This window comes from uncultured Brachyspira sp. (assembly GCF_944388875.1).
Lineage (GTDB): Bacteria > Spirochaetota > Brachyspiria > Brachyspirales > Brachyspiraceae > Brachyspira.
Map to the genome: position 1 here is coordinate 115,344 of NZ_CALXKQ010000001.1, position 57,671 is coordinate 173,014.

At 27.0% G+C, this 57,671-nt stretch carries 61 protein-coding genes (2 of these 61 cut by a window edge); 32 read left to right on the forward strand and 29 right to left on the reverse strand.

Annotated features, from left to right (window positions below; translation table 11 throughout):
* The 9 genes from Q0J69_RS00555 to Q0J69_RS00595 form a co-directional block, all read left to right on the forward strand.
* Positions 1–144: the 3' portion of a S1 RNA-binding domain-containing protein gene (locus Q0J69_RS00555; protein WP_297203284.1), read on the forward strand. It extends 1,515 nt beyond the left edge of the window; 144 of the gene's 1,659 nt are visible here — the last part of the coding sequence; its start codon lies beyond the left edge, outside the window; it ends in the stop codon at positions 142–144.
* A gap of 132 nt (positions 145–276) precedes the next feature.
* A complete protein-coding gene (locus Q0J69_RS00560) occupies positions 277–1,410 on the forward strand; it encodes a glycosyltransferase (protein WP_297203286.1) in 1,134 nt (377 codons plus the stop codon).
* Positions 1,407–1,862: a hypothetical protein gene (locus Q0J69_RS00565; protein WP_297203289.1), complete on the forward strand. Its 456-nt coding sequence runs from the start codon at positions 1,407–1,409 to the stop codon at positions 1,860–1,862. The genes Q0J69_RS00560 and Q0J69_RS00565 overlap by 4 nt, the downstream gene beginning before the upstream one ends.
* A gap of 9 nt (positions 1,863–1,871) precedes the next feature.
* The gene (locus Q0J69_RS00570) at positions 1,872–2,873 is read left to right on the forward strand and encodes an iron ABC transporter permease (RefSeq protein WP_297203291.1); all 1,002 of its coding nucleotides are present in this window, start codon (positions 1,872–1,874) and stop codon (positions 2,871–2,873) included.
* A gap of 12 nt (positions 2,874–2,885) precedes the next feature.
* Entirely contained in the window at positions 2,886–3,647 is a 762-nt protein-coding gene (locus Q0J69_RS00575) for an ABC transporter ATP-binding protein (RefSeq protein WP_297203293.1), read from the forward strand.
* A 129-nt stretch (positions 3,648–3,776) separates the two neighbouring features.
* Positions 3,777–3,956, forward strand: coding sequence for a (2Fe-2S)-binding protein (locus tag Q0J69_RS00580; protein WP_297203295.1), 180 nt, complete (start codon positions 3,777–3,779; stop codon positions 3,954–3,956).
* Between the two features lie 89 nt (positions 3,957–4,045).
* The gene (nifU, locus tag Q0J69_RS00585) at positions 4,046–4,879 is read left to right on the forward strand and encodes a Fe-S cluster assembly protein NifU (RefSeq protein WP_297203296.1); all 834 of its coding nucleotides are present in this window, start codon (positions 4,046–4,048) and stop codon (positions 4,877–4,879) included.
* Between the two features lies 1 nt (position 4,880).
* On the forward strand, positions 4,881–6,050 hold the full coding sequence (gene nifS, locus Q0J69_RS00590) for a cysteine desulfurase NifS (protein WP_297203298.1): 1,170 nt from the start codon (positions 4,881–4,883) through the stop codon (positions 6,048–6,050).
* 176 nt (positions 6,051–6,226) lie between these two features.
* Entirely contained in the window at positions 6,227–6,631 is a 405-nt protein-coding gene (locus tag Q0J69_RS00595; RefSeq protein WP_297203300.1) for a DNA/RNA non-specific endonuclease, read from the forward strand.
* A gap of 227 nt (positions 6,632–6,858) precedes the next feature.
* Here Q0J69_RS00595 and Q0J69_RS00600 read toward each other — a convergent pair whose 3' ends face one another.
* The 8 genes from Q0J69_RS00600 to Q0J69_RS00635 form a co-directional block, all read right to left on the reverse strand.
* The gene (locus Q0J69_RS00600; RefSeq protein ID WP_297203302.1) at positions 6,859–9,348 is read right to left on the reverse strand and encodes an ATP-dependent Clp protease ATP-binding subunit; all 2,490 of its coding nucleotides are present in this window, start codon (positions 9,346–9,348) and stop codon (positions 6,859–6,861) included.
* A 133-nt stretch (positions 9,349–9,481) separates the two neighbouring features.
* On the reverse strand, positions 9,482–9,817 hold the full coding sequence (locus Q0J69_RS00605; RefSeq protein WP_297203304.1) for a hypothetical protein: 336 nt from the start codon (positions 9,815–9,817) through the stop codon (positions 9,482–9,484).
* Entirely contained in the window at positions 9,814–10,386 is a 573-nt protein-coding gene (locus tag Q0J69_RS00610) for an RNA polymerase sigma factor (RefSeq protein WP_297203306.1), read from the reverse strand. The genes Q0J69_RS00605 and Q0J69_RS00610 overlap by 4 nt, the downstream gene beginning before the upstream one ends.
* Before the next feature lie 78 nt (positions 10,387–10,464).
* Positions 10,465–12,303, reverse strand: a complete 1,839-nt coding sequence (gene clpX, locus Q0J69_RS00615; protein ID WP_297203308.1) for an ATP-dependent Clp protease ATP-binding subunit ClpX — start codon at positions 12,301–12,303, stop codon at positions 10,465–10,467.
* 27 nt (positions 12,304–12,330) lie between these two features.
* Complete coding sequence (locus tag Q0J69_RS00620; RefSeq protein ID WP_297203310.1) at positions 12,331–12,846, reverse strand: hypothetical protein; 516 nt, start codon at positions 12,844–12,846, stop codon at positions 12,331–12,333.
* A 12-nt stretch (positions 12,847–12,858) separates the two neighbouring features.
* Positions 12,859–14,181, reverse strand: a complete 1,323-nt coding sequence (gene rimO / locus Q0J69_RS00625; RefSeq protein WP_297203312.1) for a 30S ribosomal protein S12 methylthiotransferase RimO — start codon at positions 14,179–14,181, stop codon at positions 12,859–12,861.
* 26 nt (positions 14,182–14,207) lie between these two features.
* Positions 14,208–15,557, reverse strand: a complete 1,350-nt coding sequence (locus tag Q0J69_RS00630; protein WP_297203314.1) for a helix-turn-helix domain-containing protein — start codon at positions 15,555–15,557, stop codon at positions 14,208–14,210.
* A 22-nt stretch (positions 15,558–15,579) separates the two neighbouring features.
* Positions 15,580–16,311 carry an outer membrane lipoprotein carrier protein LolA gene (locus Q0J69_RS00635; protein WP_297203316.1) on the reverse strand — a complete coding sequence of 244 codons (732 nt, stop codon included), beginning with the start codon at positions 16,309–16,311 and terminating at the stop codon, positions 15,580–15,582.
* A gap of 348 nt (positions 16,312–16,659) precedes the next feature.
* Here Q0J69_RS00635 and Q0J69_RS00640 point away from each other — a divergent pair, with 348 nt between their 5' ends.
* Together Q0J69_RS00640 and Q0J69_RS00645 are read left to right on the forward strand one after the other, a co-directional pair.
* Positions 16,660–16,905 (forward strand): DUF3467 domain-containing protein, encoded by a 246-nt coding sequence (locus Q0J69_RS00640; protein ID WP_297203318.1) that lies wholly within the window; start codon positions 16,660–16,662, stop codon positions 16,903–16,905.
* 17 nt (positions 16,906–16,922) lie between these two features.
* Positions 16,923–17,285 (forward strand): hypothetical protein, encoded by a 363-nt coding sequence (locus Q0J69_RS00645; RefSeq protein WP_297203320.1) that lies wholly within the window; start codon positions 16,923–16,925, stop codon positions 17,283–17,285.
* 87 nt (positions 17,286–17,372) lie between these two features.
* Here Q0J69_RS00645 and Q0J69_RS00650 read toward each other — a convergent pair whose 3' ends face one another.
* A complete protein-coding gene (locus tag Q0J69_RS00650) occupies positions 17,373–17,771 on the reverse strand; it encodes a rhodanese-like domain-containing protein (RefSeq protein ID WP_297203322.1) in 399 nt (132 codons plus the stop codon).
* A gap of 171 nt (positions 17,772–17,942) precedes the next feature.
* Between Q0J69_RS00650 and Q0J69_RS00655 the strand changes: the two genes are divergently transcribed.
* Complete coding sequence (locus tag Q0J69_RS00655; protein WP_297203324.1) at positions 17,943–18,095, forward strand: hypothetical protein; 153 nt, start codon at positions 17,943–17,945, stop codon at positions 18,093–18,095.
* 129 nt (positions 18,096–18,224) lie between these two features.
* Here Q0J69_RS00655 and nth read toward each other — a convergent pair whose 3' ends face one another.
* From nth to Q0J69_RS00680, 5 genes are all read right to left on the reverse strand, one after another.
* Positions 18,225–18,923: an endonuclease III gene (gene nth, locus Q0J69_RS00660; protein ID WP_297203326.1), complete on the reverse strand. Its 699-nt coding sequence runs from the start codon at positions 18,921–18,923 to the stop codon at positions 18,225–18,227.
* A gap of 17 nt (positions 18,924–18,940) precedes the next feature.
* Entirely contained in the window at positions 18,941–19,993 is a 1,053-nt protein-coding gene (locus Q0J69_RS00665) for a DUF4163 domain-containing protein (protein WP_297203327.1), read from the reverse strand.
* Between the two features lie 150 nt (positions 19,994–20,143).
* Positions 20,144–20,905 (reverse strand): triose-phosphate isomerase, encoded by a 762-nt coding sequence (gene tpiA, locus Q0J69_RS00670; protein ID WP_297203330.1) that lies wholly within the window; start codon positions 20,903–20,905, stop codon positions 20,144–20,146.
* A gap of 18 nt (positions 20,906–20,923) precedes the next feature.
* Positions 20,924–21,481, reverse strand: coding sequence for a hydrolase (locus Q0J69_RS00675; RefSeq protein ID WP_297203332.1), 558 nt, complete (start codon positions 21,479–21,481; stop codon positions 20,924–20,926).
* A 128-nt stretch (positions 21,482–21,609) separates the two neighbouring features.
* Positions 21,610–22,578 carry a flagellar filament outer layer protein FlaA gene (locus Q0J69_RS00680; RefSeq protein WP_297203334.1) on the reverse strand — a complete coding sequence of 323 codons (969 nt, stop codon included), beginning with the start codon at positions 22,576–22,578 and terminating at the stop codon, positions 21,610–21,612.
* 186 nt (positions 22,579–22,764) lie between these two features.
* On the opposite strand from Q0J69_RS00680, the gene Q0J69_RS00685 reads away from it, so the two are divergent.
* Together Q0J69_RS00685 and Q0J69_RS00690 are read left to right on the forward strand one after the other, a co-directional pair.
* Positions 22,765–23,781 carry a hypothetical protein gene (locus tag Q0J69_RS00685; protein WP_297203336.1) on the forward strand — a complete coding sequence of 339 codons (1,017 nt, stop codon included), beginning with the start codon at positions 22,765–22,767 and terminating at the stop codon, positions 23,779–23,781.
* A 5-nt stretch (positions 23,782–23,786) separates the two neighbouring features.
* A complete protein-coding gene (locus Q0J69_RS00690) occupies positions 23,787–24,314 on the forward strand; it encodes a metallophosphoesterase (RefSeq protein WP_297203338.1) in 528 nt (175 codons plus the stop codon).
* Between the two features lie 7 nt (positions 24,315–24,321).
* On the opposite strand, the gene Q0J69_RS00695 is transcribed toward Q0J69_RS00690, so the two are convergent.
* Genes Q0J69_RS00695 through Q0J69_RS00705 form a run of 3 tightly spaced genes read right to left on the reverse strand, consistent with a single transcriptional unit; the run spans position 24,322 to position 26,795 of the window.
* On the reverse strand, positions 24,322–25,314 hold the full coding sequence (locus Q0J69_RS00695) for a glycosyltransferase family 9 protein (RefSeq protein ID WP_297203340.1): 993 nt from the start codon (positions 25,312–25,314) through the stop codon (positions 24,322–24,324).
* Between the two features lie 27 nt (positions 25,315–25,341).
* Complete coding sequence (locus tag Q0J69_RS00700) at positions 25,342–26,106, reverse strand: hypothetical protein (protein ID WP_297203342.1); 765 nt, start codon at positions 26,104–26,106, stop codon at positions 25,342–25,344.
* Between the two features lie 8 nt (positions 26,107–26,114).
* The gene (locus Q0J69_RS00705; RefSeq protein ID WP_297203344.1) at positions 26,115–26,795 is read right to left on the reverse strand and encodes an ATP/GTP-binding protein; all 681 of its coding nucleotides are present in this window, start codon (positions 26,793–26,795) and stop codon (positions 26,115–26,117) included.
* A gap of 245 nt (positions 26,796–27,040) precedes the next feature.
* On the opposite strand from Q0J69_RS00705, the gene Q0J69_RS00710 reads away from it, so the two are divergent.
* From Q0J69_RS00710 to Q0J69_RS00750, 9 genes are all read left to right on the forward strand, one after another.
* The gene (locus Q0J69_RS00710) at positions 27,041–27,721 is read left to right on the forward strand and encodes a hypothetical protein (RefSeq protein WP_297203346.1); all 681 of its coding nucleotides are present in this window, start codon (positions 27,041–27,043) and stop codon (positions 27,719–27,721) included.
* 8 nt (positions 27,722–27,729) lie between these two features.
* Positions 27,730–28,233, forward strand: a complete 504-nt coding sequence (locus Q0J69_RS00715; RefSeq protein ID WP_297203908.1) for a hypothetical protein — start codon at positions 27,730–27,732, stop codon at positions 28,231–28,233.
* A 113-nt stretch (positions 28,234–28,346) separates the two neighbouring features.
* Positions 28,347–29,597, forward strand: coding sequence for a cell division protein FtsA (ftsA, locus tag Q0J69_RS00720; protein WP_297203348.1), 1,251 nt, complete (start codon positions 28,347–28,349; stop codon positions 29,595–29,597).
* Positions 29,598–29,702: 105 nt separating this feature from the next.
* Positions 29,703–29,966: a hypothetical protein gene (locus tag Q0J69_RS00725; protein WP_297203350.1), complete on the forward strand. Its 264-nt coding sequence runs from the start codon at positions 29,703–29,705 to the stop codon at positions 29,964–29,966.
* A gap of 77 nt (positions 29,967–30,043) precedes the next feature.
* Positions 30,044–30,910: an Rpn family recombination-promoting nuclease/putative transposase gene (locus tag Q0J69_RS00730; protein ID WP_297203352.1), complete on the forward strand. Its 867-nt coding sequence runs from the start codon at positions 30,044–30,046 to the stop codon at positions 30,908–30,910.
* Positions 30,911–30,934: 24 nt separating this feature from the next.
* On the forward strand, positions 30,935–32,065 hold the full coding sequence (locus tag Q0J69_RS00735; protein ID WP_297203355.1) for a hypothetical protein: 1,131 nt from the start codon (positions 30,935–30,937) through the stop codon (positions 32,063–32,065).
* A 522-nt stretch (positions 32,066–32,587) separates the two neighbouring features.
* Entirely contained in the window at positions 32,588–33,526 is a 939-nt protein-coding gene (locus tag Q0J69_RS00740; protein WP_297203357.1) for an Rpn family recombination-promoting nuclease/putative transposase, read from the forward strand.
* A 174-nt stretch (positions 33,527–33,700) separates the two neighbouring features.
* A complete protein-coding gene (locus Q0J69_RS00745; protein ID WP_297203359.1) occupies positions 33,701–34,216 on the forward strand; it encodes a YfbM family protein in 516 nt (171 codons plus the stop codon).
* Positions 34,217–34,225: 9 nt separating this feature from the next.
* Positions 34,226–34,846: a hypothetical protein gene (locus Q0J69_RS00750; RefSeq protein WP_297203362.1), complete on the forward strand. Its 621-nt coding sequence runs from the start codon at positions 34,226–34,228 to the stop codon at positions 34,844–34,846.
* A 7-nt stretch (positions 34,847–34,853) separates the two neighbouring features.
* On the opposite strand, the gene Q0J69_RS00755 is transcribed toward Q0J69_RS00750, so the two are convergent.
* Positions 34,854–35,714: a DUF368 domain-containing protein gene (locus Q0J69_RS00755; RefSeq protein WP_297203364.1), complete on the reverse strand. Its 861-nt coding sequence runs from the start codon at positions 35,712–35,714 to the stop codon at positions 34,854–34,856.
* Positions 35,715–35,942: 228 nt separating this feature from the next.
* On the opposite strand from Q0J69_RS00755, the gene Q0J69_RS00760 reads away from it, so the two are divergent.
* From Q0J69_RS00760 to Q0J69_RS00775, 4 genes are all read left to right on the forward strand, one after another.
* Entirely contained in the window at positions 35,943–37,145 is a 1,203-nt protein-coding gene (locus Q0J69_RS00760; protein ID WP_297203366.1) for a hypothetical protein, read from the forward strand.
* Positions 37,146–37,160: 15 nt separating this feature from the next.
* On the forward strand, positions 37,161–38,384 hold the full coding sequence (locus Q0J69_RS00765) for a hypothetical protein (RefSeq protein WP_297203369.1): 1,224 nt from the start codon (positions 37,161–37,163) through the stop codon (positions 38,382–38,384).
* A gap of 31 nt (positions 38,385–38,415) precedes the next feature.
* Positions 38,416–39,498: an ankyrin repeat domain-containing protein gene (locus Q0J69_RS00770; RefSeq protein ID WP_297203371.1), complete on the forward strand. Its 1,083-nt coding sequence runs from the start codon at positions 38,416–38,418 to the stop codon at positions 39,496–39,498.
* A 167-nt stretch (positions 39,499–39,665) separates the two neighbouring features.
* Positions 39,666–40,289: a hypothetical protein gene (locus Q0J69_RS00775; protein WP_297203373.1), complete on the forward strand. Its 624-nt coding sequence runs from the start codon at positions 39,666–39,668 to the stop codon at positions 40,287–40,289.
* 53 nt (positions 40,290–40,342) lie between these two features.
* Here Q0J69_RS00775 and glgP read toward each other — a convergent pair whose 3' ends face one another.
* Complete coding sequence (gene glgP, locus Q0J69_RS00780; RefSeq protein ID WP_297203375.1) at positions 40,343–42,904, reverse strand: alpha-glucan family phosphorylase; 2,562 nt, start codon at positions 42,902–42,904, stop codon at positions 40,343–40,345.
* Between the two features lie 412 nt (positions 42,905–43,316).
* Between glgP and aroF the strand changes: the two genes are divergently transcribed.
* Positions 43,317–44,360, forward strand: a complete 1,044-nt coding sequence (aroF, locus tag Q0J69_RS00785; protein ID WP_297203377.1) for a 3-deoxy-7-phosphoheptulonate synthase — start codon at positions 43,317–43,319, stop codon at positions 44,358–44,360.
* Positions 44,361–44,429: 69 nt separating this feature from the next.
* Complete coding sequence (gene aroB / locus Q0J69_RS00790; RefSeq protein WP_297203379.1) at positions 44,430–45,494, forward strand: 3-dehydroquinate synthase; 1,065 nt, start codon at positions 44,430–44,432, stop codon at positions 45,492–45,494.
* 101 nt (positions 45,495–45,595) lie between these two features.
* Here aroB and Q0J69_RS00795 read toward each other — a convergent pair whose 3' ends face one another.
* The 5 genes from Q0J69_RS00795 to fusA form a co-directional block, all read right to left on the reverse strand.
* Positions 45,596–46,027 (reverse strand): flavodoxin, encoded by a 432-nt coding sequence (locus Q0J69_RS00795; protein WP_297203381.1) that lies wholly within the window; start codon positions 46,025–46,027, stop codon positions 45,596–45,598.
* A gap of 114 nt (positions 46,028–46,141) precedes the next feature.
* Positions 46,142–46,708: a DUF3793 family protein gene (locus Q0J69_RS00800; RefSeq protein ID WP_297203383.1), complete on the reverse strand. Its 567-nt coding sequence runs from the start codon at positions 46,706–46,708 to the stop codon at positions 46,142–46,144.
* Positions 46,709–46,822: 114 nt separating this feature from the next.
* On the reverse strand, positions 46,823–47,230 hold the full coding sequence (locus Q0J69_RS00805) for a FlgD immunoglobulin-like domain containing protein (protein ID WP_297203385.1): 408 nt from the start codon (positions 47,228–47,230) through the stop codon (positions 46,823–46,825).
* 15 nt (positions 47,231–47,245) lie between these two features.
* Entirely contained in the window at positions 47,246–48,064 is an 819-nt protein-coding gene (locus Q0J69_RS00810; RefSeq protein WP_297203388.1) for a PTS sugar transporter subunit IIA, read from the reverse strand.
* 86 nt (positions 48,065–48,150) lie between these two features.
* A complete protein-coding gene (fusA, locus tag Q0J69_RS00815) occupies positions 48,151–50,238 on the reverse strand; it encodes an elongation factor G (protein ID WP_297203390.1) in 2,088 nt (695 codons plus the stop codon).
* Between the two features lie 460 nt (positions 50,239–50,698).
* On the opposite strand from fusA, the gene Q0J69_RS00820 reads away from it, so the two are divergent.
* The 3 genes from Q0J69_RS00820 to Q0J69_RS00830 all read left to right on the forward strand — a co-directional run bounded on the left by Q0J69_RS00820 (position 50,699) and on the right by Q0J69_RS00830 (position 52,885).
* Entirely contained in the window at positions 50,699–50,827 is a 129-nt protein-coding gene (locus Q0J69_RS00820; protein WP_297203392.1) for a hypothetical protein, read from the forward strand.
* Positions 50,817–51,773 (forward strand): hypothetical protein, encoded by a 957-nt coding sequence (locus Q0J69_RS00825; RefSeq protein WP_297203394.1) that lies wholly within the window; start codon positions 50,817–50,819, stop codon positions 51,771–51,773. The genes Q0J69_RS00820 and Q0J69_RS00825 overlap by 11 nt, the downstream gene beginning before the upstream one ends.
* A gap of 89 nt (positions 51,774–51,862) precedes the next feature.
* Entirely contained in the window at positions 51,863–52,885 is a 1,023-nt protein-coding gene (locus tag Q0J69_RS00830; RefSeq protein ID WP_366030050.1) for a hypothetical protein, read from the forward strand.
* Positions 52,886–52,933: 48 nt separating this feature from the next.
* Here Q0J69_RS00830 and Q0J69_RS00835 read toward each other — a convergent pair whose 3' ends face one another.
* The 5 genes from Q0J69_RS00835 to pnuC form a co-directional block, all read right to left on the reverse strand.
* Positions 52,934–53,824, reverse strand: a complete 891-nt coding sequence (locus tag Q0J69_RS00835) for a hypothetical protein (protein ID WP_297203398.1) — start codon at positions 53,822–53,824, stop codon at positions 52,934–52,936.
* A 100-nt stretch (positions 53,825–53,924) separates the two neighbouring features.
* Entirely contained in the window at positions 53,925–55,109 is a 1,185-nt protein-coding gene (gene metK / locus Q0J69_RS00840; RefSeq protein WP_297203400.1) for a methionine adenosyltransferase, read from the reverse strand.
* A gap of 134 nt (positions 55,110–55,243) precedes the next feature.
* Positions 55,244–56,230 (reverse strand): VWA domain-containing protein, encoded by a 987-nt coding sequence (locus Q0J69_RS00845; protein ID WP_297203402.1) that lies wholly within the window; start codon positions 56,228–56,230, stop codon positions 55,244–55,246.
* Between the two features lie 134 nt (positions 56,231–56,364).
* Positions 56,365–57,369 carry an AAA family ATPase gene (locus Q0J69_RS00850; RefSeq protein ID WP_297203404.1) on the reverse strand — a complete coding sequence of 335 codons (1,005 nt, stop codon included), beginning with the start codon at positions 57,367–57,369 and terminating at the stop codon, positions 56,365–56,367.
* A 57-nt stretch (positions 57,370–57,426) separates the two neighbouring features.
* Positions 57,427–57,671, reverse strand: partial view of a nicotinamide riboside transporter PnuC gene (gene pnuC / locus Q0J69_RS00855; RefSeq protein WP_297203910.1) — the final stretch only. It continues 436 nt past the right edge of the window; only the last 245 of its 681 coding nucleotides appear in the window; its start codon lies off the right edge, out of view; the stop codon is at positions 57,427–57,429.

Genomic DNA, 57,671 nt, shown 5'->3' on the forward strand with positions numbered 1-57,671 from the left:
GAAGTTAATCAAAGCAAAAGAAGAATATCTCTATCAAGAAGAGAATATTTAGAAGCTCAAAACAAAAAAGAAACTCAAAGCTATATTTCTAAAGCTGAACCTACTTCTTTAACTTATAATCCTTTCGATAATATTAAAAATTAATACCATATAATTTTATAAAATATAAATCCCAATGCTAATATTATAGTATTGGGATTTTTTAATATACACACTTCTTGACAACTATATTTTTTTATATATAATCATTCAATATAACGATTAGAGGTAAAGTAAATGAAAAAGATATTAATAATATATTCTGAATATACAGGTCATGGACATAAAAGTGCTAATGAAGCTTTGGTTAATGCATTCAATAAAATATATGGTGATAATATTACATGCAAATCAGTGAATGGCTTTAAATTAGGAAGTCCGCATTTTAGGGTTACTGAAAAACTTTATAACAGCTGTGTAAAATATTTGCCTGATATATGGGGAAAATTTTTCTTATTATCAAATACTAATCCTGCAACTCTTAATAAAATTATATCTATAGACATAGAGAGAAAATTTTTAAAATTAATAGAAAAATATCAGCCTGATTTAATACTTAGCGTACATCCGTTGTTTAATGGAAGTATATTAAATATTTTAGAAAAAAACAAATTAAATATAAAAATGTATAGTCTATTAACTGATTTAGTAAGCGTAACAAATATTTGGCTTGACAATAGAGCTGATAGGATAATAAGCCCTTCTAATGAAGCAACAGAATTCATTATAGAAAATAATATAGATAAAGATAAGATAGCAACTTTCGGAATACCTGTGAGAGATCATTTTAAATCTCCTTTTGATAACTTAGAAGATATAAGAAAAAATACTAATATAAATGGAAAATTGAGAGTTCTTATATTAAACAACACAGAAAAATCTAAAAGAATATTTTATATGATAAAAAAACTGCATGAAAAATATGACTGCGATGTTACTGTTGTATGCGGAAGAAATAAAAATAATTATAAAAAATTAAAATCAAGATTAAAACATTATCAAAGAGAAGTTAATGTTATAGGATATACTAAAGAATTATTTAAATTATTCTATGACAATGACATATTAATAACTAGATGCGGTTCTTTATCTATAGTAGAAGCTATTAACTGCATTATACCTATAATTTCTATGGGAGCATTGCCAGGTCAGGAAGAGGGAACTCCTATGTATTTAGAGAAAAATGGAATGGGGTACAGTACCAGCTCTACAGATGATATATTTAATAAAATAGATCTATTAATAGCCAATAACAGAGAAGGTTTAGTGAAAATGAGAGAAGCACAATTTAATTATTATGGAAGAAATGTTACTGATAAAATAGTAAAATATATAGCTGATGATATACTTGGAAATGAGGTTAAAAATTGATAAGTAATATAAAAATGAAGGAACTTCTTTTGGATATAGATTTTTCATCAATAGAGCCTAAAAATTACTATTCTATATCCCAAAAAGAAAACTCTAATAATGAGAAATATTGGACTATAAATAAAGAAATTGACTGCACCGCATGCAAAACATCTGCAAGCGGATTAGAATTAAGTCATTATGAGTATGATGAAAATGAAATATATATATCAAACAGCCAAAATCTCAAAGATGTTTTAAATCTTTCATTAAAAATTTTTGTATCTATAAAAAAAATACTTCAGGAAAATTACAGCGACACTGTATTTGATATTATATTTTCTATAAATGAAGAACAGACATATTCCATAATTAGATTCTATGCTATTAGAGATAATTTTAGAATAACAGATATAAAAGATATTGAAAACTACAAATTAGAAGCTATATTAGTAGATACTGTTAATAATTAAAATAAATCTATGAAAAATGCCAGAAAAATAATTATACTTTTAATATTAGCATTTATTTCTATTACTATTTCTATAAGTGTAGGAAGCGTATTTATTTCGCCTAAAGAAATAACAGCAGCGTTTTTATATAAAATATTTAATACAGAAATAATAAAAAATTTAAATAAAATAAATACTGATATCATATTTAATATAAGATTATCTCACACAATATTAGCTTTTTTTGCTGGTGCCTCTCTGTCAGTAACAGGAACTATAATACAATCCGTTTTAAGAAATCCATTAGCATCAGCTTATAATCTAGGAGTATCTTCAGGTGCTGGTCTTGGAGTATCTATATTAATAGTTTTGGGTATAAATTATTCTCAAGTTTTATACATGTTATCTGGAATTGCATTTGCATTTATTACAATTATAATTATTTTAATCATATCAAATACAATAGATAAATATATGAATAATAATTCTATAATACTTGCTGGTATAATAATATCTTTATTTGTTAATTCAATAATGAGTTTTTTAACTTATTTATTTCCTAAATATTCTAATAAAATAATTTTGTGGCAGCTTGGAAGTTTATCTTTAAAAAATTGGAATTTTATATTTATTATTATTTTAACAACTATAATATTTTTAATCATCTCGATGCATTACTCCAATGTTTTAGATATTATGACATTTGGAGATAATACTGCCTATTCAATAGGAATAGATATTAAATACATGAAAATATTTTTTATAATGATATCATCATTAACTGCTTCTATATTGGTATCATTTATAGGTATAATAGGATTTATTGATTTGGCAGCACCGCATATTGCAAGAAAACTATTTTCTGCAAAACATATATTAGTAATTCCAATGTCGGCATTAATAGGAGGCATACTGCTTGTAATATCAGATATTATATCCAGAATAATAATTCAAGGTTCAAATATACCTATAGGAATTATAACTGCAGTAATAGGGGCTCCATTTTTCTTTTATGTGTTTATAAAAAAATAGGAATAAAATAAAATGCTTGAAGTTAATAATTTATCATTTTCTTATAACAAAAAACGCAATATACTTCATGATATATCTTTTAATATTAAAGCAAAAGAAGTTTTATGCATATTAGGACCTAATGGATGCGGAAAAACTACTTTATTAAAATCATTATGTAAAATAGTAGATTTTGATGGCGAAGTATTAATAGATAAAGAAAATATAAAAAATAAAAACAGAGTATATTTAGCAAAAAAAATAGCGTTTATGAGTCAAATGTCTGATATATATTTTGACTATAATGTTTATGATACTATAATGCTTGGACGGTATTCTAATTTTAATGATAAATTATTTTCTATACCTAAAGAAGAAGATAAAAAAATTGTTGAAAATTATATTAACAAATTGAGTTTAAATCATTTAAAAAATAAATCGATAAAAGAAATTTCAGGAGGCGAACTTCAAAGAGTATTTATAGCAATGATTTTCAGTCAGGAGCCTAATATTATATTATTGGATGAGCCTACAAATCATTTGGACATAAACAGCCAAATAGAACTTATTAATAATTTAAGAAAATGGGTAAAAAATAATGATAACAAAGCTGTAATAGCCGTTTTGCATGATATAAATACTGCATTAAACTTTGCTGATAAAATATTAATTTTAAAAGAGGGAAAACAAAAATATTTCGGAGATATAAAAAATTTTAATACTGATATGCTTAATGAAATATACAATATAAACTTAAAAGAATATATGAAATCTTTATTAGAGATATGGAATTGATAAATTTATACTTGATATTTATTTTTAGAATGTTATAATATTCTAACAATGAAGGTTTATAAAATAGATTATTTATATTTTCTATTTTATATAAATTATTAAATTAAATATATAAAAGGAGAATCGAGAATGGCTGATGATAAGACATTATGTTTTTGTATGGCTGTAACAGAAAAACAAGTTAGGGATGCTATTGTTTCAAAGAAATTAAAAACAGTAGAAGAAGTGTCTAAAGAAACTAAAGCAGGAACTGGATGCGGAGGATGTAAAGACGCTATTCAAAAGATTTTAAACGAAGTCAACAAATAAAAATTTTAATACTATTTTTATATTCCAATATAAATTAATATATAAATTCATTGTATATTAATCTAATTAACTTAGATGGAGGTAAGAACATGTGGGAATATACTGATAAAGTAAAGGATCATTTTATAAATCCTAGAAACGTAGGGGAAATACAAAATCCTGATGCTGAATCTATGACAGGAAGTATTGTATGCGGCGACGCCCTCAAATTAACATTAAAGATCAATAAGGATACTGAAGTTATAGAAGATGCAAAGTTCCAAACATTCGGATGTGCATCAGCAATAGCAAGCAGCAGTATACTTACAGAAATGATTAAGGGTAAAACCCTTGATGAAGCCAAAAATATAACAAATAAAGACATAGCTATGGAGTTAGGCGGACTTCCTGAAGAGAAGATGCACTGTTCTGTTATGGGAATGGAAACTTTAGAAAAAGCTATTAATAATTACAGAGGCATAACTACTGATGAAGACGAACATGATGAAGGAGCTATTATTTGTAAATGCTTTGGCATAACAGATACTAAAATAAAAAGAGCTATAAGGGAAAATAAATTAAAAACTGTAGAAGAGATAACATTCTACACTAAAGCAGGTGGCGGATGCGGAGCTTGTAAAGTTAAACTTGAAGATATCTTAAACGAAGAATTGGCAGATATGGAAAGAGAGGCTAAAAATGCTCCTATGACTACTGTTCAAAAAGTAAAAAAGATAGAAGAGGCTTTAGAAAAAGTTATTAACCCTATGCTAAAAATGGATGGAGGAAGCTGCCGACTCGTAGATGTTGATGGAAATAAAGTTATGATAGAGTTTAAAGGAGCTTGTTCTTCATGTGCTTCTTCAAAAAATACTCTGAAAGGTTTTGTTGAGCCTAAAATAAAAGAGTTGGTTCATAAAGATTTAGAAGTTGTAGGAGTTTGATATGTCAGAAAATAAAAAAATAATATATTTAGACAATAATGCTACTACAAGAGTATATGAAGAAGTATTAGAGGTTATGCTTCCGTATTTTAAAGATCAATATTTTAATCCCTCAAGTATGTACAGTCCTGCTGGTGCTGTTCATAAGGAAATGGAAAAAGGAAGAGAACAGGTAGCAGATTTTCTAGGATGCGAGCCTATTGAGGTATGTTTTGTATCATGCGGAAGCGAAGGCGATAATATGGCTATAAGGGGTACAATAGAAGCCTACCCTACTAAAAATCATATTATAACAACAAAAGTTGAGCATCCTGCTGTAATAGAAACTTGTAAAGATTTGGAAAGGCATGGATATAGAGTAACTTATCTTCCTGTTGATAATGACGGCAATATAGATTTAGATGAATTGAAAAGTGCAGTAAACGAAAATACTGCTATAGTTTCTATAATGTATGCCAACAATGAAACAGGAGTAATTTTTCCTATTAAAGAAATAGGAGAGATAGTAAAAAGTGCAGGTGCGGTATTTCATGTTGATGCTGTTCAGTCTGCAGGTAAATTGCCTTTAAATATGAAAAATGAGCCTTATATTGATATGCTTACAATAGCAGGTCATAAAATACATGCCCCTAAAGGTATAGGTGCTTTATATATTAAAAATGGAACTAAATTAAGAACTGTACAAACAGGAGGGCATCAGGAGAGAGGACGCCGTGCTGGTACTGAGAATGTTCCTTATATTATTGGTTTGGGCAAAGCAGCCTCTATGGTTAAAGCAGAACTTCCTAAATTTGTTGAACATACGGCAAAATTAAGAGATACTCTAGAATCAGAAGTTATTAAGAGAATAACTGATATAAAAATAAACGGCAAAGGTGCTAATAGAGTAAGCAATACTACAAATATAAGTTTCAAAAATATAGAAGGAGAAGCTGTATTATTATTGCTTGACGGATATGGTATATGCTGTTCAAGCGGAAGTGCATGTTCTTCTGGTACATTAGAACCTTCCCCTGTACTTCAGGCTATGGGAGTGCCTTTTGAATATGCTCACAGCTCTACAAGATTTTCTATGTCATTAGACAACACTATGGAAGATATAATGTATACAGCTGATGCTATAGAAAAAATCGTTGCAAGATTAAGAGATATCTCGCCATACAGAAATTAAAAAATTAATGCAGAAATATAAAGCTCATCATAAAATAATTATGATGGGCTTTTTTATTAAACAAATCAATCATCAATACATCTTATAGTTCTTATTTTAAATCATTTATTATATAAAGTCATCTTTTAAAATGTTGTATATGAAAAATAATTGTATATAATACCATTAATATAATTATGAAAAAATTATTTTATCTTTTATCTTTAATTGTTATCATATCATGTAAAACTGCTGAAGTTTATAATATAAAAAATGACAACGATAAGAGCCATTTTGTAAAAATAAACAGAGTAGAATATCTAAAACCTAATATAACCTACAATATAAACGGTACGCAATACAGTACAGATTATTTATCACGTATATATAAAGTAACAAGGAAAGATAGTTTGATATTATCAAATGCAGGCAGAAATAATTATGCACAGAAAAAAATAGTAGAATTATACGGCATAAAAGGCAATGATCATGGAGGGCATATAATAGGCAGACAGTTCGGAGGTTCTCCTAATATTGATAATCTAATACCTATAAGCAGAGAATTAAATATTGGTAAAATGAAAGAAATGGAAAATGAATAGCGTAATATTATAGAAGACGGCGATGAAGTAAAAGATATTACGATTAAAATATACTATATATACACCAATATGAGACCTAATATCATAAATATCAGTTATGTAGTAGAGAGAGAATATACGAATTATAAAGTTATAGAAATATTCACAAATATATCAGGAAGAACGCCTCAAAATTAACATCTGAAATTAATTCTGAAGCGTTTAAAATATTTATAGGAGTATGTTAACTAACTTTTAGATAATTCCTTATCTTCAGCTTTCACTGCTTTAGTATAAGAAAATATCAAAGAGCCATCATTAGCATCAACATCAATAATATCACCATCCTCTATATTACCAAACAATATTTCCGTACTTATATAATCTTCTATTTCCTTCTGTATAGCTCTTCTTAAACTTCTAGCACCATACTTCTTATCGAATCCTTTATCTATTATATAAAGTTTAGCATCTTCTGTTAAATTAATAACTATATTTCTGTCTTTAATAGCATCATTCAATTCTTTAAGCATTATATTGATAATGTCTTTAAGATTATCTTTAGTGAGAGTGTGGAATACAATAATATCATCTATTCTATTCAAAAATTCAGGATTAAAGTTTTGTTTTAACTCTTCTAAAGCAAAGTTTTTTATATCATTAACATCTTTTTCACTTCCAATAGCATTGAACCCTAAAGAACTTCCTTTAACTATATCTCTTGCCCCTAAATTACTTGTTATAATTATAATGGTATTTGAAAAATCAACTTTTCTTCCGAAGTTATCAGTAAGCTGTCCCTCTTCAAGTACCTGTAAAAGTATATTAGTAACATCAGGATGTGCCTTTTCTATTTCATCGAATAAAATAAGCGAATAAGGTTTTCTTCTTACTTTCTCAGTAAGTCCGCCTCCTTCTTCATAACCAACGTATCCAGGAGGAGCTCCTATAAGTCTGCTTACGGCAAATTTTTCCATAAACTCGCTCATATCTATTCTGATTAATGCATCGCTGTCGCCGAACATAAACTCAGATAATACTTTAGCCAAAGCAGTTTTTCCAACACCAGTAGGTCCTAAGAATATAAAACTTCCAAGAGGTTTTTTAGAAGTTTTAAGCCCTGCTCTGCTTCTTCTTATTGCTTTGGATATGGAAGCTATAGCCTCTTCCTGACCTATAACTTTTTGATGAAGTTCATCCTCCATACCTATAAGCCTTTTACTCTCTGAATTTAATAATCTTTTTATAGGTATATTAGTTATTTCTGATATAACATGTCTTATATCATCTTCTTCAATAAAAGTTTCTATTTTATCGCGTTCTTCACGCCATTTCTCTTCTCTTTTTGAAAGCTCTTCCTGTAAAGCTGTTATCTCATCTCTTATTTTGGCAGCCTCTTCAAAATTCTGATTATCAACCATATCTTTTTTCTGATTGTTAAGCTCTTCAACTCTTTTCTCTATATCTTTAAACTCTTTAGGTCTAGTCATATTTATAAGTCTAGCCCTTGAACCTGCCTCATCTATCAAATCTATAGCTTTGTCAGGTAAATATCTCTCAAATATATATCTTTTACTTAATACAGCAGCTGCGGATATAGCATCATCAGTATATTTAACTTTATGATGCTCTTCATATTTAGGCTTTATTCCATTTAAAATTTCTATAGTATCTTCTATGCTAGGCTCTTCAACGCTTATAGGCTGAAATCTCCTAACTAAAGCACCGTCTTTTTCTATATATTTTTTATATTCATTAATAGTAGTAGCACCTATACATTGAATCTCTCCGCGTGAAAGTGCCGGCTTCAACATATTAGCAGCATCTAAAGCACCTTCTGCACCGCCTGCTCCTATTAATGTATGAAGCTCATCTATAAATATAATAATATTGTTAGCTTTTTTAATCTCTAAAACTATATTTTTTATTCTCTCTTCAAATTCACCTCTATATTTAGTACCAGCTACTACAGATGATAAATCCAAAGTTAAAACGCGTTTTTTAAGAAGTATATCAGGAACATCAGCAGCCACTATCTTTTCAGCCAATCCTTCAACTATTGCAGTCTTTCCGACACCAGGCTCTCCTAGAAGTATAGGATTATTCTTTTTCCTCCTTGAAAGTATCTGTACAACTCTCATAACCTCATTTTCTCTGCCTATAACTTTGTCTAAAGATTTTTCTCTAGCCATTTTAGTTAAATCGCGGGCAAATTGATCTAATGTAGGAGTTTTTACTTTTTTTCCAGTATCTTCCTGATGCTGCACCTGTTCTGATGCTGCCATATTACTATCAACAACACCAAGCATCTTTAATATTTCCTGTCTTAAAACTGTTAATTCAAGTCCTAAACTAGTAAGAACATTATAAGCTGTTCCGCTCTCCTCCCTTAATAAACCAAGAAGCAAATGCTCTGTACCTATATAATTATGTCCGAAAGCTCTAGCTTCTTCAGCTGATTTACTTATAAGTTTCTGCACCCTAGGAGCAGTAGGTATTTTACCAAACAGCTTTGTAGGAGAAGACTTTACCATAGAAGATTCCAATTCTATCTTAATCTTATCTAAATCAATTTTTAATCTTGTCAAAACACGTGTTGCTAAAGCTTCAGGCTCACGCAATAAACCTAGCAGCACATGCTCAGGAGTTATCATATCATGATTTAATCTCTTTGCCTCTTCTTCAGCATATAATTCTATAACTCTTTTGGCTTTGCTAGTTAAATGAAATTGAAACATACTCTAATCCTACAAATTATTTTTAATTATGTAAAACATAATTAATATTTCTTCAAAATAAATCTAATTTTTATGATATTATCGGATATTAAGATATAATTATACCATAAAACAAAATAGATTAAAATCTTAATCAAATAAAATTACTGTTAGCAACATTAACAATATCTACATTACTCCTACTAGTTGATGCAGTATTAGTTCTAGTATTATTAGATTCACTATTATTAGGATTACTATACAATAATGAAATTACTAATGCTAAAACTATTGCCGTAGATAAAGCAAAAGAAAGCCTAGCAGAACACATAAAGGCATATAATGGATTTATATCGCTTTTCCTCATGCTTTCCATCTTCGCCCTTTGAAGCATATACTGCCATTCTCTATCCGGCAAATTAGGCAAATTGAAATTATCTCTTTTTCTTTCAATTTTGCTTTTAAATTGCATCATCTCATGTAGTTTCATAAAAGAGTCCTTTCTTTTTCTAATAGCGACTTCATTTTTTTAAGGGCATAAGAATAATTGCTCTTAGCTGAATCGCTTGATATGTTTAATATATCTGCTATTTCTTTATATGAGTAATTCTCATAATACCTCAATATAAAGACATCTCTCTGTTTTCCCTTTAACCTTTTAGAAGCATTATAAATTTTCTCTTGAAGATAGATTCTTTCATATTCTTTCTCTGTATTATACCTTTTATCATCAACTACCTCTAATTTTTCTAAATAAGGTGATTCTCTCCTATACGCCTTAGAATACATATTGATAGCTGTATTACTTATTATACGGTATAACCAACCTTTGAAATAATTTCTTTCTTCATATCTGTCTATGGCTTTATAAACACGTATTAAAACGTCCTGAGTTAAATCCATAGCATCTTCATAATTATGCATAAAGCGGTATGAAAGATTAAATATATAATTTTTATATCTTGTAAGTAATATATCCAATGCTTCGCTGTCGCCTTTTTTATGTGCCTCTATAAGTTCATAATCTTTTAATAATTCTTTATCTTTAGTTACTATCATTCCACAAACTCCAATTTATCTCTTCTTAAATAATATACATACATTAATTATAACAAATGTAATGTATTTTAAGTAAAATCAAGCCATGTAGCTTTGCTCATCTTTGGAGAAATTTTTATTAGAATTATCTAACTTTTTCTCCTCATTGCCTGAATTTACTGCCTCCTTTTCACTAAACACTTTCTCTAAATCATATTTAGTAAGTGTTAAAGTATTGCCTTTTATCCCGTCCAAATTAAAAAGTATATTAACCATTGCAGTTTCAACTATACTTTTTAATGATCTAGCCCCCATATTCATACTAGAGGCCTTATCAACTATATAGTTTACAGCATCTGCAGTAATTGTCAACTTCTTTCCTATACTTTTAAAAAAGCTAGTATATTTAATAATAGGAGATTCTGTAGTTTTTGTCAAGATATCTCTTAAATTATCTTTAGTAAGTTCATTTAATGTTACAATTATCGGTATTCTGCCTATAAATTCAGGTATCATACCGTATTTTTCTATATCTTTTACATCAACCTGACTTAATATCCTATTTTTCTGAAGTTTATTAATTACAGCATTAGAGCCGAAACCTAAACTGCTCTCCCCCTTTAAACGCATTTTAATAATATCATCAAGACCTACAAATGCACCTCCGAATATAAAAAGTATATTTTTAGTATTCATAATTATTCCATCGCTGGAATGCATCATACGTCTGTCCCCAAATTCAGGAACCCTTATATCCTCACCATTCATCATAGAAAGTAATGCCTCCTGAACAGCCTTATCTGATGGATTACCTGTAGTAGACTGATGAGCATCTGCCTTAGCTATCTTATCAACCTCATCCAAAAAAACTATACCATGCTGAGCTTTTTCCAAATCTCCATTAGCTTTTCTGTATAAATTATACAAAACAACCTCTACATCATCGCCTACATAACCAGTTTCTGTAAGCGTTGTAACATCAGCACGTGCAAAAGGCAGCCCCAAAATATCCGCCAAAGTTTTAACCAAATAAGTTTTACCTACTCCTGTAGGACCTATCATTAATATATTAGACCTAAAAGGAATCTCTTTATTTCCATTTATTCTTAAACAATGCAAATAGGCATGAACAGCCAATACTTTTTTAGCATCATCCTGTCCTATAACTGTTTTATCAAGTTCTGCTACTATCTCTTTAGGAGTTAAAACATCAGATGCTGATGATTTCCTTTTACCGCTGGAAGTATTATCCGATGAATATTTCCTTACAATCTCTTCGCTATTTATAACATTCTCTATAACGCTGTAATCATCCTTTTCTAAAAAAGCAAATATAACTTTAGAATTAACAAATGTTATCAGCGTATTTGATATTTCTAATATGCCGCCGCTTGGGTATGGTTCATGCGATAATGCAAATATACCGCTTGACATTAATTTACTTTTAGGGTCAAAATAGTGGTATTTGTTTATATAAATATCAGAGTTTAAAGTAATAAGTTCTAATATTCTTCTAATAGATATGGCAGACATTGAATCGCCGTAAATAGTGTATGTTAAAAGAGAATATAATATAAATCTTTCATCTAAATTTAATTCTCTTTCAAATATAAATCTCTCTATATTAAAATTATATTTTTTGAAATTAGATATTTTTCTAACATCGCTTCTTAAAGAATTAATAAGCAATTCAACTTCATTAGCACTATTAGCAGTCTTTTCATTATTAGTAACTATCTCATCATCATAACCCAAAGCCCTGTCAATATTATTCGACAATCTCCTAGTCATATCATTTCTATCTGAAATCAAATTAAGTGTATAAACAATTTTAGTAACTATTTCAAAATAAGCTCTGAATGCTTCTTCTCTATTCTCCTCTTTACTATTAACTTTATCATCACTATTATTAATATTTTTACTAGACTTTTTTTTCATATTTAGATACTCCTTAAATACAAAACATTAAACACCTGCTATTCTCATAATTTTATCTTTCCAGTTTTTAGCTTCCTTATTAGAAGGATCAATTTTCAAAGCCTCATTAAAACAAGAACTAGCTTCTTTAAAATTATTAATTTTATAAAAATGAATACCATCTGATATAAATTTAGAAACATTCTTATATATTTTTACGACATTTTCTTTTTCCATATTAACTATATGAGATTTCATATCTTTATAATTAAATTTTGATATAAAATCTCTATATACATGATTTTTATTATTAATGGAAATTATAGAATTTAATTCTTTATTTAAAACATCTATATATAAATTTGTATCTTCACAAAGTTTAATAAAATTTGCTAATTTATTAAAATAATCTATTGCACCATTAATAGTTTCTGAAGCAGAAATTTGAGAATCTTTATTTAAATTCTCAATTTCAGAACTTACAAAATAGGCTATTTCTGATTTTGCCGTATATATCATTTTCAATATATATTCTCTTATATATTTTTCTATATTATCTTCCATAAAATATTACCTCTAAAGCATAACTAAATTACCAATTAAATCATATTCAGTATTATGGGTTATGTTAACTTTAACTATATCTCCTATATTTACATCATAATTATTTTCATTATAAACTTCTACATAACCATCAACTTCAGGAGCATCATAAATACTTCTTCCTATAAATTTATTATCTTCTTTCTTTTCTATTAGTACATCTATAGTACTGCCTATAAGCCTCTCTAATCTTTTTTCGGATACTTCTATAGCAGCTCTCATAAGTTTTTCTCTAAGAAGCATTTTTTTTCTTTTACTCATTCTTGGTTTGTCTATATTCAATGCTTTTGTATTTTCTTCTTCTGAATATGTAAATACTCCTACCCTATCTAATTTGGCATTTCTTACAAATTTTATTAATTTATTAAAAGATTCCTTTGTTTCTCCCGGAAAACCTACTATTAAAGATGTTCTTATAACCGCATTTTCATCATAGCTTCTAATTTTATTAATCATTTCCCTATAAAATTTATATCCTCTTGTACCTCTATTCATATCTTTTAATATTTCTTTATCAACATGCTGCAAAGGTATATCAAAATAAGGAAGAACTTTATCTATATTAAAAAATGCTTCTATTATTTCATCATTTAAAACTACTGGATTTTGATATAAAACCCTTATCCATTTTATGCCTTCAATTTTTGAAAGAGCTTTAAGTAAATCAGGCAAAGCTAACTTTTCATATATATCATATCCGTAGAAAGTTGTTTCCTGAGCTATTAAATTGATTTCTTTAGCTCCGTTTTTAGCGTAATACTCAGCTTCTTTTACTATATCCTCTATCTTCCTGCTTCTATGAGTTCCTCTAATACTAGGTATGGCACAGAAACTGCAGTTAGCATGACATCCGTCGCTTATTCTTATATAAACACTATATTTAGAACCAGTATTAACTCTATGCGTATATTCTCTATATTCAGTATTCTCTTCTGCATCATGGAAGCCGTCTTTTTCTACAGCTGTTAATATCTTCTCTAAATCATGTATCCCAATAGCAGAATCAACTTCTTTGAACATATCAAGAAAATTATCTTTATACCTTTCGCTCATACACCCTGATACTATAAGCCTTTTACATTTTCCATATTTTTTATATATTGAATGATCAAATATAGCATCAATAGATTCTTTTTTTGAATCTTCTATAAAAGCACATGTATTTATAACTATAATATCAGCGTCTTCAGGGTTATTAGTTATATTAAAACCTTTTTTCTCTAATATGGCTAATATATGTTCTCCATCAACTGTATTCTTCTCGCATCCTAAACTATGTAAATATATATTTTGCAATCAATTATCCTTAAATTTTTAACTTATTATTTAGTATCAGACATAATCAAATTATATCTAGTAGAATCATTCAAATTCTTAACCCATTTAACAGTCTTATTAACTGTTTCTCCAGAAGCTCCTACATTAATAGTTTTTCCATTAACTTTTACAACAACCTCTCCAGCATTACCAATAGTAAGCATGACAACATCTTTAGCCTCTAAATATAAAGTTTTACCGCTTAAAAGGTTTGTAGTAGCAGGTCTGTTTGAATCTATAAAATATCTAACATATACAAAATGCTTAGCTGTTATCTCTATTCTAATATCAACCTTTTCTGTATCCTGTTCTATATATGTTTCTCCATTAATCACAAGAAGATTTGTAGAAATTGTATTAGTATTATATAATTCATTATTTATATCTGGTGTTTGAATTTCATTACTGTATCCCGTATTAACCATTTGATTTTCTTCTAATTTTTCCATTTCAACTGTAGCTAAATCATCATAAACTTCAATTACACTGATTCTAAAATCATTTATTCCGTTTCCATTTAAATCTAATATTATAGGACTGCTTTTTGAAAAAGATAAATCCTGACCATTAATATTAATATGAAGAACATTTCCTATAGTATTGAATTTAATAGTAGCAGATATTCCAAGTGGCTTGAAATATATAATATCCCCTACTTTTACATTCTGTTTAGCCTTGCTATCAACTATATTCCTTGCTATTTCAACATCATTTCTATTTTGTCTTTTATTTCTTGAAAATAAACCTAATATATTATTCCTGTTTACAACTATAACGGCTATAACAACAATAACAGCCAAAACAACAATGATATTAGGCATTATAGATCTATTATTATTTCTCCTTAATTTATTCAAATCTCTTTTAGCCATGAATAATAAATCTGTTTCAGCATTATTATTTAAATTAATATTTCTATTTTTTTTGTTAGTTTCTTTTATAGTTTTTTCTTCATTATTTTTTACTGCTTTTTCATTGGAAATATTTTTAATATTATCCTTATCAACAGCAGCTTCTTTATTTGCAGTATTTTCTTTTATTTCTTCTTTATTAGAAACTACAGGTTCTTTTACTTTTTTTTGATTTTTTTGATTCTTAAGTAAATTTTGCTCTGAATTTGCCCCATTCTTTTGAAGATTATACCTCTCCAAAACCATCTCAGCATCTAATGAAAGTTTATCGCTTAAATTTTTAATAAAACCTTTTACATATATTTCACCCGGAAGCACATCAAATTCTTCATTTTCTAATGCTTTTATAAATCTAGCAACTATATGAGTACTAGCTTCAAGTTCTTCTATGCTCAGTCCCTTTTTCTCTCTGGCATTCTTTAATATTTGACCTATAGTTTCCATATAAATCCTTAATAAATATATATTAATTAGCAGGTGATAAACCGTCTTTTAATACCTGCATTTCTTCTGGTATTTCAGGTTCAAAATCTTTATTTCCGTCTTCATATTTTGGATTATATATTATATCTGTAAATAAATACTCTACAGGAACATTAGTTGTTGATATGCCCAAAATTCTTATAATCATACCATCTTTATCTACCCATAAATGTATCTTTGTAAAACCTGTTCTATCAACACTGGCTTGCTTTGATGTTAAAAGCATGTGATAAGCTTTTCTAGAATCATTGCCTGCATAAGACGAACTGTCATATTTTGCAATACCCAAATCAGAATCTTTAAAACTATTAACAGATGTTAAATCTCTTTCATTATAAAAATCTATATTAAATTTGCTCGTTAATCTTGATATTCCTGCAGCTGTATAAATAGCTCCTACATCCCCATAGCTTAGTTTCTGCTCTGCCACTACATTATTTCTTGGAAATATTATCCATAATGTTTCGCCATTGCAGTATATTGACTGACCATTTCCCCCTCTAGTATAAGACATTCTAAATAGATTAGGATTTTTAGTTAAAACATTACCGTATGATATACTGCTTCCGTTACGCTCAACAAAATTAGCATAAAAACCTTTAATATTTGAAAATCTATTGGATATCATGCTGACAACTTTTTCAGGAGTCATTATTTGGCTGTATGCTTGTGATGATAAAAATATAAAACTTATAAATAATACAATTTTCTTCATAATAGTTAATTTCTCTTCCCTAGTATAAAATACAAAAAATAAGATAATAATATTAAAATAATTTTCTACTAATTTTATATAATATAATAAAAAATTATAAAAAACAAGTATTTTATTTTTTATTTGATAATTATACATTAAAAATAAAAAAATAAAAACTCATACTCATTTTTTTAAGAAAACGAGTATAAAACTCATTTTTTTATACTTTATATATACTATTGAAGCATTATAGGAACTATATATTGTTTCATATTAATGAAAAATTTAAAATATAAGTTATATTTTAAATGCAAAAATTATTATTAATTATAAGCATGTAATTATGATATTTTAAGGAGAAATTAAATGAAAATGAAAAAAATAAACAATACATACTATGATCTATCAAAATCAAAAACTTTATACAGTAATAGAAGTGCTGTAATACAAAATGATGAAGAAATAGTACTTCTGTTAGGCAATGAAATGCGTAAAGAAAATGTTGTAGATGTAGAGGCTGCTGTATATCTATCTTTACCTAGTTTTCTTAGATTATATGATACATTAAAAGAAAAACTAGATAAATTCAAGAATGAAGGACATCTGTTATAAAATGGGGGTTAAAATTTATGAATAATAAAGATTATAAATATATAAAAGAATATAAACTCAATTCAAATAAAGATGCAATACTTGTTATATACAAAGATATTAATATAACAATGTACAATAGTTTATATAATATACTAAATAAATTATTAGAAAATGATATAAAAAACATAATAATATATTTCAAGAATATAAGATACATCATCTCAAATGCAATATACCTAATGCTTGAAGTTCAAAATGTGCTGGAGTTTAGAAAAGGAAAAATTATACTAACTGGATTAAATGAATATACAAAATGGTCTATAAAATCATGCGAAGCTCATAAAAAAATATACATATCGGATGATATATACAATGCTATAAAAGAACTTACAGCATAGCAATAAAAAATTAAAAAAGCAAGAGGGAATTCAAAAACCCACTTGCTTTTATAAATAAACTTTTTCTATTATATAAAATATATAAGATTAATATTGTTCATTAGTTAATACGGCATTGACAAAATCTGAATAATTTACATTAGCTAAATTATATACATGTAAAAAACCATTTGTAGCCATTATACTTGATGCTATTAAAGACCTGTTGCCGCTTCTGCAATAAACTATATACTCCTTATTCTTATCCAAGATATTTATTTTTGTTTTAAAATCTGTATCCATAACATCAATATTAATAGAATTAGGTAAACTTCCAGACATATATTCTTCTGCTGTCCTTACATCCAATAAAACTAAATTTGTAGACTTAGTCATAATATCCAATGCTTTTTTAAGATTAATATTATTATAAGCCTTTTTAGAGCATGAAAGCACCATTAATAAAAATATCATAATAATACTAAAATACAATAAACACTTTTTCATATATAAATATTCCTTAAATATATTATGTTAATTAATAATATTATATTTCTATATTTTGTCAAATAATTTTAATAATAAAATTATTAATTTTATATTTTTTATACTATTATGTTTTATATAATAAAGCGATAATAATATATATAAAAAGGAAATATATAAAGGTAAATATATATGTTTAAGAATATATTTTGTTTATTAATTATAATAATGATGTTATTATCATGTTCGGATAAGGACAGCGGAAAAATAGAAAATAGGAATAATATCAATATTATAGAAGATGATGAATACATAAAAAACATAGTAAAGGATTCATCTAAATAAATATATAAAAATACGGCATGATTAAAAATATTTATATTCACTATTTTATTATTTAAGCTTTATCTATATTTAATTTTATTTAAAACTTATAATATCAGAAAACAATATATTTAATAAAAAAATAAATTGTTAATCCTTAGATTTATTACTGCTTTTTTTAGATTTTTTATTTTCTTTATACTCATTTTTAAAATAGTCGCAGTACTGTGATACGGTGCATTTATTACATAATGGAGATATCGGCTTGCATAAATTCTGACCATATACAACTAAAGTATCATTATAAACTCTCCAATATTCTTTAGGAAGTTTATCTCTTAAAGCAAACTCTGTTTCTTCAGGTGTTTTAGTATGAACATATCCGAATCTGTTTGATATTCTATGAACATGCGTATCAACACATATTCCATCCTTATCAAATGCTTCTGTAACAACTAAATTGGCTACTTTTCTTCCAACACCTTTAAGTTTCAAAAGTTCATCAATCTCATCAGGAACATTTCCATTAAAATCATCAATTATCATTTGAGAAACTTCCAATATATTTTTTGCTTTTACTTTGTAAAAACCAACAGGATATATTAATTTAGATATTTCTTCCTCAGATAACTTAAGCATATCTTTAGGATTTCCAGCCTTTTCAAATAATCTCATAGATGCATCTCTAGTAGTAGGGTCTTTAGTTCTTAGAGAAAGCATTGTGGATATTAAAATTTTATAAGCATCCCTATTAGTAAGTATCTTTATTTCAGTAACTACAGGCATAGGCATTTCTTTTGTAACTTTAGTAAGTTCTTTCATTATAGGGTGTATATCATTATCATTCATAAAAAATCCTAAAAATATTATTTTTCAAATAGATACCAAAATACAGAATCCTTTTTTATAAAAGGTTTTAATTCTAAATATGTAAAATCAGCCTCAATAATACCCTGAGCATATCCTGCTATTTTATAAACAGGCCATATAAATTTAATACCAGTAGGTGTTATATCAAAAGTGTCGCTTAGTTCTATAGAATAAAAATCAAAAAAATCCTTCTCATTAAAATTCCTAAGCAGCTTGCTTCTCATCAAATTAATTAAATCTCTGTCATTCTTATTTTCTATCAATTCAGATATATTCCTGCCTACCCTCTCACCAGTAGAAATTAAATATATAGATGGTATAGAATTATATATTCCATGCATACCGCCTGTATAAGAATAATTATATATAGAAAAAGATATTATCTTATCATCCAAAAAAGAAACTTCTATTTCTCTTTTAATATAAAAATCCATATTATCATTTAATTCTTCTTTCCAGCTTCCATACTCATCCATAATAGCACTATTAAGAAGAAAATGTATTCTATTCTCATTTAATGATTTTATACCATCTACATCTAAAGATATTTTGTCTATTGGATTTGAATTTTTATCATTTTTTATAATAATAGCATCTTTAACAGATTCAAAATATCTGTTTCCTTCTTCATCAGCTTTTAAGGCAGAAGTTATAATGTCTATACTATTTATAGGATAAGAAGACTTTTTTGAAAAATTAAAATCATATTTATTATTTCCGTCATACGATGACCATTCTCCAGAAAATACAGAATTATCAGATATAGTCCCGCTGAAATATCCTGTTATGCGGTTGTTTACAGTTTCTTTTATATTAAAAGTATTACCAGATACTGTGCCTTCTAAGTTAATAAATTGCTTTATAGTATCATAATAATATTTACCCGTTATATTTTTATCATCTAAATATATATAAACATATACTTTTATCTCTCCTATACTGCCCTCGCAAAAAAAGAAATTACGCTTCAATATCTCAGGTGTCTGACTAAATAAAATCCCAGTAAAGAAGATGAATATTAATATAATTTTTATAAATAATCTATTCAATATATAATTTCCCTTCATTAATTTTTTATTATTATATATTTTAAAAAAAATAAAACAAGATATATTTTTCTTACATAAAACACTATTATAAATAAAAATGAGTATACCACTATAAAATGGTATACTCATAAAATATATAAAGTTAATAAATTATTTAGCAATATAATTAACTATTCTAGCAAACTTATCTGCAACCAATGAAGCACCTCCTACCAAAGCACCATCAATATTAGGCATATTAAGTAAATCATCAGCATTTTTTTCATTAACGCTTCCGCCGTAAAGTATAATCATTCCATCAGAAACAGAATCATTATAAAGAGATTTTAAAGTTTCTCTGATAGTTTTATGCACATCGTCAGCATCCTGAGGAGTAGCAGTTTTTCCAGTACCTATAGCCCAAACAGGTTCATAAGCTATAACTACCTTTTTAGCCTCAGCCTCACTTAATCCTTTAAATGCTGCTTTAGTCTGACCGCTTACTATATCAGAAGTTACTCCTTTTTCTCTCTCTTCCAAATGTTCACCCACACATAAAACAGGTATAAGATTTTTATCTAAAGCTCTTTTTACCTTCTTATTAATAAGTTCATCTTTCTCTCCAAAAATATCTCTGCATTCAGAGTGCCCTATAATAACATACTCACAACCTACAGCTAAAAGCATATCAGCAGAAATTTGTCCAGTAAAAGCACCTTTCTCCTCAAAATACAAATTCTGAGCACCCAATTTTATATTAGTTCCTTTAATAGCATTATGAACATCGCTCAAACAAGTAAAAGTAGGGGCTATCATTATATCTCTGTCTTTTACATCTTTAACTAAATCTTTTAATTGATTAACTAATTCCAACGCCTCTTTATTAGAATTATTCATTTTCCAGTTACCAGCTATAAGCTTTCTTCTAGCCATATTAATCTCCTTAATTTTTTATTTTATTAATTTACTCAATTCTTTGAAATTTTCAGTTTTAGAACCCTCTATATGCCAGAAAAGCACCATTTCAGTATTAATAATATTTGCTCCAATTTTTCTCATTTGTTCTAATGCTATTTTCTTATTTTCTTCTTTTCTTGAAGATACAGCATCAGCAACAACGCATACATTATATCCATTTTCAATTAAATGAAGTACACTATAATAAACGCATACATGAGTTTCTATACCAAATAAAATAATATTCTTCTTATCAAGAGAATTAAATTCTTTAACAAAGTCTTCTGTGCCAAAAACACTGAAATAATCTTTTGCAAATAATTTATAATTCTTAGGAAGCTCTATCCTTTCATCAGTTCCTCCAAGTCCCTTAGGATATTGCTCTGTTATCAAAACAGGTATATTATATATATCAGCTGTTTTTAATAAAATATTTGTATTTTTTATTAGTTCGTCTACACCATGTATAGTAGGCATTAATTTACCCTGCAAATCTATACATATATACAAAGAATCCTCTTTATCTAATATAGGCTTATTCATTACTTTCATAATAACTCCTTAAGTTTTTTATAAATTATAACAATAATTAAAAAAAAATCTACAAATAAAAAAGGGGAAACAATAAATTTTGTTTCCCCTTGAAATTCTAAATCAATTTTTTATACTAAAACAAATTATTACTGAGCTTGTTCTTGAGCAGCACCTGTATCAGCAGCAGCAGTATCAGTAGTAGCAGCACCACCTTCTTGAGTAGCAGTACCATCACCTATACGTCTTTGTTCAAGATCTCTTAATTCAGCTTGTTCACGTATTCTAGCAGCTTCGATAGCTTGTTTTCTATCGTTTTCTGTTTTTAATAACTGCCAAGTAGCTTCATCATCGATATCTTCTTCTAAGTCAACAACTACTACATCGTACTCAACTGTTACATCTTTAACATAAGTGATGAAATCTCCGCCTTTAGTATCTTTAGTTCTGTAGAAGCCTAAAGAATCTAATTTAATAGAAGGGATCATTCTAGGATAAAGAGGTTCTCTTACTAAGATTCTGTCGCGAACGTCAGGTAAATATTCTCTATTTTCCCATCTTACTTGTCTCCAACCATTAAAGTATATATGACCCATTGGATAAGATTTTAATTCACCAAATTCATTTTGTAAGTTTACAAAGTAGCTAATTAAATAGTTACGACCATAAACCCATGAACTGATAGATTTAATTTCACCAACATTATGTATAACACCTTTGCCTTCTGTATATTTAGTACCATCAGCACCGCCATACATTTCAAGTTCGTATACTGGTTTTACTAAAGCATAGCTGTTCCAACCTGGTAATGGGAAATGTACTCTTATACCAAGAACTTTACCAGCTTCCCAAGCACCGTTGTTACCTTTGCTGTCTACGTTAGTAACGTAAGAATTTCTGCGGTTTTCTGTTAATCTAGCAGATTCATTCAACCATACAACCCAGTTATCATTATAAAGATTTTCTGCAACTGGAACTAATTCATTTGTATCACCTTCTCCAGCTTGTAAGTTATCAGCATTACCTGTTAAAGCAAAATCAATCAAAGTTGAGTTTGTTAAACCGTAAGCAGATGCAGCGATAAAAATGGAAGTTAATACTACGAATAACTTTTTCATAATTTATTGCACTCCTTGTACTAATTAATAAGCATAATAATATAACTTTTATACACTAAATTCTCTAATTTGTCAAGCAAATTTGAGTAAAAAAATAATTCATTATTTGATATTATCTATTATTAATGTATAATCTATATCAAAAATGTAATTATGTAAATTAAATGATATAAAAAGGTATGAATTATGGCTTCAAAAAAAACTCCAAATAAAACAAAAACTATAAAACCGCCTATTTTATTTTCAAAAACTCAGGAGCTTATAAGTAAAATTACTAAGCAATTAGATGCTCCGCTGCTCGCTTATTGGAACTCTAATGGAGGAAGCGTATGCCAAAATGATGTTATTGTACTTTCAGATATACTTAAATATATAAATAAATGTGATAAAATATATTTCTTTATAAAAAGTTCTGGCGGAAGCGGACAGGCTTCTTTGAGAATAGTACATCTTTTAAGACAGTCATTTAAAAATGTTATAGCATTGCTTCCTTTAGAAGCTGCAAGTGCCGCTACAATGCTATGTTTAGGTGCTGATGAAATACAAATGGGACCTTTAGCATATATTACAGCTGTAGATACTTCATTACAGCATGAACTCTCGCCTGTAAATAAAAATAATACTATGGTTTATGTAAGTCAGGATGAGCTGTCAAGAGTAATAAAGTTATGGAGAGAACAGGCTGGAGAAAATGATAATAACCCTTATGAACATATATACAAATACATACATCCTTTAGTTTTGGGAGCAGTTGACAGAGCATCAAGTTTATCTGTTAAACTATGTAAAGATATTCTGTCATATCACATGAAGGATCAAAAATTAATAGACAGCATATCAAATTCTCTTAATTCAGAATATCCATCACATAGCTACCCTATAACTATTAAAGAGGCTAAAAAATTAGGGCTAAATGTAAAAGATATGGATAATAAACTAAATGATTCTTTAATGTCATTAAATGAATATTATTCAGAAATGGGACAGAAATCATGCACAGACTATGATGAGCTTAATTACCATGATAATGAAATATTAAATATTCATGAAGGTACTGGAATACAGATATACTATCAGGAAGATAAAGATTGGTATTATAGAGCAGAAGAAAGAAGATGGATATCTATGAATGATAACAGTTCTTGGATAAAAAATATTATTACAAAAGGAAAACAAAAGAAAAGTATATTTCATATTAGGTGATAGCTATGATTTATTTTACTTCAGATACTCATTTTAATTCATACAGCATAGTAAATAAAAAAAAATGTTTTAAAAACTTAGAAGAAATGCATGAAAAATTAATTAATAATTGGAATAATATAGTTTCAAATGAAGATGAAATTTATATATTGGGAGATTTCTCAAATGAAAAAGGATATTTAAAAACAGAAAATGTAATATCTAAACTTAATGGCAAAAAATATTTAATAGCTGGAAATAATGATAATTTCTTAAAAGATAAAAATTTTAATAGAGATTTATTTATTTTTATAAAAGATTATCATTTTCTTTCACTAAATATGAAAGATAAAAATGATAAAAGAATAAATATAGTTTTGTTCCATTATCCAATATATGAGTGGGAAGGTATGTATAAAGGCACTATTCATATACATGGACATATACATAGAAATGTTTTTTATAATAAAAAAGCATTTAATGTATCAAGTAATATACATAATTTCTATCCTGTTTCACTAGAAAAAATATTAAAAGAACTAAAGTTAATATAAAATCATATTATTTTTTTGAATTAATAATATTTTCAAATTTATTTATAACTTCTTCAGGCTTTATAACTTCTCTGCACTCAAATGTATTAATTTCACATTTTTTACCGCCGCATATACAGGCTGGATTATTCGGCTTTTTTTCTATTACATGGCTATTAATACCTATAGGATAATTTTGATAGGCAGGAGTTGCAAAATATAATGCTAAAGTAGGAATGCCGACTATTGAGGCAACATGCATAGCTCCTGAATCATTTCCGATAAATCCATCGCATAAACTCAAAATAGCTGCTATCATATCAAGAGGCATATACGGTATTACAGGATCATTATAAAGCATAGCAGATATTTTATCAGAAATCTCTTTCTCATTAGGCGTAGTTATAAATAATGTTAAAGCATCGTATTTATTTGATAAGTAATTTGCAGTTTCTGCAAAATATTCCTCTTTCCAAATCTTGCCGATACTATTGGTAGCACCTATTCCATAAGCAAATACAATTTTATTATCAGGATTTATCTCTTTCATGTATTCTTTGGCTTTATTTAATATTTCATCTCTTATATTTAATTTTATAGGAGGTCTTTTTTTATCTATACCTATAGCTTTAAGTAAATTAACATAATAATCTGATGTATTTATCCATCTTACATTTTTTCTATCAACGGCATCAGTTAACATAAAATTTCTTCCATCCGACTTGTATCCTACTCTCTTTTTTATTCCATGCCCAAAAACTCTAAATGCACTCTCAAATGAATTTGGAAAAAGCAAAGCAGCATCAAAATGATATTTTCTTAAATGAGGAAATCTTTTTAATTCCAAACATTCATCTATTAAACCGCTTACAGTAAATATGCCAAACATGGATTTTTTACTCATAACAGTTATTTTTATATCAGAATATTTTTCTCTTATTAAATAAATAGCAGGGATAGACATAACAATATCTCCAAGCCAATTAGGAGAATGTATAAGCAAATTTCGTATATTATTCATAAGTCAAATCATATAAAAATATAATAATTATAAGTCATCTAAATCTATAAAATCATTCATAAATTTTTCATAACCATTTATTATATTTTCGCAAGCACTTCCTTCTATCATTAAATTATTGGACTTTCTAACATTAATAAAATATTCATAAAGCATAGAAAAGTCATTTCTAAAGGTGTTTTTCCATGAATCTTTAGCATCGTCCATAACATCTACACTGCCGCAATTAAATATCATATATCTTAATAATTTATTTTGGCTGCTTTGAGTTGATATAACCATTTCTATATATTTCTCGTTAACAAAAGTTAATTGATCCTGAATATATACAGAATTAATTATACTTTCATCAGTGGGTATTAATTTTTCATTTTCATCTATATAATTATTTGAATAATAATTTACATTATTAAATATTATATTAATATAAAAAGCAGGTAATTTTACATCCATAGATTTCATTTTAACTAACGTATTGGCTAAACTACTCAAAGCCATATCCAATAATTTAATTTTAACCTGATTATTTGATATGCTTACCTCTTTTATTATAGAACTATGCATCTGACTAAGTCCTATATAATCAATGCTTCTGCCGAGTCTTAAAGAATTAGAAAATAAGAAATTTTTATATACATTATCTGATACGTAGCATCTTTCAAATGTTTCATCATCTAATATAATAGCATCTTTATCTGAGCGTCCCTGATACTGACTATAAAATATAGTTTCATATACACTAGGCGACAGCATAGAGGCTATCTCATATAATTTAACATCATTATAATCCATAAATAAAACTATATAACATTTCCTATACTTTTTATATCATAATCCATTATAAACAGCCTATATTTACTATTCACTCCATTATTTTTATTATAAAAATCCCTGCTTACACAAGTAAATTTAACAGGAATATTTTTCTCTCTTGAAATTTCAGAAGCTATATATTCGCCTCTATTTATATCATCTATAGAAGTATCATACATTAAATGAGTATTATTAACTATACCAGTTACTTTTAATCCAATAGCAGCCTCTATAGATATTAAATGTCCTAAAGCATAATCAACTGTAGAATTTTCTTCTCTATTAGCATTTAACACAAATAACACATCTGTTTCACTAATATCAACTTTCTCTCTAAAAGTGGCAAATGATAAACTTCCTGCAGAATTTCCTCCCATATCTATTATTCCAATAATATCCTTTCTATTAAATATTGAATACACCTCAGCAGATACTGCAGGCAAATCAGAACCAGACTGAGGCAAATAGCTTCCTATAACTTTTATATTACTGCTCTCTAAATATTTAGCATGCTCCCTTGATCTAAAATATGGATTAACAACATCTAAATCTGCTATATAAATAGGTTCTTTGGCAAGACTTCTAATATAAAGACTATAATTAATAGAAAAAGAAGTTTTACCTGCCCCATAATGTCCGCATATAATTGTTACTCTATTATAATCCATAAAAAAACTATCCTAAATTTCACACTATATATTAAATAAATATAATATATTTTACACTTTTTTCAATTTTTTTACTTAAATTAATTTTAGAATTATAAATATTATTTTTTATAATGTCAAATTTAATATATCAAATAACACAAAAAATATTTTTTTATACTTGAAAATAAAAATATAGTCGATATTATATAATAAGATTGTATTTAAAAAACTAAAAAATAGAATAATTATTTTAGGAATAAAAAATGAAAAAATATATATTTATTTTGATGCTTTTATATGCCTGCTGTTTATTTCCTCAATATGCAACTAATGATGCATATATTCCTCCAAATAATAACAACAATAACAATAATAATACAACAGCTCCAGCAGCAGAAAATAATCAAAATAATAATGAATATATAACTAATGATGCTATAATGGGAAGAAAACCTGCTGTAATAACTACACCTATAACAGGTTTTAAAAATATAACTTTAGGTGCCACAAGAGAAGATACAATAAATGCTATATTAAGCGACAATACAATGACTTTGCCTAAACAATATATGACTGGAACCGTAGATTTATCTACTGAAGAAAGTGCTACATTCCTTGCTTTAGAAGAAAATAAATTTTATAAAAGCGGATATTTTATATTTAAAAACGATTCCCTATATTCAATAACAATAAATTTCCAGCCTAATCAGGTTGATTTTTTGGAGCTATTATCAGCTTTAAATGCTAAATATACAAAAGGGGCCTTCTTAGATGCCAATACTGTAGCTTGGCAGAATGGGGACATAAGAATAATATTAGAAAGACCAAGTGTTGTTAAATATATAAATATGAATGATGTAACAACAACTTCAGATACCAGAATAAGAGAAAAAGAAGAAGCTCCGCCTCAAAATACTAGAAAATCAATACTAGAAGGACTATAATTATAATGTTGTTCAAATATACATTATTAATATCATTATTAATTTTATCATTTATATCATGCAGCGGTAATGACAAAGAAAAAAATACGAAAAGAGTAGAAATAATTTTAAAAGACGACATAGAAGATGACAAAGAAAATATTGAAATTAAAGACTATAATGAAGATAATTTAAAAAAATTAGCTTTATCATCTTTAAAAGAATTCTATGCTTTGCCTTATGATGCAGAAGGTGTGCGTATTGCTTATGAAAAATTCTATTCTACGAATTATAAAGAAATTCTCAGGAAAACTAGAAATATAAAGAATGCAGAAGAATATGTTCAAAGCGATCCTTCACTTGACTTTGAATTTGAAACTAAAATAGACAAAGTTTATGATATAAAATTGGATGGAAAAAAAGCATATATAGACGTTGATTCTTCAGTATATGACAGAGTAGAAGATACTACATCAAAGGCAAGACAAACTTTTGTAATGTCTTACGAAGATAATAAATGGGTTGTTTTGTAATATAATAATCAAGTTTTACAATGCCAATAATGAAAAATAAATAATATTAATAATACTTTATTTTTTTCCGAGAATATTAACATAATAATATCATTATTATTTAGGAGTTTATCTTGAAAGAGCCAATTATCGCTGGATTAGATGCAGGAAGTGCATCAGTAAAAACTATCATTGCCCGTGTTAATGATGATAAATTAGATGTTATAGGAATAGGAGAAAGTGAAAGCGAAGGCATAAAAAAAGGTGTTATTATTAATATTGATGCCGCTGCCAATGCTATAGAAAAATCTATAAATGAAGCTGAACACATGGCTGGATTGCAGGCTCCTGATATAATTGCTGCAATAGGCGGAGATCATATAAAAGGAATGAACAGTAAAGGCGTAATTGGAGTTAATACAAAAGATAAAGAAGTTACTTCTGCTGAAGTTGATAGAGTATTGGAAAGTGCAAAAAACATATTAATACCTGCTGACAGAGAAATTATAGAAGCTATAGAACAGGAATATTCTTTAGACGGACAGGATGAAATAAAAAATCCAGTAGGAATGTCTGGAACAAGACTAGAAACTAAAGTACATATTATAACTGGACTTAAACATGTAAGCGAGCATTTAAGAAAAACTTTAAATAAAATGCGTTTTTCTGGAAGAGATTTTATAGTTAATATACGGGGAAGTGCTGAAGCATGTCTTACTGAAGATGAAAAGGAACTTGGCGTTGTTGTATTTGATATAGGACATTCTACTACTTCTATGATGGTATATTTAGAAGGCTCTGTATGGCATACTGCTGTTATACCTGTAGGAAGCCAGCATATAACTAATGATATAGCTGAAGGACTTAGAATAACTATACCTTCTGCAGAGAAATTAAAAAGAGATCATGGATTTGCTTTTATAGATATGGTTGGAGAAAAAGAAATAATTGAAGTTCCAACTGCAAGCGGACAAATGAAAACTTTGCCTAAAAGAGTATTAACTGAAATAATACAGCCTAGAGTAGAAGAAATTTTCAGTTTATGCGGTAAGGAATTAAGCAAAATGAAATATATTGATTCTCTTTCTGCTGGCATGGTATTTACAGGAGGTGGGGCTTTGCTTCCTGGACTTGTAGAGCTTGCTAAGGCTTATCAGACTGCTGTTAAAGGGGCTGCTCCAATTACTGCAAGAATAGGGGTTCCTGATAAAATAGAAGGCATAAGAGATATAGCAAATAATCCTGCTTATTCTGCTGTTGTTGGCATACTTATGATGAGTTTGGATGAAGCTACGCAGGTAAATATACCTTCTCATAAAAAGACATCTGAAAAGGGTAAATTTAAATTCAATTTTAAAAATCCTTTCTCTGAATTCTTTAAATAATATAAATATTATAAAGCAATGGAATTAATAAGCCATTGCTTTTTTATAAATTAATAATTAAAGAAACATTTAATTTTTATTATATAATAAATGGGTTTTCAAAATATGAATCAAGAACCAGATAATGACGATATACTTGCTATAACTATACAGCTTATATTAGCAAGGATAATTATGATTAGCAATTTAGTTGCTTCAATTACTTTAATTATCACAAATGAAGGTATTAAAAGATATTATTTTATTGCATCTTTAATTTTTGCTCTATTCTTAATATTATATTTTCTTAAATCTATAAAAATAAAAATGTCTTTAATATACAGTATTATTCTAGCTATAATAATATTTGCCGCTAATTATTTTTTATAAAAATTTCATACTAAAATAAAAAATTAACTATAACTGTAAATTTTGACAAATACATTCTTTATTAGTATAATATGTATATGGGTAAAAAATTAAATACTGCAAAAATAAAACATTTTAATCCTTTGAATGATTATTTTATGCGTTACATGTTTGCTAAAAAAGGGCATGAAAATATATTAAAAGATCTCATAAATTCTGTGAGAATAGACTCTAATCAAGAAACTTTTGAAGATATAGAAGTACTCAATACTTTTAATCTAAAAGAAAATGTTCTTGATAAAGAAAGTATAGCTGATGTTAAAGCAAAAACCAAATCAGGCGAAACTATTATTATAGAAATACAAAGAATAGGCAATCAGTCATTTATATATAGGAGTTTATATTATTGGGCTAAAACCTACTTTACAAATTTAAAATCTAAAGATATATATTCAGATTTAACACCCGTAATAAGTATTAATATTTTGGATTTTAATTTGATAAAAGGTATAGAAAAGCCGCATAGCTGTTATTTCATTAAAGAGTCAGAAACTAATCATATATTGACCAACCATTTAGAGATTCATTTTTTAGAACTTAGAAAATTTAATAATAATAACAATTTATATGATGGATTATCAGATTGGTTTACATTTTTAAATTCAAAAGATAAATTGGAGGATACTATGGAAATATTAGTTAAGAAAAATCCCATAATGAAAGAGGTTTATGAAGAGTATAACAAATTTGTTAATAGTAATGATTTATATAACGGCTATAGTAATTATGAAAGAGATTATTTTAATGTTCTAATGCTTAATGAAGAGCGTATAAAGGGTATAAAACAAGGCGAAATAAATAAAGCAAAAGACATAGCACTAAATTTAAAAAATATGAATATGATGAGTAATGAAGATATAAGCAGAATAACAGGTTTAAGTATAGATGAAATAAAAAAATTATAATAAAAAAATACTTGGGAGTTATTTATGTATAAATACGAAGATTTTAAAATATCAATATATGGACAAGAAGAAAGTATTATAAATATAATTTCATATTTATATAATAATCAAATTTACAATAATAATACATCTGGATATTTAAATATAGATATATATTGTCCCCATCCAATTGCTTGCTGTTCTAATATTTATAATGTAGTAATTTCTACTAGAAATATAAATGAAATTTATGAATCTTCTATTAGAAAAAAATTTAATGGTGGTATTTATTATGATAAATACGGATTTGATAAAGAAAAATCATATTCACAAAACTCTAATAAATATAAAAGTATAATTCAGTTTACTGAAGAATTTGTTAAGATTAATGAAAAACATTTTAATTTGCTTAAACTATCTTTAAAAAATTTCTTAAAAATTAATAATATACCAATTATAAAAGATAAAGAATGTAAGTCTAAATATGGTCGTACTCATTATAATTCGGAATTCTTTCGTTATAGCTATAGAAATAATAATGATGGATATTTTACTTATATTGATGAAGGCATAAAAATTCTTTTAGTTTCATTAGCTGTATATATTGAAAACAAGTTATATTACAGTACTAATATTAATGATTATAAATGCGATGAAGTTTTTACATTAGATGATGAAAATAATGAAATTCCAGAATCAGATGACAACAAAACGAATAACGAGATAAATACTGAAACTATTAATGATTATAAAGAGGAGACACCATCTTCTAACGATACAGATAAAAATATTTTGGACAATGATATAGTAAAAAAACTGTTTATTAAATATATTGATAATGCTAAAAAAGGAGTATTGGAATTTGAAAACTCTTTTAAAAAGAATGAAAATATAAAAGATGCTGATAAAAAAGAAGCTGAAGAAAAGATAAAAGCTGCTAATTTCTTTATTTTATCTGCTGAGTATAATATAGAAAAAGAAAATGATGCAACGAAATTTATAAATAGTTATAATAAAACTATAGAACAAATTAACAGCGATTTTAATAATATTATGAATAGGTATAGAAAAATATCTACTCTGGTATATGTAATGGATGTTGATATGGAAGATTTTAATGATGTATATATACCTAAATTCGATATTAATAACATATTGAAAGATTTACTTAATTAATTTTTGAATTATATATTTTAAACAAATACGTTCCATCAATATTAAACTTTATAGAAATATTATCAGCTTTTTTGCCGCACAAAAAAGCTGCAAAAAACGCACATACTACAGTTTAATACCTTAAATTTTAATAAACAATGCAGTCCTTTTGCTTCTCGCCTGCCAAAGGCGGGCTTCTCCTTATACCAATACTTGACAGTACTTCCTTCAGTCGTAAAAGGACTGAAGTACAGACCATGTGCTTCGCCACAATTAATAAATAAAATTAGTTTTGAAACAAGTCTAATATATAGTAATTATTTTTTATAAAATTTTCTACTGTAATATAGCTTAAATCAAAAATAATTATATATTTTTTTAATATCTGAGATCCAACATTCGTGTAATGATTTATACATTAAGATAAAAAATACACAACATATAAAAATTATTATTATAATTTTTGAATTATAATAATTTTATCAAATGATTTTGAAGCAAGCCTATTTTGACAAACTAAATCATTTTTAGTATAATTAAATAATGAAAGAGATTAACAGACTTAATGATTTATTTGTACGATATCTAATTGGTATAGAAGGTGATGAGGATATATTAGAAAATATTGTTAATGCCGTTTTAAATGATGCAGGCTTTGAATCTGTTGGAAACCTTGAAATTCTTAATCCTTATAATCTGCCTGAAAATGAAAATTTAAAAGAATCAATAGCACCGAAGGTGGGCAGACGCCTTGATGTTAAAGCAAAAACTAAAGACGGTAAGAAAGTGCTTGTTGAAATACAATTAGTAGGCAACAATAATTTTATAAAAAGGATATTATACTACATAGCTAAAAATATAGCTTCTGAGTTAAAAGAAAGTGATTTATACATTAATATAAGCCAGATGATTAGTATTAGTTTTATAAATTTTAATTTAGATATTGGAAGTGAAACTGATATGAAAAGAGAGCATAAATGTTTAACATTTGCTGATATTAACAATCCCAGCCTTAGACTAGACGATTTTCAGATACATTTTATAGAGATTAAAAGATTTGAAGAAATATTAAAAAATGCTAGTACTAATGACTATCTCAAAAATAAGATTTTATCTTGGATTGATTTTTTTACAACAAAAGATTTAGAAAAAGATATTAATAAACTTGTAGGAGGAAATACAATTATGAGTAAGGTAATAGATAAATATAAAAGATTTGTAGCCGATGAAAAGGAAATGTCAGCTTATAATGAAAGAGATACTTTTCTTTACGGACAGGCTGCGATGCTCCAGTATGAAAGAGAAGCGGGAAAAAAAGAAGGTATGGAGATAGGATTTCAGCAGGGTATAGAGAAAGGTATAGAACGTGGAGAAATAAACAAAGCCAAAGACATAGCACTAAATTTAAAAAACATGAATATGAGTAATGAAAATATAAGCAGAATAACAGGTTTAAGTATAGATGAAATAAAAAAATTATGAGCATCTAATAAGCTTACTTATCAGATATTTTCAACGAATAATTTTTTATGTATAAATAAAGAAATAAAAGAACTACATTAAAATAGCATTCATTATTAATAAATAACACTTTAATTTTACAAAATAATTATTGAAGAGTTTTCAATAGAAAATTAATTATACGGAGTTCTAATTATGGGATGTTTGGGAGTATTATTTGCTTTAAGCGATAAGGATTTAAATAAATTATTAAAAACTTCAAGACTTGAAAGACCTGATTTTGCTTCTGAATATTTAGAAGAAATTTACTTTGAAAAACATAGAAAATATATTTATGAACTTGATAAATCTTGGGACGCCATGCATAGATGTCTTTCTAATGATGGGCTTTTAGTATTCGGCGATGATAATTATCCTTTCGGCTCTGTCATAATGGGAGGAGATGTTTTATACGGAAACGGTGATGATGAAGAAGATTTTATAATAACATTAAAAAAATCAAATATTGTTAAAGACATAGCTCAAAAAATAGAAACTATCACAAAAGAAAAGTTCAAAGAAAGATATTTTAAAATAGATGAAAAAAATTATGAGTATCCATTAAGTGATGAAGATTTTGAATACACTTGGGATTATTTTTACAGAAGTATAGAGTTTTGGAAAAATGCTTCCGAATCAAACAGGGCTGTAATATTCACAGTTGACCAGTAATTTTTAATAATGAATAAATATTTTATTTTTTTATTTTTTATTCTCTATATAAATGTTTTTTCAGTCATGCCTGATGATATTTATAAATTAAGCAATTTAAAATATAAAGGCTATGATATATACAGAGAAAAATCAAATATAATAGGATTTCATAAAGATGAATATAATTATAATTTATTTTTAGAAGATAATAATTTTGACACTAACAATTTATATATAGAAACATTAGATAAAGATTCAGATATTGAATTAAAAATAAATAAAAAACAAAATCAAAAATATAGTATAGAAATATTAGAAATAAATATAATTAAATTAGGGCGTATATTAAACACATATAAAATAAATATATACCCTACTCTATTTAATATAGAAGTAACAGACGGATACAATAATTATAAAGCTGTAAAAGAAAGTAAATCATTCATAATAAAAATACCAAAAAATATTTATGACAGTATAAATGAAAAAAATATTAACTCATTTCTGAAAATAGATTTCTTTTTAAATGGCAGCAAGAAAATCAAACATTATAAAGAAAATAATAATTATAAAACTTTTGATGTTGAGCTTTTCAGCAGATATCCGTATTATTTTAATGTTTATAATATAAAAATAATTTATGAATAAATAAATTTCATCTATTATCAGGATCAAATCTTTGCAAAAGTCTTATAAGAAAATAAGCTGCTAAAAACATTATAGGACATAATGCCCACTCTATGCCTTTGGGAAGCCCGGGAAAAACTTGTATAATAGAACCCAATACAAAACCAGATATTATTAAATAAGAAGATTTAACATAATGCTCCATCCAATATTCTAAAATTTTAGTAGTAAGTACAACTCCCAAAACAGAACCTGCAGCTAAAGGAATTAAATATGGAAAATATAAATTATGTACAGCATCAATAGTTTCTTTATATATACCCAAAAGCAAAAACATATATGACACACTTATACCGGGGAGTATCATTGCAATAGCAACAATTAATCCTGCTATTATAAGTATAAAGTACATAAACATTTCGCTTCTATTTCCTGAACTGCTGAAGAAGCCTTCTGGTATTATAGATATTAAATATACTATGCCAGCTCCTAAGAGAATATATATAATACTTAAAAAATCAAATTTATAAGATTTTGTTTTGTTATATACGGTATTAAATCCTCCTAATGCTGCCCCCATAAAAAAGAATGATGAAACTGTATAATATTTTTCTATTATGCTTGATAAAGGCTTTGAAACTATAACCATTCCTAAAACAGAGCCTATACAAAAAAATATCAAAAAGAAAAAGTTAATCTTATTTTTAATAAAATAATTCTCATTCTTTGAAAAACTTAAAATAGAGCTTAAAGAAGATATCAATTTATCATATATACCAAGTATCATAGCCATAGTACCTCCGCTGAAACCTGGTACAAGCATTGAAGCTCCTATAATAAAACCTTTAATAGAAGTATATATATAATTCATCATTGAAGTAAAATTCATAAAATATCAAAATCCTATTATTTATTAATTTGCGAAAAAAAGAATATATTATATACAAATTTAAAGCAAGTATTTTTTACAATATTTTACAATTTATTTACTTTATAAAATTATGAAAACAGTATTTGGTATTGATGCTTATAATAATTAAGCTATTATTTTATACTTTACAATTTGCAGTTATAAGTTATAATCAATTTTCAAAATACATATACGGGGTTATTATAAATGTCAGAAAATAAGTTAATAAATTCGAGCAGCAAAAAAATAATATATTTTATATTAGTATTTGTATTAATGGTAATTTCTTCTATTCCTGCTAATATATATGTATTATTGTTTGATACTGAATATGATTCTGAAAGATTAATTTACAATATGATTTTTAATAGTTTTTATTTTCAACTTTTTTGTTTTTTTTGTTATTCATTTTTATTTAATCTAAACAGTAATTTTGAAAATATTAATAAAAAGGCAATACTTATAACATTTTTATCATTTTTACTTTTATTTTTGCTCGGCATATTTACTTCGGCTCCTTTAAAAGATGCAATACCTGATATGCTTGAGTTTTTTAAATCTAATATAATGATTAATAAAAGTATATTAGCTTATATAATATTTTTTATTATAATACTTTTAGCTGATAATAATTTTAATATAAAAAATAGTACATATAATAGTTTTACTAAGCTAGGAGATATAATTTTCTTTTCTATAATAGCTGCAATTATTGCATTTGTATTTTGGGTATTTATTGTTTTTTTATATAATAAATTTATTTTTAGAACTAATATAGCATCTGATTTTGAATCGTTAATTGAAAAACTTCTTTTTATGTCTATTGTATTTGTTTTTTCTATAATACCTTTTATATTTTTCTTTGTGCAAAAGAAATTTAAAACTGTTTTATCAATATATATTTCTCGAGGATTATTATTTTTATATTCATTTTTAATATTCGCTTTATTTTTTGCTTTACTATATGAACCAATAAGACCTTTTGATAACACTAAGTCTTTTATAATTTATAATGCATTATTAGTTTTATCCATTTTTACTTTATACTTTATAAGAGCTGACTATAAAGCTGGAGTAATAACAAAAGCAATGTATATAATATTTCCAATACTAGCATTATTATTTAATATATTGGTATTAGGGACAAGCATATACAGAGTAATTATTTCAGAAAATAGAATAAATGAAATTTCTATTGCAGTTCTTAATATAATAATAGCTGTTAATTTAATATATATTATAATACAAAATATAAAGTCTATAATAAATATATTTAAAAATAATATTAATATAAATGAGGTAGTAATTGGAAATAATAAAATATATAGCTTCATTTATATTTATGGTATTTACTCATTTATTTTTTCTTTTATAGCTCCTATTGTAATGGTATTTTTAAAAAATAAATAAAAGTTCGAGAGATTTATGAACTATATTAGTAAAAAAAGATTATATCATATATTAGTATTTGTATTAATGATAATTTCTTCTCTTCCTATAAGTATACAAATATTATTATATGATATTGATCATAATGCTGACAATTTAATTATTATTAATAGTTTTTATTATCAAGTATTTTACTTTTTTTGTTATTCATTTTTATTTATTATAGATAGTAATTTAGAAAATATTAATAAAAGAACAATACTAATAATATTTTTGTCATTTTTACTTTTATTTTTGCTTGGCATATTTACTTCAGCACCATTAAAAGATGAAATACCTGATATGCTTGAATTTTTTAAATCTAATATAATGATTAATAAAAGTATATTATCTTCTATAATCTTTTTTATTATAATAGTTTTATCTGATAACAATTTTAATATAAAGAATAATACATATAATAGTTTTACTAAATTAGGAGATATAATACTGTTTTCTGTAGCATCAGAAATTTTATTAGCAACAATATTATTCTTAATTATTAAATTGGTAGAATTGGTAGAATTGCTAGAATTTTTGGTATTTATGGTATTATTATTTTTTGGTTTAATGTTATCTGTTTTTTCTGAAGAACATGGAAATACCTTAGCCTTAAAACTGATTTTGATTTTTATTGTATATTTATCTACTTTAATACCGTTTATATTTTTCTTTGTGCAAAAGAGATTCAAAACTGTTTTATCAATATATATTTCTCGAGGATTATTATTTTTATATTCATTTTTAATATTTGTTTCATTTTTTGCCTTACTATATGAACCTATAAGACCTTTTGACAATACTAAGTCTTTTATAATTTATAATGCATTATTAATTTTATCTATTATTACTTTATACTTTATAAGAGCTGACTATAAAGCTGGTGTGATAACAAAAGCAATGTATATAATATTTCCAGTACTAGCATTTTTATTTAATATATTAGTATTAGGAGCAAGCATATACAGAGTAATTATTTCAGAAGTAAAAATAAATGAAATTTCTATTACAGTTCTTAATGCTGTAATAGCTATTAATTTAATATATGTAATAGTACAAAATATAAAGTCTATATTCAAAATATTAAAGAACAATATCAATATAAATGAGGCAGTGATTGGAAATAATAAAATATACAGCTTCATTTATATTTATGGTATCTACTCATTTATTTTTTCTTTTATAGCTCCTATTATAATGGTATTTTTAAAAGATAAATAAAAGCTTAATAATTTAAAGAGGTTTATGAATTATGAAAAAACTAATATTTATTTTATTTTTATTTAGTATGTACTTATACAGTCAAACGGATAATAAAACTAAAGCTTATGAAAAATTAAGAGAATATGTGAATGAAGGCAATGTTAAAGAAGCTGAGAATATTCTTAAGAAATATAATGTCAATATAAATGATCTTGATTATGAAGATTTTACATTATTATCACATGCAGTTATGGATAATAATATAGAAATGGCTAAACTTCTTCTAAAATATAAAGCGGATGTTAATACTGTATTAAATGATGGAGATAGTGCATTGATACTTGCAGTTGATAATAATAATATGGAAATGGTTAAACTGCTTTTAAGTCATGGTGCTGATATTGATTATCAGGGATTTAGAGGAAGAACTGCATTATTTTGTGCTTTAGAATATAATAGAAAAGAAAATATTGAAATGGTAAAACTCTTAATCAAAAATAAAGCTGATGTTAATATAGCTTATGATGGAGATTATGGAAATGAAGATACTCCTTTAATGTATGCTCTTATGAAAGGCTATAAAGAAACGGTAAAAATTTTGATTGCAAATAAAGCTGATATAAATAAGAGAAATAGAAATAATGCAAATGCTTTGATTTATGCTTATATGTTCGGCCATGAGGATATAGCAGATATTTTACTTCAAAATGGTTCTGATTCTTTGTATAAAAGTTTGAAAGTTTGTCATCTTAATCAATCAACTTTGCTTAATCTTAATGTTCCATTGATAAATGCTGCACACTATTCTACCAATGAAGTTTTTTTACAAAAGCTGATTGATAGTGGTGCATATAAAGATTATGATTATGATACTGCATTGAGAGAAGCCGCTTCTTATAATAATATTAATGCTGTAAAAGTGCTTATTAAAAATAATGCAGATGTTAATGTTCAAAATAGAGGCGGTATGACAGCATTGATGTGGGCTTGCCGTAACGGAAATTTAGAGATGACAAAAATGCTTTTAGATGCTGGTGCTGATAAAAGTATAAAAAGAGGTGACTATGATGCATTGTATTATGCTAGAGAATACGGAAAAAATGAAGAGATAATAAAATTACTCACAAAATAGTTATAATATGAATTCTAAATTATTATAAATATTATTGAATAATTACTTATGAGTTATATATAAACAAAAAATGATTTAATATTATAAAATAATAGTATAATTACCTATTGAAAAATTAATAAAAATATAGTTTAATTAAGTTAAAACTAGCATTAAAAATTCATATTATGAGAAAAATTATAATTTTTTTATTTATTTTTTACTGTTTTCTATTTTTTACCCCATTATTCATAGAAGAAACTCCTATAAAAAATTATGTAAAAAAGAAAATTTTAGATGAAGCTGAAAAAAGAGGAGATATTAAAACAATATATGAATTAACAAATGAAAACATTATAATAATAACAAATGATAATGATTTATTGACAAATAATAATATATTATTAATAACTAATAAAGCAATATTATCAACTAATAATAACATTCTTATAATAACTAATGATATAGATTTTTCTAAATATAAAGAAAGAGGATATGATATAACAATGGATTTACTTCCTAGATATTATACTGTAAGGAAAGGAGATACATTATTAAAAATATCATCTTATCCGTTTATATATGGTGAGAGAAATTTCTGGAATATTATATACAATGCCAATAAAAATATCATAAACAATACAAAATCATTGCCTATAGGATTGAAGCTCTTTATACCAAGTATAAGAGGAGAAACAAGATATTGGAATTATGAACCAAAATTGGAATATATACCATTCAAGAAAAAAATGGATCTAACTACAAATATGTATAATGATTATCCGTTTATGGTAAAGACTAAAGATTATTAAAAAAGGGCTTTTACTTTAAAGTAAAAACCCTCTCTATTAGTTATTCTTTTATATTAACCCCATATTATGAGTTTCATATCAAATTTATAACTTAAATCTTTATGATATGGATACATTCTTATAGCATAACCGCTTTGACCACTGTTAGTACATTCTAAAGTACCTGAGAATGAATGTCTTCCATTACCAAGATCAGCAGAATGTTTCATTTCAACTATAACAGGATCTATAATGTCCTCCTTCATACTTAATTTACCATTATAAATTTCAACTCTAACAGAATCAGGTGCTATATCTCCCAAATTAACTATAGTTTTTACTTCAAACTTGCTTCCAACTTTTAAATTTCTTGAAGGCATTTCTGAAATAGTATTTTCAAATGATACTTTAGACCATTTAGAGAAAATATCCTGTTTCCATGACTTTAATACTTTGGCTCTTTCAAACTCATTTTCAGTCATATTGATATATCTCTTACTTGCATTATTATAGAATTTATTAAAGTAATCAGCAACCATTCTGTTAGTAGAAAATACAGGACAAACAGTCTGCATACTCCACTTCATAGCAGCAACCCATTGTCTAGGTATATCATCTCTTCCTCTTTCATAGAATAGAGGTATAATCTCATTTTCTAATACATTATAAAGAGCCTTGCTTTCTACTTCATCCTGATATTCTAAATCAGTATACTCTTCTCTGTTTCCTATAGCCCATCCGTTCTGACCATCATAAGCCTCATCCCACCATCCGTCTAATACGCTGAAGTTCAAACCTCCGTTAGGCGGAACTTTCATACCGCTTGTACCGCTTGCTTCTAAAGGTCTTCTAGGATTATTAAGCCATACATCTACACCCTGAACCATATATCTTGCAACATTTATGTCATAATCTTCAATAAATACTATATGATCTCTAAAATCTTCCCTACGGCAAATTTCAGCAATATTTCTTATTAATTCCTTACCGCCGTTATCATGAGGATGTGCTTTACCAGCAAAAATAATTTGTACAGGTCTTTCAGAATTATTTATAATATTTTTTAATCTATCTAAATCTCTGAATAATAAAGTACCTCTTTTATAAGTAGCAAATCTTCTAGCAAAACCTATTGTTAAAGCATCAGGAGAAAGTATTTGTTCTGCATGCTCTATTTCATTTTTAGTGAATCCTCTGTTTGTAATTTGTGCTTTTAATCTTTCACGGCAGAAGTCAATAAGTCTTTCTTTTCTTCTTTCATGTGTTCTCCAAAGCTCAGCATCAGGTATTTTCTGTACTCTTTCCCAAATTTCATACTCTAAAGGCTTAGTTCTCCAGCGAGGACCTAAATATCTGTCAAGTAAGTTCTGCATATCAAAAGATATCCAGCTTAAAGTATGAATACCATTAGTAATAGAATCTATAGGAAGTTCATTAACTGGAACGCCTTTCCATATATCTTTCCACATAGCTCTTGATACATGTCCGTGAAGCTCGCTTACCCCATTATTTTCAGCTGATAAATTAAGAGCAAGAACAGTCATACAGAAACTTTCTTTTTGATCATCAGGATTAATTCTTCCAAGTCTTATAAACTCATCCATAGTCATATCTATATGTCTTACATAATCGCTGAAGTATTTTTGAACCATATCTATAGGGAATATATCATTACCCGCAGGTACTGGAGTATGAGTTGTAAATATGTTTGAACTATACACTACCTCTCTTGCCGTATTCTTATCCAAATTATTATTTTCCATTAGCTGTCTTATTCTCTCTAGAGAAAGAAAAGCACTATGTCCCTCATTCATATGATAAATAGTAGGTTTAATTCCTAATTTATCCAATGCTTTAACACCGCCTATACCAAGCAATATTTCCTGCTGTATTCTAGTTTCTAAATTACCCCCATAAAGCTGAGCTGTAATATCTCTATCTTCGATTCTGTTTTCTTCGATATTAGCATCTAAATAGTAAAGTTCTATTCTTCCTACATTTGCTTTCCAAATTTGAGCATAAACTTTTCTTCCTGGAAGATCTACATCTACTTTTAAAGTTTCACCATTTTTATCTAAAACTTTTTCTAAAGCTAAGTTAAAGAAATCATTTTCTATATCATATTCCTGCTGCCATCCGTCAGCATTTAAATACTGCCTGAAATATCCTTTTCTATATAAAAGTCCAACAGCTACTAAAGGCAAACCTAAATCACTTGCAGATTTTAAATGGTCCCCTGATAATATACCAAGACCGCCTGAATAGTTAGGCAAAGATTCATGAAGTCCGTATTCAAAAGAAAAATATGCTATTTTTTCATTTTTAGCTTTTATAGAATCATCTAAACTATTATACCAAGTTTCCTGCTTCATATAAGTTTTAAACTCATCATAAACTTCACCTAAATTCATCATAGCAGCATCGTCTTGAAGCATAGCATCAAAACGTTCCTGAAGAGATTCGCCTAAAACTCTTATAGGATTATGATCTCTTTTATCCCAGTTATCAATATCAATAGTTCTTAACAATGTAACTGCTTTCTGGTTCCAGCACCACCAAAAGTTTTTAGTAATTTCTATAAGTGGCTCCAATTCTTTCGGCACAGATGGCGAAACCATATATTTGTTTAATTTCATAAAATTACCGCCTTAAAAATTATTTTAGATATTTATTTTTTTATTCTATAATAAATATACAATAAAATCAATGAATTTATTTATATTTATAGTATTATATGTGTAATATAATTATAAAAATATATAGAGAATTTATATTATTTTTTATAAAAATATAATATTTTCAATTGACTTTTATTTATATTTCTATATAATATATTACTATGAAAGATAAAATTTTTATAAACCCTATTTACAGCAATAACTATTTTTGCTTTCAATTTTTCTTTAGTTTTTTTGGCGTTTAAAACGCCAGTATATTCTATAATTCCACAAACAAATACAAATATATAAAATTGAATTTTTTAATTATAACTAATATATAAACATTATTAATTAACATAATATTTTAAAATTAAGGAGATTAACAACTATGATTATTGTAATGAAACCAAATGCTAAAGAAGAATATATAAATAATATAACTGACAGACTTGTACAGGCAGGATTAGTAACAAATAAAATAGTAGGTGTAGACTGCACTGTTATAGGTATAGTAGGAGATACTTCTAAGGTTGACAGAGAATTAATGGCTACTTTACCAGGTGTTGCAAGAGTATTAAAGGTTCAGGAGCCATTCAAAAGAGCTAATAGAGCATTCAAAAAAGAAGATACTATTGTTGATGTAAGCGGAGTAAAAATAGGTGCTGGAAGACCTGTTATAATAGCTGGACCTTGTTCTGTTGAAAGTGAAGAGCAGGTTATTAATATTGCTAAAAGCGTAAAAGCTGCTGGAGCTTCAATACTCAGAGGAGGAGCATTCAAACCTAGAACTTCCCCTTATGCATTCCAAGGTTTAGCACTTGACGGACTTAAAATATTAAAACTAGCTAAAGAAGAGGTAGGTATTCCTATAGTAAGCGAAATAGTTTCAATAAGGCATTTAGAAGATTTTGAAAACACTGTAGATATGATTCAAATAGGTGCTAGAAACATGCAGAACTTTGAACTTTTAAAAGAGGTTGGAAAATTGAAAAAGCCTATACTTTTAAAAAGAGGACTTGCTAATACCATGGAAGAATGGCTTATGAGTGCTGAATATATACTTGATAAAGGAAACAGCGATGTAGTATTATGTGAAAGAGGAATAAGAACTTTTGAAACATATACTAGAAATACTTTCGATGTTTCTGCTATACCTGTTATAAAGAGAATGAGCCATTTACCTGTAATAGGAGATCCTTCTCATGCAAGCGGCAAGTCTTGGATGGCACTACCTTTAACTCTTGCTGCTCTTGCTGCTGGTGCTGATGGAATGATTATAGAAGTTCATAATGATCCTGAACATGCTTTATGCGACGGAGCACAGTCTATTAAACCTGATGTTTTCCAAGATATTATGGAGTCTGTTAATATGATGGCTGATACTGTTAGCAAAATAAAAGAAAGACATAATGGAAAAATTTATACTAAATAATTAAATTTCTTATAAAAGGCGTATTTTATATACGCCTTTTATATACAATAATTATAAATGGATTATTTTATGAATAAAGTTGAAGTAAGAATAAACAATATCTCGAATATTCAAATAAATTATGATATTTTAGTTCAAAAGGGATTAATAAAAGAAACAGGAAAATTAGTAAAAAATATACTAAGAGGAAAAAGGGCTTTAATAGTTACAGATGATATAGTAGATAAACTTTATACTGACATTGTAAAAGAAAGTTTGGAAAAAGAGAATATTATAACTTCTGTATGCGTCATTACTCATGGAGAATCAAATAAAAATATAGAAAGCATAATTGATATTTTTTCTTCACTTGCTAAAAATGAATTAAGCCGTAAGGATATGATAATAGCATTAGGAGGCGGTGTTGTAGGAGATATGGCTGGATATGCTGCTGCTTCTTGGATGAGAGGAATTGATTTTGTGCAGATTCCTACTACTTTGCTTGCATGTGTGGATTCTTCTGTAGGCGGAAAAACTGGTATTAATATAAGAGAAGGAAAAAATCTAGTAGGAGCTTTTCACAGCCCTAAACTCGTTATAATAGACAGCAATACTTTATTAAGCCTTCCTAAAAGAGAATATAATGAAGGAATGGCTGAAGTTATAAAGCATGCATTTTTATTTGATGAAAAACTTTTAAAACTTATAGAGGAGCATTGTTACAATAATACTGAATTGGATATTGATTATATACTTAAAAGAAACTGTGAATTAAAAGCTCATATTGTAGAGATAGACTATAAAGAGCAGAAAGAGAGAATGTTTTTGAACTTTGGGCATACTATAGGACATAGTGTAGAGAATGCTGCAGGCTATGGTGTATTGCTTCATGGTGAAGCTGTTGCTATAGGTATGATTTTTGCTATAGAGTATGGTATTAAAAAAGGCATAACTAAAGATAAAAATATATTAGAGAGAGCTAAAAATATATTGTCTGCATTTTCTCTGCCTACAGCTATACCCAATAATATAGATTTGAAGGAGGCTATTAAACTCGATAAAAAAAGAAGTGATGATAAAATCAATTTCGTATTTTTAGAATCTATTGGAAAACCTTGTGTTGAAAAAGTGAGTATTGAGGATATTTTTAATTAATAAATTTACTTTGGAACTTATTATTTTATTGTTTGATTAATTAAGAGGCATTAACTTTTTATAAGCTAATGCCTCTTTTTTGTTTTAGGATTTATTTTTATTTATGCTTTCATCAGTGCTTCGCCCAAATTCACACATTCACTTACAGCATTATCATCTGGAGTAAGATTTGCTGTTAAACCATCTTTAACTAAAGAAGCACCTGCAGAACTTACATCATCCTGCCAATTTCTCATCCATTCTCCGTCGCCCCAGTCATAAGAACCGAATAAAGCGACTTTTTTACCTGATAAACTTCCTCTTACAGAATCATAAAAAGGCTGAAATTCTGATTCTTCTAAAACTTCAGAACCCATAGCAGGACAGCCTAATGCTATTTTTGAATAGTTGTTTATATTTCCAGCATCGAAACTTGATACACTAAAAATATCAGCCTCTCCTCCCGCATTTTCTATGCCTTTTTTTACATTTTGAGCCATTAACTCAGTATTGCCTGTACCGCTCCAATATATTACTGCTATTTTATTACTCATATTATTACCTCCTTATGTAATAAATAATAATTAAATACTATAAAGCCAAATATAAAAATTGTGAGCATATAGCAAATTCATTTGCTATATATTTTTAGCGAACAATTTTTATTATTATAAAGAATGAAGTTTGTAATCGTCCATTATCTCCAAAATGCCCTTTCCTCTTAAAAATGTATTTATATAAAAATTTCTGCATCTATTATAATCATCAAAAATTTTTATAGCCTCATTTTTATTATGATATACCTTCCAATACCCAGTATATAAACTATTTTTCCCATAGTTATTTATAAAGCCGTTTATATCTATAAGAGGATATCCCAAAAATATACCTATTTCATGAGGAAATGTTTTAGAATACTGCATTCTTCTTTTCAAAACCTCTATGCATTCATATATATTTTTTGACTTATATCCGTAATTTTTCAAAAACTTGAAAATATTATCATCTGATAAATAATTTTCTAACTCTTTTTTGTTATATACATAAACTACAGCCTTATTATTATAATATTTTATTACAGCTACATTTATGCCTCTTTTGTTTAGAATATTATTGTATAAAGAAACTTTTTTATTAAGTTTTTCTTTAGATAGATATTCACAAGTAAATATATTAGCTATTTTTATACCTGATAAAGCAGGTGCACAATGGTCAATAATTAATTTATCAAACATTCAATCTCCTATTGTTAGAGTATTCTAACATATACATAAAAAATGTCAACAGAATTTGTTATAATACTCTAACTTTTTTAAAAAAATTTAATATTTTGTATGTTTGATATTAGATTATCTTATAGAAGTTTTAAACTCAGCAACAAATGTAGAGTCTTGATTATCTTTTACAGTAGCTTTAGCATCATAAATTCCTGAAGGAAGATATCTGCCGTTCTTATCTAAACCAGACCATATACACTGTGCTGAAGAACCATTCACAGTAAAATCTTTTTCTTCAATTAGATCACCTGATTGCGAGTATATTTGAAGTTTAGCACTATATATTGTTCCATTTTTTATAGATACTTTATATGTAGTACTCTCTCCGCTGGAAGGACTAAACGGATTAGGGTAATTATAGAACTCTGAAATAAGAGAGCTAGGTTTATTAGGCGAGCATGAAATATAAAGGAAAGCTAAAAGAAACAGTATAAATATATTTCTCTTAGCTGACCTTATATTAGATAAAATACTTATCATTAAAATAACTTATAATTAATCAGTAGTAAATAATATTCTTCCGCAATGGAAACACATTATAATCTGATTTTGTCTTCTAACTTCATTAACAGTCATTTTAGGTATAGCAACATTACAAGCACTGCATTTATAATTTTCTATTTTAGCTAGAGCCTCGCCTTTATTTTCTTTGATTCTCTTATAGTTTTCTAATACTGCAACATCAATTTTACTTAATATAGTGTCTTTGTATTTTTTGTACTCTTCTAAAACAACATCAGATTTTTGCTGAGAGTGAGTAGAACTATAAAGCTCATAAGCTTTTATTTGTATTTCAGCTCTTTCAAGCTCTATTAAGAATTTAATCTGTTTTTCAGCCTCAAATTTTTCATCTAATTTCTTGAATGATTCTAAAACACTTGAAAGCTCATCATAGCTTTTAGTAGCCATAACTTTCTCTAATATTTCTTTTTGATTTACTAAGAAGAAAATCTGAGAAAGATTTAAAAGATAGTCCTGAGGATTATCAAGATCAGAAAGTATAGCAAATACAAGTTTTACTGGGCTTTTTTCATCAGAATCTGAATCGTAGTTAATCTCATCTTTTAAGAAACCAACAAATATGTCTGTTTTACCATAATTCTGAATTCTTCCATGCGGAACAGCAACTCCATTACCTATATTAGTTGTGTATTCATCTTCACGTTTTTTGAATGCATCGAATATAGCATCGGCTGATGCAGAAGCAATTGGTGCAATTTTTTCACTTAACGCTCTAAAAAGTGATTCTTTATCCTTTGATTCCAAGTTCTCAAATACATGTTCTTTTGTGATTTTGTCAATTATTTTGAGCATACAATCTCCTAATTTTATACATATTAAATTATTATATTATAGTATATAAAAAATATCAACTTTATTTTTTATATACAATCCAAATTTCATTCTCCGCTGCCAAGCAATGCTTTTCTTTCCTCTATAACCTTATCAGCTAAAGGACCTGTAAGCTCTTGATAATGAGAATGCTCCATCTCAAAAGTTCCTCTTCCTGAAGTAGATGCTTTCATTTCTATAGAATAAGTAAGCATTTCAGAAAGCGGTACTTCTGCTTTAATCATTTGTACTGTATTAGATGCCGCCTCCATACCTAAAATTTTACCTCTTTTTCCAGTAAGTTCATTCATTATAGCACCTGTGAACTCTTCTGGTACATATACGGTAACTTTCATAACTGGTTCTAATAATACAGGGTTTGCATTTTTAAACGCTTCTTTGGCAGCCATAGAACCTGCTATCCTAAATGATAATTCATTGGAATCCACATCATGGTATTTACCGTCATAAAGCCTTACTTTTATATCAACCATAGGATATTTTCCTAAAGGACCCTGTGCCATAGCATCCTGTATACCTTTTTCCACACCAGGTATATACTGTTTAGGAATAGCTCCGCCAAATATATCATTTACAAATTCGTATCCGCCATCTCTTGGAAGAGGCTCTACCTCTAAATGAACTTCTCCGAACTGACCGCTTCCTCCAGACTGTTTTTTATGCCTGTACTGTGCCTGTGCTTTCTTTCTGATAGTTTCTCTGTAGGCTACCCTAGGAACACTTTGTTCTATTTCTGCTTTTGTAAGAGATACTACCCTATCCAATGCCAATTTTACCTGCAAATCTCCCATAGCCTTTATGATTGTTTCTTTAGTTTCGCTGTCAAATTCTACATTAAATGTTAAATCCTCCTGAGATATAGTATCCAACACCTCTAATGCTTTTACATCATTTTTTAGTATTTTTATAGCTGTAAAATATATAGGCTGAGGTATTTTCAATGGAGCAAATTGGAATGGAGAACTAGGAGCACTTATTGTATCAGCTGTTCTGCAGTCTGAAAGTTTTGCTAATACTCCTATATCGCCTGCTGTAATTGTATCAGCTTCAATTTGTTTTTTTCCTCTAGCCATATATATATGTGAAACTTTTTCTTTTTTTCCTGTTCTTGAATTATAAATCTCATCTCCGCTCTTTATAGTACCAGAACGCACTTTAAAAAATGATATTCTTCCAGCATACTGATCTATTGTAGTTTTAAATACAAATGCTGCAAAAGGATCATCTCCAAGTATAGTTCTTTCTGCCTCTTCTCCTGTTATAGGATTTTTACCATTTGTTGCAGGAACATAGGAAGGAGAAGGCATATATCTGATTATAGTATCAAGTACAGCTCCCATACCTATATCTTTTAATGATGTACCGAAAAGAATAGGAACAACCTTATATTGAAGTATAGACTTTGTTAATGCTTCTATATATTCTTCATCTGTAAACTTTCCGCCCTCTAAAAACCTTTCTGTAAGCGTATCATCAACTTCGCATACTAATTCTTTTAATCTATCGCGTGTAGCTCTGTATTCATCATAGTATTCTTCAGGTATTTCTGCTTCTATAATTTTTCCATTCTCATCTCTGAAAAAAGCTTTATGATAAATAACATCTATTATACCTTTAAAATCTTTACCATTACCCATAGGAATTTGTATAGGTACTACAGGAGGCTCTTTAAAGTTATTTTCTATTTTTTCTAATAAAGCTTTATGATCAACCATCTCTTTATCTATTTTATTAACGAATACTATTCTAGGTCTTTTAAAACTATTAGCCATCTGCCAATGTTTTTCAGTTTCTATTTGTATTCCGAACTCTGCATCTATTACAACAATACATGATTCTGCTACTCTCAAAGCTGGGTTAATCTCTCCGCTGAAATCACCCGACCCAGGAATATCCAGTAAATTAATCTTATGATCTTTCCATTCAATAAAGCTCAAAGAAGTACGTATAGACATTTTTTGTTTGATTTCTTCGTCTGTATAATCGCTGACTGTAGTACCTCTCTCAATTTCGCCTTTTTTATCTATAGACTTGGATCTAAAAAGTAAGGCTTCATTCAATGTGGTTTTGCCGCTTCCAACGTGTCCTAATATGGCAACGTTACGGATACTTTCTGGGTTATAAATTTTTCCCATAGACATTCCTCCTTTGATAACAGGTAATTATTTTGATATAATAGGTTATTTATTATATTATTGGATTTGTTTCTAAAGAAGCTTAAAGAATAAGCTGTTTCATAGAAAACTAAGTAATGCATGATAATTCAAGTATAGTAAAAAAAATATCAAAAATCAAATTTTATGCATAATTTTTACTACAAATAATAATTTAATATTAATACTTATAAAATTATCAAATCTACAATAGATAGTGTTTTAATTTTTATACATAATAAAATGATGATTAAAAAATTAAATAATTACAAAAAATTTAATAATAATAATTTTCTATTTTATAATATACATTATGAAAACGTATAGAATATATGCATTTAAAATGTTAATAATAGTACAGCAAATTTATTTTAAAATTTTTATTCTTTATGACAGTTTTTGTCATAAAAATTACTTATACTATAATTAAGAGGATACTATTATGTATAAAGATTTTGAAAAAAAGAAAAATGAATATTTAATAAAAAGCGGATTTTTTAATGGAGATAAAGGAAACGGAACATTTAAAGGAAAAAAATATCCTTATGTATTAGAATATTATGAAAAATAATTTCTACATGCCAATATACAATAAAGTTATAGATTATTTTAGTAAAAATAGTATTTCTTGGTGGGGTGAAAATAAAAGCAAACCTAGCTGTCATACTTTATCATCTCAAATATCATGTTTAAATCATTTATTTTATATTAGAAAAAATAGATTTTTATGCTTGCAGGTGCTTAATTTTATAACAAATAGAAATTTTATAGATGTGATTTCATTTGAAAATGATATTAATGATAATGGATATATAGACTTTGAAATTTCTAATTATAGAGAACCTTATGTATCAGTAAATGCTTTATTTTTAGCAAAAGATAAAGAGAATAAGAAACATATTATAATGATGGAATGGAAATATATAGAAGAACATTCATATGAAGATTTTTCTATTAATAAAGATGAAAAAATACTTAATGAATATTCTTCTTTTATAAATAACTCTAAACAATTAAAGATTAAGTATTTTAATTATAAATCAAGCATATATTTTCAAGGTGAACTTTATAAACTTACAAGACAGACTTTATGGGCTGAACAGATAATAGAAAATAAATATAGTGAAAAAATAGGAGCTGATGATTTTTTGCATATAGTTGTTATACCAAATAAAAATAAATCTTTACTTTCATCTGTTTATAAATTATCAAATATGAATTTAGAAAATACTTGGAGAAATATTTTGAATGATAATTCTAAATTTATGATAATAGATAACAAAAAAATTATTGAGGCATTAGAATATATTATAAAATTAATAGAGTATAGACTTATAGATTCAAGTTTAATAGTATCTCAGAAAAATATTAATGTAATGTCAGATAGTGATAAATTATCTAATAAAAAAAATAATTCTGGTGAAAGCCATATAAGTTCAGAAGATATAGTTGTTTCAGAAGAAGATATATACAATTTAGAAGATTTTGTAAAATATTTAAAAATAAGATATCAATAATTTTTAAGGAAGTCTATATGAATATATACAGAGAATTAGAAATTAAAAAAAATGAAAAGTTAATCAAGGACGGATTTTTTTGAAACGGAATATTTAGAGGTACAAAATATCCTTATGTATTAGGAGATTATAAAAATAATTTCTATCCGCCTATAATTGAAGAGGTTTTAGAATATTTTGAAAAGAATGAAATTAAATGGTGGAATAAAGATATTAATATAAATCATCCTGCCGCAAACACTTTATCATCTCAGATAGCATGCTTAAATCATTTATTTTTTATTAGAAGAAGTAAGTTTTTAAGTTTGTATATACTTAATTTTATAACAAATAGAAAGTTTATAGATTTATTTACTTTAGATAATGATAAATATAATAAGGCTTATATATCTTTTGAAGTTTCAAGCGATAAAGATCATTTAAATGAAATAAGTACAAATAGAGGAGAGTTAAATACTTCAATAGATGCTGTATTTTTAGCAGAAGATGAAAATCATAAAAAATGTATGGTGATTATAGAATGGAAATACACAGAAAAATATTCTAATGAAGATGAATCTATAAAGATAGAAAATGGCATACATAAAAAAGGCGAAGAGAGATTAAACAGATATACTTCACTAATTACTAATTCAAAACAGTTAAAATATAAACATTCAAATTATAAATCATCAGTATATTTTTACGGAGAGCTTTATCAGCTTACAAGACAAACTTTATGGGCAGAACAAATGATAGAAAATAAAGATGATGAAAGTATAAAGGCTGATGATTTTCTTCATTTAGCTGTAATTTCTAACAAAAATAAATCTATGCTTTCAAGTGTATACAAAATATCAAATATGAATTTAGAAGATACATGGAGAAATGTTTTAAATGATAATTCTAAATTTATGATAATAGATAATAAAAAAATTATTGAAGCATTAGAAACATTATTACAATCAATAGAATGCGATGATATAAATTATAAAGATGTAGTATTTGATATAGAAAATCCAAAACCACATTCAAGTGTTTTAGTGCATATATTAAGACATGCTGAAAAAAGTAAAACTAACATAATTAATGAACTTACTGATTTTTTAACTTATTTGAAAACTAGATATTAATAAAAGCATACTAATATGCATTATAAATATTAGTATGTTTTTTATAATTTAGAAATTTTTTATTTTCAAACTTCTGCAGAAGTCATTAAATTGATACAAGTCTAATACAAATTGATTGAATAATGCATATCCCATAAATGAAGATACTGCAAATTTTATTTCTATATTTTTTAATTGAGATTGTGTTTTTATAGCTTCTCCATATATTCTATAAGTAAGCTCGCTTTTAGGATTCATATCTGCAAATAAAATAATACATTCTGCTTTATCATCTAATTCTTTAATATCATCTGCATTTTTATCTGCTCCGCTGCTTAAATTTATTAATCCCAATTCTCTTAATTGTCTAAATTGAATTAGAGTTTGTTCTTTTAAATCCTCAAGATGAGAATGTACGTCTAAATATAAGATATCACTAAAATGTTTAGTCATATTATCAAAAGCATCTTTACCATATTTCATTTCTACTATACTCAATTGACATTTATTTATATTTTTTTTATTAGTCCATTTAAAACCAACTATATCAAATCGGCATTTTTTCATATTAGTATCTATACTTTCAATATCAACAAAATAATAATCTGACTCCAATGCCAATTTAGAACTTGTATTTGTTCTAACTGCCAATTGCTGAAATTCTTTCTCTGTTTGGAATTTACTTATTTTTGTATCAACTAAATTTTTTAATGTTCCAATATTTTTAATCCATTCATCTATACTAGATATATTTAATAAAGAATTTTCAAGATATCCCTTGTTGTAATTTGACTGATCTACTCCAATTCCATCTTCAAATTTTAAAATACTTACTCCTCTATAATAAATATTAATATAATCTTTTCTTATACAAAATAACAAAGTATCATATTTTTTTACTATATCAACTACTTTTATCAAATCAGTATCTTTCATAAAACCGTTTCTTAATTTTCTCATAATGATATCCTAAAAATATTTATAATATAAAGGGCTTGCTAATATTTCTTTATTAACAAGCCCTGAATGTTTAAAACTTTTATTTATATTCAAAAATTAATTATTTAGCATTAGAAAACAAATGTTTTATATCTGTTTTTTCCCAAGTAAACTCTGGAAGCTCTCTTCCGAAGTGTCCATAAGCTGTAGTTTTTTCGTATATAGGTCTTCTTAAATCAAGAGCTTTGATTATACCAGCTGGAGTTAAATCAATTTGTTTAGTAATAATAGCAGCTAATACCTCATCATGAACCTTGCAAGTACCGAAAGTATTAACATATACTGATAAAGGCTCTGGAACACCTATAGCATAAGCAAACTGCACTAAAGCTCTGTCAGCTATTCCAGAAGCAACTATATTTTTAGCTACATATCTAGCCATATAACATGCACTTCTGTCTACTTTTGTAGGGTCTTTACCAGAGAAAGCTCCGCCGCCATGTGCACCATGTCCGCCGTAGCTGTCTACAATAATTTTTCTTCCTGTTAATCCGCAGTCGCCCATAGGTCCGCCTACTACAAATGAACCAGTTGGATTAATATAGTATTTAGTATTTTCATCAAGCATATTAGCAGGACAGATTTCATTAATAACATGTTTTTTAATATCTGCTTCTATCTGCTTGTGTTCAACACCTGCAGCATGCTGAGTAGAAATAACAACAGCTTCTATTCTAGCAGCTTTACCGTCTTTGTATTCAACAGTAACCTGACTTTTGCCGTCTGGTCTTAAATAGTCAACTATTTTATCTTTTCTAACCTTAGCCAAACGCTCAGCTAATCTATGAGCTAAATGTATAGTTAAAGGCATAAATGTTTCAGTTTCATTTATAGCATAACCGAACATTATACCTTGGTCGCCTGCACCTTCAGAAACATTTGATGCTTCAGAATTAAATAATCCTTTACCAGCACTAACACCCATATCTATATCTGGAGATTGTTCCGCAATAGCTTCCATAACTGCACAAGTATCAGCGTCAAATCCCATTTCACTGCTTGTATAACCTATTCGCCTTACGGTATCTCTAGCGATTTTTTGATAATCCAATTTAGCTTTTGTAGTGATCTCTCCAGCAATAAATATCATTCCTGTTTTTGCTAAAGTTTCACAAGCTACTCTTGAATTAGGGTCTTGTTTTAAACATTCGTCTAAGACTGCATCGCTTACAGCATCGCAAATCTTATCAGGATGGCCTTCCGTTACCGACTCAGAAGAGAAATAATAATTTTTTATCTCAGCCATAGTTTTACCTCTTTTTAAAAATATAATTAAGCAATTCTATATTAATTAATATAAATAGTCAAGAAAATATTTAATAATTATTACAATTTGGTATAAATAACTATAAAATATATTGTATGAATATGTAAATAACATTAAGGTATTATCAAAAACCTAGTAGTAGAGAGTATAATACTAAGACAAAGGCAAATAAATGCTAATATTATAAATGGCTTGTATAACTCATCATATTGAATCAAATCATCATCTAATATTGGTTTTTTCTCTATTCTGTCTATTGTGTTATAAACATTATCCAAAGCAGAACTAGTTTTAGCATTAAAATATTTTCCGCCAGTTATGGATGCTATTTCTATTAAGCCTTTTTCATTTAATGTGAAATCTGCTCTTATTCTTCTTCGTCCGTAATTAGGATCATCATAAGTAACCCAAGCATGACTGCCGTTAGCATCTCCTATACCTATAGTATATACTTTAATATTAAAATTTGATGCTATTTCTGATGCAAGCTTAGGGTCTATTTCTCCTGAGTTATTCTCTCCGTCTGTAAGAAGTATAATAATTTTTTCATTATCATCTTTAACGCTTCTAAGCATATCAACTGCTGTAGCTATTCCAAGTCCTATTGAAGTTGATCCTTCTTCATCTATTTTTATTTTGTTTATCTCCTCTTCCAAAGAAGTATAATCAAATGTGGCAGGAGAAAGCACAGAGGCACGCAATGCAAATGATACTAAGCTAATCTTATCAAAATTTCTCTTTTTTATAAAATCTATCATAGTTTTTTTTGAAGCCTCAAGTCTGGTAGGCGTCATATCCTCAGCCATCATAGAAGGCGAAACATCAACTACAAGAGAAATATAAATACCTTCTCCATTAATATCAGATAAATGAGAAATCCTTGCAGGACGTGCCAAACCTATTATAGATAAAAATAAAGCTAAAATTATAAGAGCAAATGGTATATCTTTTACATAGTATCTTGATTTTAATGTCTTTGACATACTCACTCTTGGATGTTTTACGGAATATGAATGATTCTTTCTAGTCTGTATATATAAAAATATTATAATAGGCAAAGCAAACAGCAAGAATAAAAATTTTGGAGATACAAAAGTCATTTAAATATTTCCCTAATAATAAATTTATTATTAAAACACAAAAAACAATATAAAGTAATATTTAATGAAACATTATACTAAAATACAAATAAAAGTAAAGTAGCAAATTATTAACTTTATTAATTTCATAATATTTATTCAAATAAAGCATCTATTATAGAAACAGCCTTTTTAAATCTTGACTGATAATCTCCATTTATTGAATGATATTTAATATTTAAGCTATTAAGTATATCTTTTATTTGACTGCTGTATTTTTCTCTGTCATTTTTTATTACTTCGCTTCTATCTCCATCCTGAATAAAATCAACATCAGGTTCTAAAAATAATACTAAATCATATCTATTTATATATATAATTGCTTTAGCAAGCCTTTCATTATTAATTATATTCTCATCTTTCAAAAAATGCATATAAAAATTTGTAATTACTGCATCAGTATCAATAAATAAGACTTTATTGCTGTGTTCTAATGCCTTTATCTCATTTAATTTATGAGTTAAAAGTATTTCTGTAAAATCTTCTGAAAGCATAAGTAAATCAGTGCCAGACTTTTCTGATAATTCTCTTCCTGCTTCTTCTATATAGTTGGTATTATAATAATTAGCCAAATTAATAGTAAGAGTTGACTTTCCCGTACTTTCGCTTCCCAAAAGTAAAACTTTTTTTGTATAAGAAGGCTTTACTATATTAGGAATATAATCCCAATATTTATAAACATTTTCTCTAATCTTTGTAGAGCTTATTTCATCTCTTTCTATAAATATTAATTCTGCCTCTTTATAATATCTGCTATAAAAAGAATCCTTATCCTTATAATCATCTCCGCAGAAAACAGCATCAATTTTTTCTCCTATAGCATTTTTTATTTTTATAGAATCCTCCTCCCATAAATCTTCTGTATAATCTTCTTTTGTTTTTGCATCATCTTCTATAAAGATAATTTTTACATTTCCAATATGCTTTGTTAATTGATAAATCCATCTGTATCTTATCTTTTTATCGATTTCATTTCTATTATTTCCAATGCACAAAATTATATAAAGTTTTTTGCATTGATTGGCTGCTTCTATTATGCATCTCACATGTCCAAGATGAAGCGGATTAAAAGAGCCTGCGTACATTCCAACATTATACATAAAACCTCCGAATAATATATTTTATTATTTTTATTAAATATTCACTTTATCAATTTTTTAACTGTTTGCCTCTTTGTACCATTTTATAAGCATAAATATAGCATTAACTAAATAAACACTCCACATAAGTAAAGTCGCTATATTATCACCGCCGCTTGCGAAATTAATATACCATATAGAAATATTTAAAATATTTACCAGTATCCACATTATCCACTGTTCAGAACATCTTTTTACACATAGTATCTGAGCTGTTACAGCAAATACTGTACTTGCACTGTCTGCAAAAGGAAGAGAGCCTC

Bases quoted from the DNA above. Each gene is read 5' to 3' on its own strand.
- clpX (WP_297203308.1), bottom strand. From the start codon at position 12,303: ATGAAAAAAAAGTCTAGTAAAAATATTAATAATAGTGATGATAAAGTT.
- Q0J69_RS00705 (WP_297203344.1), bottom strand. From the start codon at position 26,795: ATGGATTATAATAGAGTAACAATTATATGCGGACATTATGGGGCAGGT.
- Q0J69_RS00725 (WP_297203350.1), top strand. From the start codon at position 29,703: ATGAATCAAGAACCAGATAATGACGATATACTTGCTATAACTATACAG.
- Q0J69_RS00795 (WP_297203381.1), bottom strand. From the start codon at position 46,027: ATGAGTAATAAAATAGCAGTAATATATTGGAGCGGTACAGGCAATACT.
- nifS (WP_297203298.1), top strand. From the start codon at position 4,881: ATGTCAGAAAATAAAAAAATAATATATTTAGACAATAATGCTACTACA.
- Q0J69_RS00825 (WP_297203394.1), top strand. From the start codon at position 50,817: ATGAAAAATAATTTCTACATGCCAATATACAATAAAGTTATAGATTAT.
- glgP (WP_297203375.1), bottom strand. From the start codon at position 42,904: ATGAAATTAAACAAATATATGGTTTCGCCATCTGTGCCGAAAGAATTG.
- Q0J69_RS00735 (WP_297203355.1), top strand. From the start codon at position 30,935: ATGTATAAATACGAAGATTTTAAAATATCAATATATGGACAAGAAGAA.
- Q0J69_RS00685 (WP_297203336.1), top strand. From the start codon at position 22,765: ATGGCTTCAAAAAAAACTCCAAATAAAACAAAAACTATAAAACCGCCT.
- Q0J69_RS00600 (WP_297203302.1), bottom strand. From the start codon at position 9,348: ATGTTTCAATTTCATTTAACTAGCAAAGCCAAAAGAGTTATAGAATTA.
- nifU (WP_297203296.1), top strand. From the start codon at position 4,046: ATGTGGGAATATACTGATAAAGTAAAGGATCATTTTATAAATCCTAGA.
- Q0J69_RS00610 (WP_297203306.1), bottom strand. From the start codon at position 10,386: ATGATAGTAACTAAAGATAAAGAATTATTAAAAGATTATGAACTTATA.
- Q0J69_RS00710 (WP_297203346.1), top strand. From the start codon at position 27,041: ATGAAAAAATATATATTTATTTTGATGCTTTTATATGCCTGCTGTTTA.
- Q0J69_RS00560 (WP_297203286.1), top strand. From the start codon at position 277: ATGAAAAAGATATTAATAATATATTCTGAATATACAGGTCATGGACAT.
- Q0J69_RS00700 (WP_297203342.1), bottom strand. From the start codon at position 26,106: ATGGATTATAATGATGTTAAATTATATGAGATAGCCTCTATGCTGTCG.
- Q0J69_RS00800 (WP_297203383.1), bottom strand. From the start codon at position 46,708: ATGTTTGATAAATTAATTATTGACCATTGTGCACCTGCTTTATCAGGT.
- Q0J69_RS00760 (WP_297203366.1), top strand. From the start codon at position 35,943: ATGTCAGAAAATAAGTTAATAAATTCGAGCAGCAAAAAAATAATATAT.
- Q0J69_RS00845 (WP_297203402.1), bottom strand. From the start codon at position 56,230: ATGACTTTTGTATCTCCAAAATTTTTATTCTTGCTGTTTGCTTTGCCT.
- Q0J69_RS00750 (WP_297203362.1), top strand. From the start codon at position 34,226: ATGAATAAATATTTTATTTTTTTATTTTTTATTCTCTATATAAATGTT.
- Q0J69_RS00570 (WP_297203291.1), top strand. From the start codon at position 1,872: ATGAAAAATGCCAGAAAAATAATTATACTTTTAATATTAGCATTTATT.
- Q0J69_RS00770 (WP_297203371.1), top strand. From the start codon at position 38,416: ATGAAAAAACTAATATTTATTTTATTTTTATTTAGTATGTACTTATAC.
- Q0J69_RS00820 (WP_297203392.1), top strand. From the start codon at position 50,699: ATGTATAAAGATTTTGAAAAAAAGAAAAATGAATATTTAATAAAAAGC.
- Q0J69_RS00850 (WP_297203404.1), bottom strand. From the start codon at position 57,369: ATGTATAATGTTGGAATGTACGCAGGCTCTTTTAATCCGCTTCATCTT.
- Q0J69_RS00835 (WP_297203398.1), bottom strand. From the start codon at position 53,824: ATGAGAAAATTAAGAAACGGTTTTATGAAAGATACTGATTTGATAAAA.
- Q0J69_RS00675 (WP_297203332.1), bottom strand. From the start codon at position 21,481: ATGAAAGTAATGAATAAGCCTATATTAGATAAAGAGGATTCTTTGTAT.
- Q0J69_RS00605 (WP_297203304.1), bottom strand. From the start codon at position 9,817: ATGAAACTACATGAGATGATGCAATTTAAAAGCAAAATTGAAAGAAAA.
- Q0J69_RS00775 (WP_297203373.1), top strand. From the start codon at position 39,666: ATGAGAAAAATTATAATTTTTTTATTTATTTTTTACTGTTTTCTATTT.
- Q0J69_RS00690 (WP_297203338.1), top strand. From the start codon at position 23,787: ATGATTTATTTTACTTCAGATACTCATTTTAATTCATACAGCATAGTA.
- Q0J69_RS00650 (WP_297203322.1), bottom strand. From the start codon at position 17,771: ATGAAAAAGTGTTTATTGTATTTTAGTATTATTATGATATTTTTATTA.
- Q0J69_RS00695 (WP_297203340.1), bottom strand. From the start codon at position 25,314: ATGAATAATATACGAAATTTGCTTATACATTCTCCTAATTGGCTTGGA.
- Q0J69_RS00630 (WP_297203314.1), bottom strand. From the start codon at position 15,557: ATGGAAACTATAGGTCAAATATTAAAGAATGCCAGAGAGAAAAAGGGA.
- tpiA (WP_297203330.1), bottom strand. From the start codon at position 20,905: ATGGCTAGAAGAAAGCTTATAGCTGGTAACTGGAAAATGAATAATTCT.
- Q0J69_RS00765 (WP_297203369.1), top strand. From the start codon at position 37,161: ATGAACTATATTAGTAAAAAAAGATTATATCATATATTAGTATTTGTA.
- fusA (WP_297203390.1), bottom strand. From the start codon at position 50,238: ATGGGAAAAATTTATAACCCAGAAAGTATCCGTAACGTTGCCATATTA.
- Q0J69_RS00740 (WP_297203357.1), top strand. From the start codon at position 32,588: ATGAAAGAGATTAACAGACTTAATGATTTATTTGTACGATATCTAATT.
- Q0J69_RS00635 (WP_297203316.1), bottom strand. From the start codon at position 16,311: ATGAAGAAAATTGTATTATTTATAAGTTTTATATTTTTATCATCACAA.
- metK (WP_297203400.1), bottom strand. From the start codon at position 55,109: ATGGCTGAGATAAAAAATTATTATTTCTCTTCTGAGTCGGTAACGGAA.
- Q0J69_RS00645 (WP_297203320.1), top strand. From the start codon at position 16,923: ATGAATAATAAAGATTATAAATATATAAAAGAATATAAACTCAATTCA.
- Q0J69_RS00730 (WP_297203352.1), top strand. From the start codon at position 30,044: ATGGGTAAAAAATTAAATACTGCAAAAATAAAACATTTTAATCCTTTG.
- Q0J69_RS00580 (WP_297203295.1), top strand. From the start codon at position 3,777: ATGGCTGATGATAAGACATTATGTTTTTGTATGGCTGTAACAGAAAAA.
- aroB (WP_297203379.1), top strand. From the start codon at position 44,430: ATGAATAAAGTTGAAGTAAGAATAAACAATATCTCGAATATTCAAATA.
- Q0J69_RS00640 (WP_297203318.1), top strand. From the start codon at position 16,660: ATGAAAATGAAAAAAATAAACAATACATACTATGATCTATCAAAATCA.
- Q0J69_RS00810 (WP_297203388.1), bottom strand. From the start codon at position 48,064: ATGCTCAAAATAATTGACAAAATCACAAAAGAACATGTATTTGAGAAC.
- Q0J69_RS00680 (WP_297203334.1), bottom strand. From the start codon at position 22,578: ATGAAAAAGTTATTCGTAGTATTAACTTCCATTTTTATCGCTGCATCT.
- Q0J69_RS00805 (WP_297203385.1), bottom strand. From the start codon at position 47,230: ATGATAAGTATTTTATCTAATATAAGGTCAGCTAAGAGAAATATATTT.
- Q0J69_RS00620 (WP_297203310.1), bottom strand. From the start codon at position 12,846: ATGGAAGATAATATAGAAAAATATATAAGAGAATATATATTGAAAATG.
- Q0J69_RS00755 (WP_297203364.1), bottom strand. From the start codon at position 35,714: ATGAATTTTACTTCAATGATGAATTATATATATACTTCTATTAAAGGT.
- nth (WP_297203326.1), bottom strand. From the start codon at position 18,923: ATGAATGATAATGATATACACCCTATAATGAAAGAACTTACTAAAGTT.
- Q0J69_RS00745 (WP_297203359.1), top strand. From the start codon at position 33,701: ATGGGATGTTTGGGAGTATTATTTGCTTTAAGCGATAAGGATTTAAAT.
- aroF (WP_297203377.1), top strand. From the start codon at position 43,317: ATGATTATTGTAATGAAACCAAATGCTAAAGAAGAATATATAAATAAT.
- Q0J69_RS00655 (WP_297203324.1), top strand. From the start codon at position 17,943: ATGTTTAAGAATATATTTTGTTTATTAATTATAATAATGATGTTATTA.
- Q0J69_RS00595 (WP_297203300.1), top strand. From the start codon at position 6,227: ATGAAAAAATTATTTTATCTTTTATCTTTAATTGTTATCATATCATGT.
- Q0J69_RS00575 (WP_297203293.1), top strand. From the start codon at position 2,886: ATGCTTGAAGTTAATAATTTATCATTTTCTTATAACAAAAAACGCAAT.